General features: G+C 63.3%; 48 protein-coding genes and 1 pseudogene (1 of these 49 running past the window's edge). 29 read left to right on the forward strand and 20 right to left on the reverse strand.

The genetic code is table 11. The features are described from left to right. On the forward strand, positions 1–2,277 hold the full coding sequence (locus tag NUH86_RS17495) for a TonB-dependent receptor (protein ID WP_267252602.1): 2,277 nt from the start codon (positions 1–3) through the stop codon (positions 2,275–2,277). Positions 2,278–2,349: 72 nt separating this feature from the next. Here NUH86_RS17495 and NUH86_RS17500 read toward each other — a convergent pair whose 3' ends face one another. From NUH86_RS17500 to NUH86_RS17520, 5 genes are all read right to left on the reverse strand, one after another. Further along, positions 2,350–3,453 (reverse strand): acyl-CoA dehydrogenase family protein, encoded by a 1,104-nt coding sequence (locus tag NUH86_RS17500; RefSeq protein WP_267252603.1) that lies wholly within the window; start codon positions 3,451–3,453, stop codon positions 2,350–2,352. A 16-nt stretch (positions 3,454–3,469) separates the two neighbouring features. Then, entirely contained in the window at positions 3,470–4,672 is a 1,203-nt protein-coding gene (locus NUH86_RS17505; RefSeq protein ID WP_267252604.1) for an acyl-CoA dehydrogenase family protein, read from the reverse strand. An 85-nt stretch (positions 4,673–4,757) separates the two neighbouring features. Then, a complete protein-coding gene (locus NUH86_RS17510; RefSeq protein WP_267252605.1) occupies positions 4,758–5,906 on the reverse strand; it encodes an acetyl-CoA acetyltransferase in 1,149 nt (382 codons plus the stop codon). Further along, complete coding sequence (locus NUH86_RS17515; protein ID WP_267252606.1) at positions 5,903–6,298, reverse strand: Zn-ribbon domain-containing OB-fold protein; 396 nt, start codon at positions 6,296–6,298, stop codon at positions 5,903–5,905. The genes NUH86_RS17510 and NUH86_RS17515 overlap by 4 nt, the downstream gene beginning before the upstream one ends. Before the next feature lie 126 nt (positions 6,299–6,424). Beyond that, positions 6,425–6,847 (reverse strand): carboxymuconolactone decarboxylase family protein, encoded by a 423-nt coding sequence (locus NUH86_RS17520; RefSeq protein WP_267252607.1) that lies wholly within the window; start codon positions 6,845–6,847, stop codon positions 6,425–6,427. Positions 6,848–7,126: 279 nt separating this feature from the next. Between NUH86_RS17520 and NUH86_RS17525 the strand changes: the two genes are divergently transcribed. Further along, positions 7,127–8,749, forward strand: a complete 1,623-nt coding sequence (locus NUH86_RS17525; RefSeq protein WP_267252608.1) for an AMP-binding protein — start codon at positions 7,127–7,129, stop codon at positions 8,747–8,749. Between the two features lie 30 nt (positions 8,750–8,779). On the opposite strand, the gene NUH86_RS17530 is transcribed toward NUH86_RS17525, so the two are convergent. The 3 genes from NUH86_RS17530 to NUH86_RS17540 form a co-directional block, all read right to left on the reverse strand. Continuing rightward, complete coding sequence (locus NUH86_RS17530) at positions 8,780–10,282, reverse strand: sulfatase (RefSeq protein WP_267252609.1); 1,503 nt, start codon at positions 10,280–10,282, stop codon at positions 8,780–8,782. 46 nt (positions 10,283–10,328) lie between these two features. Further along, positions 10,329–13,034, reverse strand: coding sequence for a glycoside hydrolase family 2 TIM barrel-domain containing protein (locus NUH86_RS17535; protein WP_416365379.1), 2,706 nt, complete (start codon positions 13,032–13,034; stop codon positions 10,329–10,331). A gap of 244 nt (positions 13,035–13,278) precedes the next feature. Further along, positions 13,279–14,040: an SDR family NAD(P)-dependent oxidoreductase gene (locus NUH86_RS17540; RefSeq protein WP_267252610.1), complete on the reverse strand. Its 762-nt coding sequence runs from the start codon at positions 14,038–14,040 to the stop codon at positions 13,279–13,281. A 177-nt stretch (positions 14,041–14,217) separates the two neighbouring features. On the opposite strand from NUH86_RS17540, the gene NUH86_RS17545 reads away from it, so the two are divergent. From NUH86_RS17545 to NUH86_RS17585, 9 genes are all read left to right on the forward strand, one after another. Further along, positions 14,218–15,321 (forward strand): epoxide hydrolase family protein, encoded by a 1,104-nt coding sequence (locus NUH86_RS17545; protein WP_267252611.1) that lies wholly within the window; start codon positions 14,218–14,220, stop codon positions 15,319–15,321. Beyond that, positions 15,318–16,040, forward strand: coding sequence for an enoyl-CoA hydratase-related protein (locus NUH86_RS17550; RefSeq protein ID WP_267252612.1), 723 nt, complete (start codon positions 15,318–15,320; stop codon positions 16,038–16,040). The genes NUH86_RS17545 and NUH86_RS17550 overlap by 4 nt, the downstream gene beginning before the upstream one ends. 81 nt (positions 16,041–16,121) lie before the next feature. Then, positions 16,122–17,033: a crotonase/enoyl-CoA hydratase family protein gene (locus NUH86_RS17555; protein ID WP_267252613.1), complete on the forward strand. Its 912-nt coding sequence runs from the start codon at positions 16,122–16,124 to the stop codon at positions 17,031–17,033. A gap of 345 nt (positions 17,034–17,378) precedes the next feature. Next, positions 17,379–19,721 (forward strand): TonB-dependent receptor, encoded by a 2,343-nt coding sequence (locus tag NUH86_RS17560; RefSeq protein ID WP_267252614.1) that lies wholly within the window; start codon positions 17,379–17,381, stop codon positions 19,719–19,721. Between the two features lie 137 nt (positions 19,722–19,858). After that, complete coding sequence (locus NUH86_RS17565) at positions 19,859–21,547, forward strand: tannase/feruloyl esterase family alpha/beta hydrolase (protein ID WP_267252615.1); 1,689 nt, start codon at positions 19,859–19,861, stop codon at positions 21,545–21,547. Between the two features lie 150 nt (positions 21,548–21,697). Next, positions 21,698–22,642 carry a formylglycine-generating enzyme family protein gene (locus NUH86_RS17570; RefSeq protein ID WP_416365390.1) on the forward strand — a complete coding sequence of 315 codons (945 nt, stop codon included), beginning with the start codon at positions 21,698–21,700 and terminating at the stop codon, positions 22,640–22,642. A gap of 44 nt (positions 22,643–22,686) precedes the next feature. Then, positions 22,687–23,673, forward strand: coding sequence for an alpha/beta hydrolase (locus tag NUH86_RS17575; RefSeq protein ID WP_267252616.1), 987 nt, complete (start codon positions 22,687–22,689; stop codon positions 23,671–23,673). An 89-nt stretch (positions 23,674–23,762) separates the two neighbouring features. Continuing rightward, a complete protein-coding gene (locus tag NUH86_RS17580) occupies positions 23,763–25,094 on the forward strand; it encodes a sulfatase (protein ID WP_267252617.1) in 1,332 nt (443 codons plus the stop codon). A gap of 40 nt (positions 25,095–25,134) precedes the next feature. Next, positions 25,135–26,805 carry an AMP-binding protein gene (locus tag NUH86_RS17585; protein ID WP_267252618.1) on the forward strand — a complete coding sequence of 557 codons (1,671 nt, stop codon included), beginning with the start codon at positions 25,135–25,137 and terminating at the stop codon, positions 26,803–26,805. Between the two features lie 176 nt (positions 26,806–26,981). On the opposite strand, the gene NUH86_RS17590 is transcribed toward NUH86_RS17585, so the two are convergent. The 3 genes from NUH86_RS17590 to NUH86_RS17600 are packed head-to-tail and all read right to left on the reverse strand — an operon-like array spanning position 26,982 to position 29,761. Beyond that, positions 26,982–28,025 (reverse strand): NAD(P)H-dependent flavin oxidoreductase, encoded by a 1,044-nt coding sequence (locus tag NUH86_RS17590; protein WP_267252619.1) that lies wholly within the window; start codon positions 28,023–28,025, stop codon positions 26,982–26,984. 16 nt (positions 28,026–28,041) lie between these two features. Then, positions 28,042–28,944 (reverse strand): crotonase/enoyl-CoA hydratase family protein, encoded by a 903-nt coding sequence (locus tag NUH86_RS17595; RefSeq protein WP_267252620.1) that lies wholly within the window; start codon positions 28,942–28,944, stop codon positions 28,042–28,044. Positions 28,945–28,954: 10 nt separating this feature from the next. Further along, complete coding sequence (locus tag NUH86_RS17600; protein WP_267252621.1) at positions 28,955–29,761, reverse strand: enoyl-CoA hydratase-related protein; 807 nt, start codon at positions 29,759–29,761, stop codon at positions 28,955–28,957. Positions 29,762–30,210: 449 nt separating this feature from the next. On the opposite strand from NUH86_RS17600, the gene NUH86_RS17605 reads away from it, so the two are divergent. The 4 genes from NUH86_RS17605 to NUH86_RS17620 all read left to right on the forward strand — a co-directional run bounded on the left by NUH86_RS17605 (position 30,211) and on the right by NUH86_RS17620 (position 35,803). Further along, the gene (locus tag NUH86_RS17605; RefSeq protein ID WP_267252622.1) at positions 30,211–31,419 is read left to right on the forward strand and encodes a cytochrome P450; all 1,209 of its coding nucleotides are present in this window, start codon (positions 30,211–30,213) and stop codon (positions 31,417–31,419) included. A gap of 133 nt (positions 31,420–31,552) precedes the next feature. After that, on the forward strand, positions 31,553–32,548 hold the full coding sequence (locus NUH86_RS17610; protein ID WP_267252623.1) for a phytanoyl-CoA dioxygenase family protein: 996 nt from the start codon (positions 31,553–31,555) through the stop codon (positions 32,546–32,548). Positions 32,549–32,701: 153 nt separating this feature from the next. Continuing rightward, positions 32,702–34,819, forward strand: coding sequence for a 3-hydroxyacyl-CoA dehydrogenase NAD-binding domain-containing protein (locus NUH86_RS17615; RefSeq protein WP_267252624.1), 2,118 nt, complete (start codon positions 32,702–32,704; stop codon positions 34,817–34,819). Positions 34,820–35,056: 237 nt separating this feature from the next. Next, positions 35,057–35,803, forward strand: coding sequence for a GntR family transcriptional regulator (locus NUH86_RS17620; protein WP_267252625.1), 747 nt, complete (start codon positions 35,057–35,059; stop codon positions 35,801–35,803). Between the two features lie 36 nt (positions 35,804–35,839). Here NUH86_RS17620 and NUH86_RS17625 read toward each other — a convergent pair whose 3' ends face one another. Continuing rightward, complete coding sequence (locus tag NUH86_RS17625; RefSeq protein ID WP_267252626.1) at positions 35,840–36,643, reverse strand: crotonase/enoyl-CoA hydratase family protein; 804 nt, start codon at positions 36,641–36,643, stop codon at positions 35,840–35,842. 261 nt (positions 36,644–36,904) lie between these two features. Here NUH86_RS17625 and NUH86_RS17630 point away from each other — a divergent pair, with 261 nt between their 5' ends. Further along, entirely contained in the window at positions 36,905–37,684 is a 780-nt protein-coding gene (locus NUH86_RS17630) for an enoyl-CoA hydratase/isomerase family protein (RefSeq protein ID WP_267252627.1), read from the forward strand. Between the two features lie 107 nt (positions 37,685–37,791). Next, positions 37,792–39,036, forward strand: coding sequence for an MFS transporter (locus NUH86_RS17635; protein WP_267252628.1), 1,245 nt, complete (start codon positions 37,792–37,794; stop codon positions 39,034–39,036). Positions 39,037–39,107: 71 nt separating this feature from the next. On the opposite strand, the gene NUH86_RS17640 is transcribed toward NUH86_RS17635, so the two are convergent. The 3 genes from NUH86_RS17640 to NUH86_RS17650 all read right to left on the reverse strand — a co-directional run bounded on the left by NUH86_RS17640 (position 39,108) and on the right by NUH86_RS17650 (position 42,501). Further along, positions 39,108–40,295: an acyl-CoA dehydrogenase family protein gene (locus NUH86_RS17640; RefSeq protein WP_267252629.1), complete on the reverse strand. Its 1,188-nt coding sequence runs from the start codon at positions 40,293–40,295 to the stop codon at positions 39,108–39,110. Next, positions 40,295–41,389, reverse strand: coding sequence for an acyl-CoA dehydrogenase family protein (locus tag NUH86_RS17645; RefSeq protein ID WP_267252630.1), 1,095 nt, complete (start codon positions 41,387–41,389; stop codon positions 40,295–40,297). Before NUH86_RS17645 ends, NUH86_RS17640 begins: the two co-directional genes overlap by 1 nt. A 101-nt stretch (positions 41,390–41,490) precedes the next feature. Then, positions 41,491–42,501, reverse strand: a complete 1,011-nt coding sequence (locus tag NUH86_RS17650) for an NAD(P)H-dependent flavin oxidoreductase (RefSeq protein ID WP_267252631.1) — start codon at positions 42,499–42,501, stop codon at positions 41,491–41,493. 315 nt (positions 42,502–42,816) lie between these two features. Between NUH86_RS17650 and NUH86_RS17655 the strand changes: the two genes are divergently transcribed. The 6 genes from NUH86_RS17655 to NUH86_RS17680 all read left to right on the forward strand — a co-directional run bounded on the left by NUH86_RS17655 (position 42,817) and on the right by NUH86_RS17680 (position 50,302). Next, positions 42,817–43,605 (forward strand): SDR family NAD(P)-dependent oxidoreductase, encoded by a 789-nt coding sequence (locus NUH86_RS17655; RefSeq protein ID WP_267252632.1) that lies wholly within the window; start codon positions 42,817–42,819, stop codon positions 43,603–43,605. Between the two features lie 12 nt (positions 43,606–43,617). Beyond that, a complete protein-coding gene (locus NUH86_RS17660; protein WP_267252633.1) occupies positions 43,618–44,538 on the forward strand; it encodes an NmrA family NAD(P)-binding protein in 921 nt (306 codons plus the stop codon). Positions 44,539–44,583: 45 nt separating this feature from the next. Next, a complete protein-coding gene (locus NUH86_RS17665; protein ID WP_267252634.1) occupies positions 44,584–45,765 on the forward strand; it encodes an acyl-CoA dehydrogenase family protein in 1,182 nt (393 codons plus the stop codon). Continuing rightward, positions 45,762–46,847 carry a phosphotransferase gene (locus NUH86_RS17670; protein ID WP_267252635.1) on the forward strand — a complete coding sequence of 362 codons (1,086 nt, stop codon included), beginning with the start codon at positions 45,762–45,764 and terminating at the stop codon, positions 46,845–46,847. Before NUH86_RS17665 ends, NUH86_RS17670 begins: the two co-directional genes overlap by 4 nt. 77 nt (positions 46,848–46,924) lie before the next feature. After that, positions 46,925–49,129, forward strand: a complete 2,205-nt coding sequence (locus NUH86_RS17675) for a beta-glucosidase family protein (RefSeq protein ID WP_267252636.1) — start codon at positions 46,925–46,927, stop codon at positions 49,127–49,129. A 264-nt stretch (positions 49,130–49,393) separates the two neighbouring features. Further along, entirely contained in the window at positions 49,394–50,302 is a 909-nt protein-coding gene (locus NUH86_RS17680) for an SDR family NAD(P)-dependent oxidoreductase (RefSeq protein ID WP_267252637.1), read from the forward strand. Positions 50,303–50,354: 52 nt separating this feature from the next. Here the strand turns inward: NUH86_RS17680 and NUH86_RS17685 are convergent, their stop codons facing one another. Then, the gene (locus NUH86_RS17685; protein WP_267252638.1) at positions 50,355–50,711 is read right to left on the reverse strand and encodes a hypothetical protein; all 357 of its coding nucleotides are present in this window, start codon (positions 50,709–50,711) and stop codon (positions 50,355–50,357) included. Between the two features lie 57 nt (positions 50,712–50,768). On the opposite strand from NUH86_RS17685, the gene NUH86_RS17690 reads away from it, so the two are divergent. Further along, entirely contained in the window at positions 50,769–51,215 is a 447-nt protein-coding gene (locus NUH86_RS17690) for an FAD-binding protein (RefSeq protein WP_267252639.1), read from the forward strand. A gap of 74 nt (positions 51,216–51,289) precedes the next feature. On the opposite strand, the gene NUH86_RS17695 is transcribed toward NUH86_RS17690, so the two are convergent. Beyond that, on the reverse strand, positions 51,290–52,369 hold the full coding sequence (locus NUH86_RS17695) for a helix-turn-helix transcriptional regulator (protein ID WP_267252640.1): 1,080 nt from the start codon (positions 52,367–52,369) through the stop codon (positions 51,290–51,292). Between the two features lie 88 nt (positions 52,370–52,457). Between NUH86_RS17695 and cysD the strand changes: the two genes are divergently transcribed. The 3 genes from cysD to NUH86_RS17710 all read left to right on the forward strand — a co-directional run bounded on the left by cysD (position 52,458) and on the right by NUH86_RS17710 (position 56,161). Beyond that, positions 52,458–53,369: a sulfate adenylyltransferase subunit CysD gene (cysD, locus tag NUH86_RS17700; RefSeq protein WP_267252641.1), complete on the forward strand. Its 912-nt coding sequence runs from the start codon at positions 52,458–52,460 to the stop codon at positions 53,367–53,369. A gap of 105 nt (positions 53,370–53,474) precedes the next feature. Beyond that, entirely contained in the window at positions 53,475–55,388 is a 1,914-nt protein-coding gene (cysN, locus tag NUH86_RS17705; protein ID WP_267252642.1) for a sulfate adenylyltransferase subunit CysN, read from the forward strand. Between the two features lie 23 nt (positions 55,389–55,411). Then, entirely contained in the window at positions 55,412–56,161 is a 750-nt protein-coding gene (locus NUH86_RS17710) for a 3'(2'),5'-bisphosphate nucleotidase CysQ (RefSeq protein ID WP_267253034.1), read from the forward strand. Positions 56,162–56,216: 55 nt separating this feature from the next. Here the strand turns inward: NUH86_RS17710 and NUH86_RS17715 are convergent, their stop codons facing one another. The 3 genes and pseudogenes from NUH86_RS17715 to NUH86_RS17720 all read right to left on the reverse strand — a co-directional run. Further along, a complete protein-coding gene (locus tag NUH86_RS17715; RefSeq protein WP_267252643.1) occupies positions 56,217–56,387 on the reverse strand; it encodes a hypothetical protein in 171 nt (56 codons plus the stop codon). Positions 56,388–56,402: 15 nt separating this feature from the next. Next, positions 56,403–56,573, reverse strand: a complete 171-nt coding sequence (locus NUH86_RS24865; RefSeq protein WP_416365391.1) for an FAD-binding protein — start codon at positions 56,571–56,573, stop codon at positions 56,403–56,405. Between the two features lie 151 nt (positions 56,574–56,724). Next, positions 56,725–57,342 (reverse strand): annotated as a pseudogene (locus NUH86_RS17720) (IS701 family transposase); the annotation flags it as partial. On the opposite strand from NUH86_RS17720, the gene NUH86_RS17725 reads away from it, so the two are divergent. Next, positions 57,324–57,512, forward strand: coding sequence for a hypothetical protein (locus NUH86_RS17725; protein WP_267252644.1), 189 nt, complete (start codon positions 57,324–57,326; stop codon positions 57,510–57,512). The pseudogene NUH86_RS17720 and the gene NUH86_RS17725 sit on opposite strands and share 19 nt — an antisense overlap. 32 nt (positions 57,513–57,544) lie before the next feature. After that, a protein-coding gene (locus tag NUH86_RS17730; protein WP_267252645.1) for a hypothetical protein crosses the window boundary here: on the forward strand, positions 57,545–57,671 show its start. Its footprint extends 152 nt past the window's final position; 127 of the gene's 279 nt are visible here — the first part of the coding sequence; it begins with the start codon at positions 57,545–57,547; its stop codon lies beyond the right edge, outside the window.

Below are 57,671 nucleotides of genomic sequence, written 5' to 3' on the forward strand. Positions count from 1 at the left end.
ATGGCGCAATCCGCGCAGACGGGCAATGCCGAACAGGGGCTTGGCGAGATCATCGTGACGGCGACGCGCCGTGAACAGACGTTGCAAGCCACGCCGCTGGCGGTGACGGCCATCTCGTCCGAAGCGTTGACCGCGCGCGGCATCAACGGTCTTGGCGACATCGCCAACGGCACCGTGCCGGGCATGCAGTTCGCGCCCTTTTCAGGCACGCCTTCCATCCTTGCGATCAGCGCGCGCGGCATCGGCATCGCCGACAGCACGCAGGGCACGCAGGATCTGGTCGTGCCTCTCTATATCGACGGCGTTCCGCTGGGCCGGGCGCAGGGCCTGGGGCTGGAACTGATCGATCCGGAGCGCATCGAATTTCTGCGCGGGCCGCAGGGGCAGCTGTTCGGCCGCAATGCGGAAGGTGGCGCGGTGCAGTTCGTGTCGCGCCGGCCGAGCGGCCAGTTCGGCTTCGACACCAGCGGCCAGGTCGGCAATTACGGGCATGACCGCGAGCGGCTGCGCGTCGATCTGCCAGAATTCGCCAATCTGCGGCTGCAAGGCTCGATCGTCCATTCGCAGCATGACGCCTATACGAAGAACGAACCCAAGGGCGTCTACAGCCAGCAGGCGGATTACGGCTATTTCGACAGTTTCGGCTTCCGCATCGCGGCGGAATGGAACCCGTTCGACGGCTTCCGCGCCAACTATGCCTATGATGATTCGAGCATCAAGGATTCGCAGCCCTATCTGGTCTGGACCCCGGTCTCGATCCTGGGCGTCACCCCCTATTCGCCAATGCCGGCGGGCACCGACGACTATCCCGAGCGCGTCAACAGCCCGACCTATAATCAGTTCTTCCGGACCAAGGCGCACGGCCATGTGCTGACGCTGCAATATGACCTGTCGAACGCGCTGACGCTGAAGTCGATCACCTCCTATCGCGAGGCGAGCCGTCACGGGTCGAGCACGCTGGGCGACGCGCTGGTCGCGGGCGCTTCCTCCACCGGGATCGTGCGCGCGAGCGGCGGGCGAGAGGATGTGGACCAGAATCAATGGTATCAGGAATTCCAGGCGATCGGCAGTTTCAACCGGCTGGACCTGACCATCGGCGGCACCTATTTCCGTGAAAAGGTCAGCGACCAGCGGCGCTCCTATGTCACCGGGCCGGGGCTCAACGCGCCCGCGCTGGGGTTGACGCCGGCTGCCCTGTCAGGCTGCATCGGCGTGGAATTCTGCATGACCGGGCGGTCGGAGCAGCATGCCAAGACCGATTCCTACGGCGTCTATGCCCAGGGCACCTACACGCCGCCGATTCTTGACGATCGGCTGGAGCTGACTGCCGGCATCCGCTATTCCGACGACAAGAAGGTCGCGGTGCGCACCTATATCCAGCCGCTGGCGCTGCCGCCCTATACCGAAACCTCGCCCAGCGGGCCGCTGCCGCCGCCCGCGCTCTTCCGGGCGAAGCGCTGGGATCCGGCCTTTACGGTGAAGTATAATTTCACCGATGAGGTGAACGCCTATGTCCGCTATGCCACGGCCTATCGCGCCGGCGGCGTCAATGTGCGCTCGTCCGACTTCTCCAGCTATGACGAGGAAGAGGTGGAGTCGCTGGAAGTTGGCCTGAAGGCGCGGATGTTCGACCGGCGGCTTTCGCTCAACGTCGCTTATTATCATCAGACCGTGAAGGGGCTGCAGAGCGTCTTCCAGGAACAGCCGACGGTCAATCCGGCATTGACCACCAGCGTCAATCTGGCCCAGCCGCTGAAGGTGGACGGGATCGAGGCGGAAGCGGTGCTGCGCGTGGCTGACGGGTTGACCCTGTCGGCGGGCTACAGCTTCATTGATACGGCGCGCTATCAGGATTATGACAATCCCCTGACGGCGGCGGTCGATATCACTCGCTTCTATGCGGTTCAGGCGCCCAGGCATTCGGGCAATATCGCCGCAGACTATGAAACGCCTGACCTTGGTATGGGCAAGCTGGTGCTACATCTCGACTATGCGCTATCCACCGGCCACTGGACCACGCCCGGCGGCCTGCCGGTTGTTTCGCTCGCGCCCGATTACAGCCGGCCGCAGACCAGGACCAACATGATGAACGGTCGCATCGCGCTCCGTGACATTCCGGTCGGCTCGATGAAGGGGGAGGTGGCGCTGTTCGGGAAGAATATCCTTAACAGCACGGCCTATACATTTGGCTTCGACGGGGCGGCCTCAGGCGGCGGCTTTGGCGAATTCCTGCCGCCGCCGTTCAGCTACGGGATCGAATTGCGCATCCGTTATTGAGGGATAATCGCGCCGGGGCGCCCCAAATCCATGGGGTTCCCCGGCGGAGCCTGGCACGCACCTGGCGCTTGTTCAGGCTGCCGCGCGCGAGAAGGAATAAGCCAGATCGCCGTACAGCTTCTCGATGATCAGCTGCCGACGATAATGGTGGCTCACTTCATATTCGTCGGTCACGCCATAGCCGCCATGCAGCTGGATCGACTGACGCGACACCAGCTGCGCCGCCTCCGCGATATGGACCCGCGCCAACGCGACGGCCCGTTCACGCTCGGCCGCCTGCGCATCGAGCTGCGACAGCGCGAAATACAGCATCGAGCGGGCCTGGTGCGCCGCGACGAACATGTCGGCCATGATATGTTGCAGCGCCTGGAACTTGCCGATGGCCTGTCCGAATTGCTGCCGTTCCTTCAGATAGGCGGAGCAGATTTCCAGCTCTGCCTCCATCGCCCCCACGGACTGGGCGGCGAGAGCGATCCGCGCGCGATCGAGCGCCAGCCCCAGCAGCGCTTCGGCCGCCGCTCCGGATGCGAGGATATTCTCCCCGCTCACGGCCACCCTGTCGAAGGCGACGTCCGCCGCGCGCGAGTCGTCATAAAGGGCGTAGTCGGTCCGGCTCACCCCGGCGGAATCCGCCGCCACCAGAACCAGCGCCAGGCCGTCCGCCCCCTGTGCCGACACGATGAAATGCGTGGTCGAAGGCGCGTCGAGAACCATCATCTTCTGCCCGGAGAGGGCGAGCGTGCCGCCCGCTTCCGCCAGCGTGACGGCGCGTGGCGAGCGATAATCATAGCGCTCTCCCGGCTCGTCATGGGCAAGCGTGATGCGCGCCTCTCCAGCCACGAGGCTTTCAAGGACGGCGCCCTGCGTTTCCCCCGCGCCGGCCAGCAGCGTGCAGGAAAGGACCGCCGAACTGGTGAACGGCTCCCTGACGCAGCGGTTGCCAAGGGCGCCCGCCAGTACCGCGACATCGGCCATCGAGCCGCCCAGCCCGCCCAGCTCCTCCGGCACCAGGATGGAAAGCCATCCCAGTTCCGCAAAGGTCTGCCAGGCAGCGTGATCAATCCCGTCGGCGCTGTCGCGCAGCGACCGACGATGCTCCAGGCTGTAATGGTCGCCGATATAGCGCTCGGCACTGTCGAGCAGCATGCGCTGAAGGTCGGAAAGATTGAAATCCATTGTCTGTTCCCGCCCTTTAAAGACCAAAGGCCAATTTGGAGATGATGCCCTTCTGCACCTGAAGCGTGCCGCCATAGATGGTCGACGCGCGGGCAATCAGCGCATTCGCGGTGCGGCCTTCGGCATGGGTCGGCCATAGCGGACCCGCATCGTCGCGCTCCTCCGGTTCAAAGGCGTGGAAGCGCAGCGCGCGTGGCCCCAATATGTCGACCTGAAGCTCCGTGATCGCCTGTTGCAGGCGCGATCCCGCCACTTTCAGCGTGGACGCGGCCGCGGTGCGGTCATATTTGAACTCCTCATTCGCCAGTTCGCGCAGTACCGACCATTCCAGCGCCGTCACTTCCGCCTCGATCCGGGTGATCCGGCTGCGGAAATCCGGATGTTCGGCCACTGGCCTGCCGTCGATCTGCTCGACCGCGGCGAGCGCCTTGGCGCGGGCCAATTCACGCTTGTTGGTGAAGATGAAGCTACTGGTCGTGCGTTCATGGTCGAGCAGGAATTTGGCATAGGTCCAGCCCATGCCTTCCTCGCCGATCAGATTTTCGGCTGGAACCTCGACATTGTCCAGGAAGACTTCGCACAGGTCGGCGTCGCCGTTGATCTGGGGGATGCGGCGGATGGTGACGCCCGGCGTGTCGAGCTTGATCATCAGGAAGGAGATTCCCGCCTGCGGCTTCACGTCCGGGTTGGTGCGGACCAGGAAGAAGCCCCATTCGGACGCGAAGGCGCCGCCGGTCCAGATTTTCTGCCCGTTGACGATATAGCGATCGCCCTCGCGCCGCGCGGCGGTGCGCAGGCGCGCCAGATCCGATCCGTTGCCGGGTTCGGAAAAGCCCTGCGCCAGAAAATAGCGGCCCTCGCGGAAGGCGGGGAGGAAGGTCTGCTTCTGGGCATCCGATCCGAAGGTGTAGATCACCGGCCCGCACATGTGCGTCGCGCCCCAGCAGGTGTCGGGCGCCCAAGCGCTGCTGGATTCCTCCAGAAAGATATGGAGCTGCATCGGCGTCCAGCCGGTGCCGCCATATTCCTTCGGCCAATGGGGCACGGACCAGCCGCGCTCGCTCAGAATTCGGGTCCATTCCAGCGTTTCGGCATGGCCCGAATTGATGCCGCCATGCGCCCTTTGCAGCTCGGCGATGCGGGGCGGCAGCATCTCCGCGATGGCCTGGCGCACCGTGGCGCGAAATTCTTCCAGTTGCGGATCGAACGCGAGGTCCATCTTGCCTATGCTTCCTCAAGTAAAGCCGGGTGCAAAACCTGTGCAACCGGCGACCATATACTGCGCGGCATCCCGCCGGAAACTGTCATTCGGCCGCCAGCACGCAGACCGACTGGCTGGAAAGCTGACCGCCATTGCCCTGCGCGATGGCGGTTCTGGCGCCCGCCACCTGACGATCGCCGCATTCGCCGCGCAACTGGCGCACCGCCTCGATCACCGTGAACATCCCGTACATGCCGGGGTGCATGCAGGACAGCCCGCCGCCATTGGTGTTGACCGGCAAATCGCCGCCCGGCGCAATCCGACCGCCCGCGACGAACCGGCCGCCTTCGCCCTTCGGACAGAAGCCGAGATCCTCCAGAAACAGGATCGTGTTGATCGTGAAGGCGTCGTAGAGCTGGACGACGTCGATGTCGGCGGGCGACAGGCCCGCCGATGCGAGCGCGCGGGGACCACATTCTGCCAACGCCGTGACGGTCAGGTCGGGCATGGACGAAATGTGCGAATGGCTGGTCATGCTGGCCGCGCCAAGCAGGCTGACGGGCTTTGACGCCAGATCGCGCGCCCGGTCGGCACGGGTCAGGACGATCGCAGCCGCGCCATCCGTGACGAGGCAGCAGTCCAGCTTGCCCAGCGGATCGGAGATCATGCGCGCCGCCATATAGTCGTCCATCGTCAGCGGTTCGCGCACCGCTGCTTCGGGGTTGAGCTGCGCCCATTTGCGCGCCGCCAGCGCGACCTCGCCCAGCTGTTCCTTGGTCGTGCCATAGACGTGCATATGCCGCGCCGCCGCCAGCGCATAGCCGGAGAGCGGATTGAGCGGCTGATACCAGGCCTCGTAACGGAAGGGCTTGTTGGTGCGCGACAGCTTGCCGGTGGCGGACGCCTGGTTCGACCCATAGGCGATCAGCGCGCAATTGATCAGCCCGGCATCCAGCAGATAGGCGGCCTGCTCGATATAGGAAAGAAAGACATTGCCGCCAGTCCGGCTGTTCTCCAGCACCTTGGGCGCGGGGATGCCGCAATATTGCGCCAGGTTCATCGCGCCGCCGAACGTGTCGTCCGACCCCGTATAGAAGACGCCATCGACATCGGCGAAGCTCAGCCCCGTCTCGTGCAGCGCGTCGCGGCTGGCGATGGCCGCCATGTCGATCGGTTCGTGGCCGGGGCAGCGCGGGGCGCCGAAGGTGGCGGTGCCAACGATGGCGGCGCGGGCGCTCGGGAAAGCCGTCATTGTCCGCTCTCCACCGGACCGAAGACCACAAGATGGGGGGCGTCCTCCCCCTCGCCAGCGACAATCCGCGCCTTGACCCGCATGCCGATCTTCACCTCCTGCGCGTCGATCCCTTCCACCCGGCTCATCATGCGCGGACCTTCGTCAAGGTCAATCAGCGCGATGTTGAGGGAGGGTTCGGGCGGGCGCTTGCGGATCGCGGTCGTGGAATAGACCGTTCCAAGGCCGGAAGGTTCCGCCCATTCGAGGTCTTCGCCCGTGATGGGCGCGACAGCGCGAGGATAATAGACCCACGTGCCCGTCCGCACGCCGCGCTGGAGCATGAAGCGTCCTGCGGCCAGATGTTTCTGGAAGGCGATTTCCGGGCCGTCCGATGGATGCCGATCGGTCATGATCCGCTTCGATCTCCTGAAAATTGATCAGCCATCTGCCTGCAATCCGGCCGCGCCCCTGTCGAGAGCGGAGGGGCGCTTATCAGGCTGGCGATGAACGAGGAGCAGTGATGCGGTTCTGAAGCTTCAGAGCAGGCCGCGTTCCTCGAAGGTTTTGGTGTCGGTGGCGATGCCCCGCTCGTGCAGAACCTCTACGATAGCGGTCGTCGCCGATGCGATGGCCGGAAATCCGACATAGGGCGTGGCCTGGATCAGCGCTTCTTCTAGTTCCCGAACGGTCAGGCCATTGTTGAGCGCAATGCGCACATGGTTCTTGAGCTCGGCGGTCTGGCGCTGGGCGATCAGAACGCCCAAAGTGACGAGGCTGCGCTGCTTGCGCTCCAGCCCGTCGCGTCCCCAGACAGAGGCGAAGGCGAACTGGCAGGCCATTTCGGCCAGATCCCCGCCGAATCCGCGATTGGCAAGCACATGGCCCATCGCGTCGGCGGCGCCTTCGCCCATCAGTTCCCCAAAGATCAGACGTCCCTTCTCGGTTACTTCGTTCGTCACGGCACAGCCTTTCCATTGTTCTGCTGGCGTACCATCGCGGCGCTGGAAACTCGCCCGCTCCCAAGCATGGATGGCATCATTCCTTGGGGCATCGCATGTCCGCCGCGTGCGCTGCAAGCCGCACGCGCTCTTTCGCATATGCGATGGCTGCATTCTAGCCTTGCTTACGGCGAGCCTCCGGGCGAGCAGTCACGATGCGACGGAAGGTGCGCGGACTATCGCCACCATGGGCGGCCGCGTCCATCCGGTGTAGCAGCTATGCAGGGACGGACGACATCAATGGGCCATGGTTCGCGTTTTTTTTCAGGGCTGGAGATCAGCCTGGACCACACGATTCCACAGATCGTGGCTCATGCCGCCGCCCGCTATGGCGAAAAGCCCTTCTGCATTGCCGAGGACGGCACGGTTACATCCTTTGCGGGCTTCGCCGCCAGAGTCGCGAGCTTCGGCGCCGAACTGCTGGACATGGGCGTGCGCAAGGGCGATCGAGTCGCCATGCTGGCGCCGAACAGCGTCGAGTGGATCGTGGCCGCCACCGCAGTGATGAGCATCGGCGCGATCATGGTTCCCATCAACACCCGGTTCAAGGGGCCGGAAATCCGCTATGTGCTTGAAAAGGCGCGCACCTGCCTGGTCTGCACCGTGGGGCGGTTTCTGGGGGTCGATTATCCCGCGATGATCATCGCGGCGGCCGGCGGTCCGGGGGAAGGGCGCCCGGCGGCGGACCTGCCGCATTTGCTCAAGATCGTCGAGCTGGACGCGCCGGGCTTCGCGCTGGCTGATGTTTCCGACAGCGCCCGCGCGGCCTTTGCCGCGGCGGCGGCGGCGGTGGAACCCGACACGACGGCGGATATATTGTTCACCAGCGGCACGACCGGCAGCCCCAAGGGCGCGATGCACAGCCACGCGCAGGGTCTGTGGATGGCGGGCCTGTGGAATGAGTCCAATGAACTGACCGATGCGGACCGGATGGCCGTGGTCAATCCCTTCTTCCATTCCTTCGGCTATCGGTCCGGCTGGATGTCCGCGCTCACCGCTGGCATGACAATATATCCGCTGGCCACCTTTGACGCGGGCGCGATGCTTGAAATGATCGAGCGCGAGCGCATATCGCAACTGTCGGGCGCGCCGACCATTTTCTATTCCCTGTTGCAGCATCCCGATTTTGAAAAGCGCGACATTTCCTCGCTGCGCAGCGGCCATACCGGGGGCGCCAAGACGCCGCCCGACATCATCCGCGCAGGGTATGAGCGACTGGGCTTCGACATCTTCCTCACCAGTTTCGGCCAGACCGAAGCGACGGCGATGATCGCCACCAACCGCGCGGGCGATCCGATCGAGGCGATCGTTTCGACGGTCGGGCGGCCGATACCGATGGAGGAATGGCGCATCGTCGACGAACAGGGCAAGGATATGCCGCAGGGCGAGAGCGGGGAATTGCTGATCCGCGGCCCCAACGTCATGCAGGGCTATTTCGAGGATCCCGAGCAGACCGCCGCGACCATCGACGCGGATGGCTGGCTGCATACCGGCGATGTCGCGGCGATGGACGAGGAGGGGCGGCTGCGCATCCTCGACCGGATCAAGGACATCGTCATCGTCGGCGGCTTCAACGCCTATCCGGTCGAGATCGAGATCATGCTGGGCCAGCATCCCGCGATTGCCGAAGCTGCCGTGATCGGACTGCCCGACGAGCGAATGGGGGAGGTCACGGCTGCCTGCATCGTCCCGAAGCCGGGGCAGGCGCTGACGCTGGCGGAACTGACAGAATGGGCGCGTGAAAGAATGGCGAATTACAAGGTTCCGCGTCATCTGTTCGTGCTGGACGAGATGCCTCGGACGCCCTTGGGCAAAATACAGAAATTTGAACTGCGCAAGATGGCGGAGAGCCGACGCACCTGACAAATCCGTATTTGAAGTCCGCTGCTGCTCTCACTCGCCGATGGCAGTTTCGGTTCCACTCGACGGAGGCGGATCGCCGGGCAACATGGCGCGCAGGCGGGCGATCAGGGCGCGGTGTTGGGGCAGTGCCGCGATATTGCGATATTCGCCCGGATCTTGCCTGACGTCATAGAGTTCGACGCCTTCAGCCCCGTTCCGGCCCCATTCGGTATAGCGCCAGTTTGCAAATCGCACGCTGCTGCCGCCCCGAACCTGCGAGAGCGCGGGGAAATTCCAGCGCGGATCATTGGGCGTCGCCAACAGCGGGCGCAAACTGCGGCCATCCACGCGCGTGGGTGCGGGCAGGCCGGCCAGATCGGTCAGGGTCGGATAGAGGTCGATCAGCTCGACCAGCCGGCGCGACACACGGCCTTTCGCCCGCGCGCCGGGCACGGAAATGATCAGCGGCACGCGGGTCGACTGTTCCCACAGATTCTGCTTCTGCCAGATGCCATGCTCGCCAAGACCGAAGCCGTGGTCGCTGGTGAAGACCACGATGGTCCGGTCCGCGACCCCGCTCTTTTCCAGCGCGTCTAGGATGCGGCCGACCTGCGCGTCGACGAAGCTGGTCGCCGCATAATAGGAGCGGACGAATTCGCGCTTTTGCCGGTCAGGCAGGGCTTCGGCCGGAGCGCTCGCATATTTGTAGACCGCCCCGCGCGCGGCGGGCAGAACAGCCTCGCGATTTTTCACGGTCTCGGGCTTGTAGGCGATGCTGGGATAGAGGTCGAAATAGTGACCGGGCGCGACCTCCGGCACATGGGGCCGGTAAAATCCCGCGGCGATGAAGAAGGCCCGGTCCTTGTTCGCGTTGATCAGCTCGATGGCCTTCGTCGCCACCATGCCATCGGTCTGCTGATCGTCGCTCCCCTTGTCGGCGTGGTAGGAAATCGCGACGCCCAGGGGCAGCGCCGGGGTCAGGTTGGTGATCAGGTCCTGTCTTTCAGCGTCCTTGTCATGCCCCGCCGGATTGAACGCGACATCCCAGGAAGCGGGATCGTCATGCTGATCTGCCGCGATCGGCCTGCCTATGCCGCCGGGGACGCCCTGGTGAAAAAGCTTCCCGACGCGGGCGGAGAAATAGCCGTTGCGCCTGAAATATTGCGGGAGGGTGACGACATCGGGCCGATTGCTGCGAACCGATGTCGACAGGTCATAGACCCGCACGGAATTGGGCCGCAGCCCGGTAAGCAGCGACGCGCGGCTCGGGCCGCACAGGGGGAACTGGCTATAGGCCTGCTGGAAACGGACGCCCTGCGCGGCAAGCCGATCAATATGGGGCGTTTGCACCTCCGCCGAGCCAAAGGCGCCCCCGCTGCGAAGGTCGTCCGCGATGATGAAAAGGACATTCATGCGGCCTGCGGCGGGCGCGGGCGTGGCGGCGCGCTGCGGCGAGGGCCCGGCTTCCGGATGGCTGCACGATGTCATCGCGACAGCCGCGGTGCCGACAATCAGCGCAGCCAGACGGCGGAGCTTGCCATGGGATCGGGACAAATATGGCCTCCTCTTTGCTGGTGTAAGAAGGGGGCGTTCGGCCCCGTCAGCGGCGCTCGATCTCGACGGCCGAAACCAGCGCTTCTCCCTGACGCGCCCTGAACTGCAGGTCCAGCACGCCGCCGGTCACCGTGACGGGGAAGCGGCGCTTGACGGACGTGAGGAGCGCGCCAGCCGCCTTGTGGACATCAAACCCGGTCAGCTGTGTCCGCCCGTTGGCGATGACGTCGAACAGGCGGGCGCCGACGGGAAGGTCAGGCTCGAGGAAGGTGAGCGTCACAGTGTAGCGCCCATTGTCGAGCGGTACGGCGTAACGGAAGGTCCCCGCGCGATAGGTTCGGGCGATGCCGGGATCCTCGCCGGTCACTTGCGCCGTTCGCGGCGCTTCCCCCCGGATGATCGGGATCTTGTCCACCGTGCGCGGCGTCCCGCCGTCAAAGAAGGCGTCGGAACCGAACCGCCGCGGGGAGTCGCTCGCGGGGATCAGCGCGCCGCTGTCGATGCGGACTGTGGCGGCGCTTTCAGGCTGCAACTGCCATCGCACGCTGTCCTCCACTTCGCCTGTCGGGAAGCGGCCCCGGGCCACGACCTGGTTGGACCCCGGCGCAAGCCGCACCTGCCAGACGCAGGTTTTGAAGCCACAATCGCTGAGCACCCCCGCCGACCGGCCGTTGACGAACAGTTCGGTCGCCGGAGCGTTGCTGTAGACCCGAACGTCCGTCGCCTGGTACCGTCGGTCGACATAGCGCCGACCATTGATGTGGACGGTCGGGGTATCGGTCCAGTTGGCCTTGTAGAAGAAATAGGGGTCCTTCCTGATCCGTCGGTCAAAACTGATCATGCCCTTCGTATTGATGTCGTCGGCGTCCCCCTCCCGGCGCATGGTCGTGGCAAAGTTGAAGCCGTTCCAGAGCCAGGTCGACCAGAGATAGGGACGCGCCGCGATCGTGGCCCAGGATTGTTCATGAAAATAGCTCAGATATTCCTCGGGCTGCTCGCGGCCGCGGATGCTCACCTGACCCCCCAACGGGTGGTCCGTGTGCACGCTGGTCGCGCCGCCCGCGCCATATTCGGAGATCGCGAGCGGCTGGGCGGGGCGGCGGCGACGCAGCATGTCGAGGTTCGGACCCAAATCCTGCGTCGTGCCGTAATACCAGCCGAAATAGCGATTCACGCCGCTGAGGTCGGCCCCCTCCGCCGTGAACGGCACATCGACGTCCGCCGGGAACGGCCGACCTTCGCAGCAGGTGGCGAGCACGGTTGGGCGGCTTTGGTCCTCCGCCTTGGCGAGCGCGTCCAGTTCCCGCAGCAGCGGCACGGGATCAGGCGTCGGGGTCCGGACGCCATTCACCACATAGCTGAGCTGCGAATTGCCGAAATCGACCTCATTGGCGATGCCCCATGTCACGACGGAGGCGTGGTTGTAATTCTGCCGGATCAGTTCCTGCAACTGCTGGCGCGCGTTGGCGCGCAGCCTGTCGTCGGCCTCCATGGCCTTGCCCCATGTCCAGGCTGACACAAAGGGAATTTCGTCCCAAAGGATGATGCCATAGCGGTCCGCCAGTTCATGAATGGGCTGGCCATGCTGATAATGGGCAAGGCGGATGGTGTTCACCCCCATCTCGCGCAGCAGCTTCACATCGGACTCGACATCTTCGGGGGCGGAGGCCCAGCCCTTTCCTTCCCGATCCTGATGATATCCCACCCCATGCAGCTTCAGCGGCTTGCCATTCAGGAAAAAGCCCTTCTCCGGGTCCATCCGAAACTGGCGCACGCCGTAGGGCTGCTCCACCCGGTCCAGCACCGCGCCGGAAGGTGATCGCACCTCCACGGCCAGGCGATAGAGATAAGGATCTTGCGTGCCCTGCCAGAGGCGCGGCGTCACCAGGCTCAGCTTGTGAACCGACTCCAGCCCCGCATGGCCCTTGACGGTAAGCGGCTGCACCTGCTCTGCCGCGATCTTGCCCGCAGCGTCGATCAGGCGGCTGACCAGCTGGACGGGGGCGGGGCGGCTTTCGTCGTTGCGCAGCCTGATGCGCACGTCAACCGCCGCTTTGTCGGCCGCGATCGAGCGGGTCGTGGCATAGACGCCGCTCCCGCCGAAATCGAGCATGTCGAGATGGACCGGCGCGGTCGCCACCAGGCTTACCGGCCGATACAGGCCGCCATAGACGAAGAAATCCCCCCGCAGCGGCAGAACGTCGGCGGTCGCGCTGTCTGCCTCCGGATTGCTGTTGTCGGCCTTGACGACGAGGACATTGGTCTGGCCGGGCTTCAGCGCGTCGGTGACGTCCAGGCGAAACCGCGAGAACCCGCCCCGATGCGTGCCGAGCCGATGGCCGTTGAGCCATATTTCGGCCGTCCGGCTGGCCGCGTCGAACTGAAGATAGGCGCGCTTGCCCCGGAACGACGCGGGCGGCGTGAAGCGGAGCCGATACCAGCCCACGCCCTGGGTCTTGTTTAGATTATCCGGGCTGTTGATCCGGCCAGCGTCGGGGGTAAGATAGTTGCCGACCCGGTTCCAGCTGTGCGGCACCCGAACGGTCGCCCAATCGGCGTCCACGAAATCAGGGCGATCGGCGTTCAAGGCCTCTTCGCCCAATTTGAAGCGCCAACCTTCCGCTAGCGACAGGATGGAACGCGCCTCCTGTCGATCCCCTGCGGCAAGCGTTTGCGCTTGAGCGACTGTCCCAAGCGGAAAAAGCAGGAGCGCTGCACAACAGCTTCGCAAGCGTCTGGCCGCCGCTGGCATCAAAACCGTTCCCGCCAGAGCCGTCGCTCCCGAGCTGACAAGGGTAACGCTTTTCCCACTTGATCAAAATCTCCTGCGTGACGATGCCGTGGCTGGAATTGCGGCTAAGGCAACCACTTCCCCCATGGTGATCGGGAAGTCGTGCGGGCTTCCTGGCGCCAAACTCCATCATTTCGCGTGGCGCTGGCACATTTTGGGAACCGGGACAGGCGGCTGCTTTTCCTGTCCCGAACCCGATCAGCGCTTAGAGGAAGGAGCCGTCGTCAATGTCGAAGGCGGCACCGGTGACCGCTCGCGAGCCTGCCGACAGCAGATAAAGGGTCATTGGCACGAGATCCTCAGCCTCCATGACGCGCTTGCGCGGGAAGCCGTTGACCATCGCTTGTCCGGCAGGACCGTCGAGCCATTCGGCGTTGAGTTCGGTCTTGAGATAGCCCGGGCAGATGGTGTTGACGTTGATCCCCTTGAGCGCCCATTCCTTCGCCAGCGCCCGGCCCATCATCAGCACGCCCGCTTTGCTGGTGTTATAGGCGACGAGCTTGTCCAGCACATGGCGTGATCCGACCGATCCCACCAGCAAGATGCGGCCATCCCCCTTTTCCTGCGCGCCCGCGCTGATCATCCGCTTGGCGCCTTCGCGCGCGGTAATGAAAACACCGCGAAGATTGACGTTCAGTATGTTGTCAAATTCCGAGATCGGCAGGCCCAGGGCGGATGAGGCGTAATTCATTCCCGCATTTGCGAGCACTGAATTGATGGGCCCGAGCGCTTCCTGCGCAGCGTCAAAACCGGCCGCAACCGATTGCTCGTCCGAGACGTCCATTTCAACCGAACAGGCCGATCCGCCAGCAGCTTCGATCTCGCGCTGGATGTCGACAAGCCGGTCCTTGCGTCGCGCGGCAAGAGCGATGGCGGCGCCTGCGGCCGAGGCGCGGCGGGCAATATGCGCCCCGATTCCCGACGAAGCGCCGGTTATGAGTATCGTCCGTCCGGTAAGGTCAAACATGCGAAAGCTCTCTAATAGGTGGGAGACCGGGCGGGCAGCATCCGGTCTGGTTGTGCCCAAGGTTCTATGACCATATAAAAGGACAATCGCGCCGACGTGATCGCCTATACGATCGTTGCTCTGATTTCCCAGATACAAGGTATCGTCGAAGCCGCACTTGAACCAGAATAATGCGCTATGATCGTTCGCCCCTTTACCGTCGCCGTTTCCGATGCCGTTCTGGAACGGATCGCCGCGCGTCTGGCTGACGCCCGTATTGGCTATGCGCCGGAGGGCGGCGGCTGGCAGTGGGGCACTGACCGCGACTATCTGGCAGAGTTCATCGACTATTGGCGTGATCGCTATGACTGGCGGCGGGCGGAGCGGAATTTGAATGCCCTGCCGCAATATCTGGCCTCGGTTGAGGGGGTGGACATCCATTTCTATCATGTGCGCGGAAAAGGCGGGGGCAACATGCCGCCGATCCTTCTGACGCATGGCTGGCCTGGGTCGGTGGTGGAATTTCTGGACGTCATGCCAAAGCTCGCGGCGGCCGGCTTTGATGTCGTGGTGCCTTCGCTGCCCGGCTATGGCTGGTCCGGTCGGCCGCTGGGTCCGCTCGGTCCGGCTACCGTGGCGCGGATGTGGCGCAAGCTGATGACGGAAGTGCTGGGTTACGACCGCTTCTTCGCGCAGGGGGGCGACTGGGGCAGCATTGTCGCATGTCAGCTCGCTATTGATCATGCTGATGTGGTTTCCGCAATCCACCTGAATTTCTTCATGGGACCCGTGCCCAATGGCGAGACGGATGTCGAACTGGCCACCTATTGGCGATCCGTCCATGCCATGATGCGGGAGGAATCGGGCTATCAGCATGTTCAGGGCACGCGGCCGCAATCGCTTGGCCTGGCCTTGCACGACAATCCGGTCGGCTTTGCCAGCTGGCTGCTGGAAAAGTTTCGTCGATGGGGCGATACCGGAGGCGACATGGAAAGCCGGTTCTCGAAGGACCAGCTGATCGCCAATATGATGACCTACCTGGCGACCGACAATGTCATTTCGTCCTTCTGGCTCTATTATGTTACTCAACATGAACCGCCGTCCACGGCGCGGATCAATGTGCCTACGGCTCTCGCGCACTTCCCCGGAGAATTTTATCCGATGCCGAGCAGGCGCCTTGCCGAACAGAAATATAATGTGGCGCGCTGGTCCGTCATGGACTCGGGCGGCCATTTCGCCGCGATGGAAGAGCCGGAAGCCTTCGCCCGCGATGTGATTGTATTTTTCGAGGAGCAAGCGTGACTGATATCCTTCTACGCAGCGAGGTGGCCGAAGGCGTGCTGCTGCTGACCATGAACCGGCCCGATGCGCGCAACGCGATCAGCCTTGAACTGGCGGAAGAGCTGTCGGCTGCATTGGCAGAGTTCAAAGCCGACAGCAAATGGCGCGCAGGGGTGTTGACTGGTGCGCCACCTGCCTTTTGCGCTGGGCTGGACCTTAAATCTTTTTCCGCGCCTGATGCGCCCCGGCACAAGGTCACCGAACTGATCACCGCGCTCCCGCTGCTGGGCAAGCCGTTGATCGCCGCGGTCGGCGGCGCGGCCATGACCGGCGGGCTGGAACTGGTTCTGTCCTGCGACTTTGCGATTGCCGGACCGCAGGCCCGCTTCGCCGACACCCATGCCCGGATCGGCGCGCTTTCGGGAAGCGGCATGGGATCCCTGCTGCCGCGTATCGTGGGCGCGCGATGGGCGCGGCAGATGATGCTGACCTGCGCGCCGATCGGTGCGGAGACGGCCCTGCGGATCGGGCTGGTGAACGAACTGGTCGAGCAGGAGCAGCTTGTCCCGCGCGGCGTCGAACTGGCGACGATGATGGCGGCGCATGATCCGAAACTGGTCGCGCTTGCCAAGGGCGTGATTGATCAGGGCTTCCGCACGACGCTGGAGGAAGCAGGCGAGATAGAGCGTCGCACGCTGGCCGAGCGCAAGGCCAGCGGTGGGATGGAATGGAAGAAATAAGGCTGTCGATGCGCTCCAGCTTCGGTGTGCCCTTTGCTGAGGCGCGGCAGCTTTTTTGATCGGATGATTTAGGAGGAATAGATGCAGGAATATGCAGGCAAATATTTGCGCAATCCCCACATGGTGCTGTTCGAAGTGGTGGGTCAGGTTGCCCGGATCACGCTGAACCAGCCGGACAAGCGCAACTCTCTCTCCAACCAGATGGTGATCGAAATGCGCGACGCCCTGCTGGAGGCGGACGCTCGCGACGATGTTCACGCCGCCGTGCTGGAGGGCGCGGGTAAGGATTTCTGCGCCGGATACGACCTGATTTCCTCCTATGAGCGCTATGATGATGATGGTCAGGGGCCAGACCCGTCGATCCCTTATCGGGCTCCTGCCGGCAGCTTCGACAATGACTGCTGGAACATGGAACGGTTCCAGGGACTGCCGAACATCATCTATGACATGCACAAGCCGGTCATCGCCAAGGTGCAGGGCAATTGCCTGGCCGGCGGCACCGACATCGCGCTGCGCTGCGACATGGTCGTCGCCGCCGACAACGCCAAGATCGGCTTTCCCGCGACCCGGGCAAACGGTTCCCCGCCGGCCCATATGTGGACCTATCATGTCGGGCCGCAATGGTCGAAGCGCCTGTTGATGACTGGCGACACGCTCCTTGGCAAGGATGCGGCAAAGCTCGGCCTGATCATGGAATCGGTGCCGGCCGAGGAACTGGACGATTATGTGATGCAGCTGGCCGCCCGGGTCGCGCTGGTCGATCCGGAGTTGAACGCGGCGCACAAGCGGATCGTCAATCTCGCGCTCGAGCAGATGGGAATGATGAACATCCAGCGCATGGCGATCGAGATGGATGCGCGCGGACATCTGAGCACCGGCCCGCGCCGTTCCGGCTTCAAGTCGGACATGAAGGAGCATGGCTTCAAGACCGCGCTGAAGAATCGCGACGAGCCGTTCGGCAACAGCATCATCGAACTGCGCGCCCGAGGCTGACGCACAAAGGGGGAGTGGGGCGAACCCGGTCGAATTTCCGCGGCCGGGTCGTCCGCTCCTCATCTCTATGCTGCAGGCAGTGAGCCGCGGAAGCCCCAAGAAGCGTTTTCAAAGGACATCGCAGATGCGAATTTGGTCCCGACAGCTTGAATTAGCACGTCTTTGCGCGCATTTCGCTAATTATTGGTAACGTTGTCAAATGTAAATGACAGCTAAAATAACTAGAATAAAGACGCCTCGCGCGCGAGGGGAAGTGGAATGCCGCACAACGGGGATTTGCTAAGACGCATAGACGTTCGACGAATTAGGTGCGTTTCGATTGCCTGATTAGATGGGGAGGATTTCATGAACAGTTTCTACAAATACGCACTTCTGGCCGGATCTTCGCTGGGCGCTGCTTTTGCGGCACCGGCGGTTGCTCAGAGTGCCGCCGCTCAGACTACGCCAGAAGCGCCCGCTGGCGACGAGATCATCGTGACCGCCAATAAGCGTGCAGAGAATGTGCAGGACATTCCCAAGTCGGTCCAGGTGATCGGCTCCGGCGCGCTGCAACGGCAGAATATCGTCAATATCGGCGAGCTGCAGAAGCTTGTGCCCACCATCGCTGGTGAAGGCCAGACGCTGGCGATCCGCGGCGTCGGCACCGGCGCGTCGAGCGTCAACGCGCCCAACAAGGTCGGCATCGTTCTGGACGACATTCCGCAGCCTTCGTCAACCACGCTGTCCAACTTCCTGCTCGACGTAGAGCGCATTGAAGTGTTGCCTGGCCCGCAGGGCACGCTGGCCGGCCGCAACGCGACCGGCGGCCTCGTCAACATGGTGACGCGCGGCCCATCGGCGGAATGGACCGGCTTTGCCAATCTGCTCTACACTTCGGACCAGCAGAAGCAGGCTGCCTTCTTCCTAGCCGGCCCGGTCAGCGACAAGATCCAGATCAGCACGTCGCAATATTTTGACGGCTTCCGCGGTCTGACCAAGAACATCTATCTCGACCAGTGGTCCAACAGCTACACCTACGGGTCGCGCAACAAGGTCAAGCTGCTGCTGTCCGACCAGTTCACGGTCGATGTCACCGCTTTCTATCAGTATAGCCACCAGAATGGCGACAACCAGATCGCGCCCTTCGCCTATGTTCCGGCAGGGTTCAACTTCCCGAGCGACGTCTACAAGCGGCCTTTCTCGCAGATGCAGCCCGGCGTGACGCCGAGCCTGAGCAACCGGAACTACGCCAGCCTCTATAATGGCGAATCCCGCACCGTCGACTATGGCGGCATCCTGCGCCTGACCTTTGAAACGGCGGGCGGAACGACGCTGACTTCGATCAACTCCTACCTGAATGAAGACAGAAAGCGTGACATCGACTTCGGCCTGGGCGTGATCCCGCTGGCCGATCTGAACGTGCGGCCGGAATTTGATGGTCTGGTTCATTCCAGGCTGAAGGTTGAGTCCTACACGTCGGAACTTCGCCTCAACTCCGCCGATGTCGGGCCGCTTCATTATGTCGCAGGTCTGTTCTTCTCGAACGAGAAGTCGGAAAATGATTTCGTCCGCTATCTCTTCCCCGCGGTGACGAACGGCCAGTTCGATACCAAGTCCTATGCGGCTTATGCGCATGCCGACTATGACATCACGGAACAGCTGAAGCTGCAGGGCGGCATCCGTTTCGAGAAGGACGAGGTGGGCTATCGGGCCAAGGTTCCGACGCTTCCCGCAACCCAGAAGCTGACGTCGGATGGCGTCATTCGGACGTTCGCCGCTTCGCAGGTCGCCGCGACCGGCAAGGGTTCGGGCGGTGACAGCTTCCTCAACTATGACATCGGCGCGCAGTATCGCGTGAACCGCGATCTCATGTTCTATGGCACCTTCGCCAAGGCGAAGCAGGGCCCGATCTTCGACCAGTCCGATACGAATGGTCTGCTGAGCGCGGCTGGCATTTCGACCCTGCCCCAGGAATCGGTGAAGTCCTTTGAACTCGGCATGAAGTCGCAGTTCTTCGACCGGGCGCTGACGCTGAACGTTTCGCTGTTCAACAGCACCTACAAAAATTACCAGGTGCAGACGAGCGTTGTCATTGATCCGAACCAGCCGCCGCAGCGCAAGCTTGCTTCGGTCGGCAAGGTCCGCACCCGCGGCGTGGAATTTTCGGCTTCGGCCCGCCTGATGTCCAACCTGCGCACGGATCTCAATGTCGCCTATACCGAGGCGAAGATCCTCGATTTCCCCAATGCGCCTTGCTACATCAACGCGGTCCGCAACACATCAGCCTGCTTCGTCGCGAACCCGACCGCGCCGACGGCAGCGCAGTACTTCACCCAGGGCAACCTTGCTGGCGAACTGCTCAACCGGGCGCCGAAATGGCGTGGCACCTTGACGCTGGATTACAGCGTGCCTGTGAATGGCGACGGGCTTGAAGCCTTCATCGCACCGCTGGTCAAATATGCGTCGAAGCAGCGCACCGACCTGCTGCGCGGGCCGACGTCCTACCTGCCCGACACGACCTATGTCGATGTCAACGTGGGTGTTCGCAACTCGAATATCACTGCCGAACTGTTCGTCCGCAACCTGTTCAAGGAAAATGAGCAGACCTTCATTCCGCAGCAGAGCTTCAGCCCGAACGGCGCGCTCCAACGGGTGATTGAACGTATCAACAGCCGCTATATCGGTGGCCGTGTACGCTACAGCTTCTAAGGGGTTGGGCGGGAGCGCGGCGACGCGCTCCCGCTCCTTTTTTTGGAAGGAGGGGCGAGCCGCGCCGACATCCGGCAGCGGCTCCACCTCGTAACCCACCAGGCGCAAAAAAAAACGCTGGTAGGAGCAAGATGACGATGGCAGCAAAAGCGGTTTTGTCCCTGGCGTCTGCCTCTATTCTCGCCTTGCATTGCCTGGCCGCCCATGCTGCGCCGGGGCAAGCCCCGCGGGCCGCTGCGGTGGAAACCGGCGGGGAGGCGGCATGCACTGCGCTGTCCCGCGCGGTCCTGACCGATACCGACATCATCAGCGCGGCCTTCCAGCCTGCAAATCTGCCCATATCGGGCGCGACCGCAAGGGCATCGGACGGGTCCGGCAGCACCGTGTCGATTTCCGGACTTCCTGCTTTCTGCCGTGTCGTGGGTCGCATCCATCCAGAGCCGGGGTCGGACATTCGGTTCGAAGTCTGGTTGCCCGCTCAATGGAACGGCCGTTATCTGGGCGTCGGCAATGGCGGGCTTGCCGGATCGATTCGATACCGCGATCTTGGCGATGCGATGCGCACTGGCCATGCCACGGCCTCGACCGATACGGGCCATGTCGCCGAACTGCCCCATGAGGCGTCCTGGGCGACGGGCAATCCCGTCAAACTGCGCGATTATGGCTGGCGCGCCATTCATCTGACAGCCGTGAACGCCAAGCAGCTGGTCGCTGCCTATTATGGCCGGGCGGCGGACAAATCCTATTTCCAGTCCTGCTCCAACGGCGGGCGACAGGGGCTGATGGAGGCTTCGCGCTTTCCCGAAGATTATGACGGCATCCTGGCGGGCGCCCCCGCCGCGCAGATCACCAGATCAATCGGCACCATGCTGTGGACGCAGCAGGCCCAGCGCGCGCCTGGCGCAGCCCTGCGGCCAGAGCAGATGCTGTTCCTTCAGGGCGAAGTGCTAAGGCAATGCGATCGCCTGGACGGGTTGAACGACGGTCTGATCGACGATCCCCGGGTCTGCCGACCCGACCTTGCGCGGCTGTCCTGCGGCAAGAGCAGCGCGCCCCAATGTTTTTCCGCGCCGCAGATCAAGGCGCTGGGCCAAATCTATGCCGGACCGCCGCGCCCGGCTGATGCGCCTCGGTCCTTCGCTTTTCTCGCGTCGGGGGCGGAGGCGGGAAATCCGGTCCCGTTCCTGGGCTGGGACGGCTATATCACCGCAGGCGGCAAGGCGCCGCCGCAGGGTAGCCTGCTGGCCGCGGGCGTGCTCCAGAGCCTGATGTCGCCGCCGCTTGGGCCGGTGGAAAATTTCAACTGGAAGACCGATCCGCCCAGAATCAGCGCGGCGCTGAGCGGCGTGCTCGACGTGCAGCCCGACCTGTCGCGATTTTTCGAGCATGGCGGCAAGCTGATCCTCTATCACGGCTGGGCCGACGCGGCGATACCGCCCGAACAGACGATCGACTTTTATGACAATGTCTTCAAACAGTCCGGGCCGAAGGCGGCGGCTTCAACGCGGCTCTTCATGATCCCCGGCATGCAGCATTGCATGGGCGGCACGGGGGCGGAACTGTTTGGCGAACTCAACGCGCCAGCCAAGGATGCGCGCCCGGAAAACAATATCGCGATGGCGCTGCGCCAATGGGTGGAGGGCGGCCGAGCGCCTGAAAGCGTTATCGGCGTCAGCAGGGCCGCACCGGCGTCATCAGGCGCCGCGCCAGCGAGGGAGCGGCTGCATTGCGCCTTCCCTGCGCGCGCCGTGCTCACGCCGGGGGCGGACCCGGACAAGGCCGCAAGTTATGTCTGTCCACCCGCAGACGCAGCCCATCAGCGATAGAAACCCTTGTTCGCTCATGAATAACAGCTGGCGCTTCGCACGGCAGATCGACTGGTTCTGATGGGTGGGTTGGTGCATAGCCTTTCCGCTCGAAGAGCTACGGCGCGCTCGGTTTACCGGGTCTGCCTACAGGAAGAAATGGGCTTGGCGATGACTGATGGCATGCACTATGTGGGCGGCGGGATTTTCCGCATGGGATCGGACCGTTTCTATCCAGAGGAGTCTCCCGCGCGTATGGTGCGCGTCGACGGCTTCTGGATAGATGAGACGCCGGTCACCAATCGCCAGTTCGCCCGCTTTGTCGAGGCCACAAACCATCGCACATGGGCGGAAATCCCACCCGACCCCAGCCTCTATCCCGGCATGGACCCAGCGCTGGTGGGCGCGGGATCGCTGTTGTTCCAGCGTACGGCGGGGCCGGTCGATTTGATGGACTATACGCAATGGTGGCATTTCAGTCTTGGCACGGACTGGCGCCATCCTTATGGGCCTGACAGCAGCCTTGAGGGGCTGGAGGATCATCCCGTAGTTCATATCGCCTTCGCCGATGCGGAGGCTTACGCCCAATGGGCCGGCAAAGCGCTGCCGACGGAGGCGGAGTGGGAATATGCCGCGCGCGGCGGGCTGGAAGCTGCGGAATTCGCCTGGGGAGACGAACTGGCGCCCGGTGGCCGGATGCTCGCCAATTACTGGCAGGGCGCCTTTCCCTATGGTAACACGCTGGCCGACGGTTACGAGCGGACGTCACCGGTCCGCACCTATCCCGCCAACGGCCATGGCCTGTTCGACATGATTGGCAACGTCTGGGAATGGACGGCTGACTGGTACAGCCAGCCGCGTATCGAACGCAAATCCAGGGGCAGCTGTTGCGTTCCCGCCAACCCGCGTGGTGGTACGAAGCGTGGCAGCCTCGATCCCGCCATGCCGGACCTGCCGATCGGGCGGAAGGTGGTGAAGGGCGGTTCGCACCTTTGCGCGCCCAATTATTGCCAACGGTATCGCCCGGCGGCACGGCATCCGCAGGCAGTGGACAGCTCGACCTCCCACATCGGCTTTCGCTGCGTCATCCGAGGGAAAGGCGATGCGTCCGCATGATCTCAAGCCCCAGTCGCCCGACCCGCGCCCCAAGGAGTTGCTGAATGCGTAAACATGCCATGATATTCGCCGCGATGGTGGCCTTCGCAGGGACGCTGACGGCGCCCGCGCAGGCACGGACGGTGGTTCCGGCCATATCGGCCAAGCCCGTCACCAACGACTCCATGCCCGAGCGTGTGCTGAACTTCCCCGAGGGCGTCAGAGCCAGCGCGGACGTGACCTATTCCACCATCGTGGGTTATCGGCCGATCACCCTGGATCTTTACCGTCCCAGGACGAAGGGGCCACACCCGCTGGTCATCTATGTGCATGGCGGTGGGTGGATGATCGGCAACACCCGGGAACTGGGCGCCTTCACCAACCTGCCAGCGGTTTTCGCCGGTCTGTCTGCGAAGGGCTATGTCGTGGCGTCGCTCGAATATCGGCTGGGTGGCGAAGCGCCTTTCCCGGCGGCGGTTAACGATGTGCGCACCGCCATCCGCTTCCTGAAGGCCAATGCCGGCCGTTATGGCGTCGATACGCGGCGCGTGGCGATCTGGGGCGCTTCGGCCGGCGCCCAGCTGGCCTCGCTCGCCGCGCTTGACTGCGGCCATCCGCCCAGCGGAGAGGACAAGAGCAATCCGGGCGAAAGCGATTGCGTCCAGGCAGCGGTGACCTGGTACGGGCTTTTCGACTTTTCGAATGCGCCCCAGTCGGCCGCGTCGCGCGCGAAGGATATCTATCTCGACTGCAAGAACAGCGTCTGCGATCCGCGAACCGTCACCGCTGCCAGCCCGGTGACATATGTCGATGCTAAAGATCCTCCGATGCTGCTGATCCATGGCACGCAGGACAAGACCGTCTCCATGGCTCAGTCGCAGGCGCTGGCGGACAAGCTGAAGGCGGCGAAGGTTCCGGTCACGCTGGAGTTGATACCGGGGGCGGCCCATGGCTGGACGGGCGTCGATGAGGCCGCCACCCGCGCGGCCAGCCTGCGGGCGTTGGACCTGACGTTCCGTTTCCTGGATGCGCAGCTCAGGCCGACGCGCTGAGCATCCTTGGTGCGCCTCGAACAATCATGACGAATGAAGGACTGAGAAAAGTGGACAGGCGGAAATTTCTGGCAGGTGGAATGGGTTTGATGTCGGCGAGCCTTGCGCACGCGGCCACCCCCACGCGCGCTCCCAATTTCATCGTCATCTATTGCGATGATCTGGGCTATGGCGACATCGGCCCCATGGGCGGTCGCGATATTCCGACGCCGCACCTCGACCGCATGGCACGGGAGGGCATGACCCTTACCGACTATTATGCGCCGGCCAATGTCTGCACCCCGTCGCGCGCGGGGTTGCTCACGGGGCGCTATCCGATCCGTTCGGGCATGTCGAAGGTGTTGAACACTGGCGATACCCGGGTCATGCCGCAGTCGGAGGTGACGATCGCAAAGGCGCTGAAGCCCGCCTACACCTCCGCCCTGATTGGCAAGTGGCACCTGGGTCATAGCGGCCCTGCATGGGCGCCGACCAATTATGGGTTCGACCTCTTCTACGGGCTGCCTTACAGCCACGATATTTCTCCGCTGAAGGTCTATGAATTCGACAAAACCGGCCAGCGCGGCGAATGGGAACCGGACTTTCCCCGTCTTCAGCAGCAATTCTACACGCGCGCGGAACGCTTTCTGGAGGAGCAGCAGGGCAAGCCCTTTTTCCTCGAACTGGCGCTGAGCTCGCCGCACCTGCCCAACTATCCCGCGCCCGGTTTCGAACAAAAATCGCTCCATGCGGGTGCCTATGGCGACACGGTGATGGAGATCGATTCCATCGTCGGCCGGCTGATGGAGAAGCTCAAGCGGCTGGGCCTCGACCGCGATACGCTGGTGATCTTCAGTTCGGACAATGGGCCATGGTTCGAAGGATCGACCGGCGGCCTGCGGCAGCGCAAGGGCGGCGCGGGTTTCGACGGCGGCTATCGCGTGCCCTTCATCGCGCGCTGGCCGGGGCATATTCCCGCCAACCAGCGATCCGACGCCATCGCCATGGGCACCGACCTGTTGCCGACCTTCTGCGCGCTGGCCGGGGTGGCGCCGCCACAGGGCGTGGAACTGGACGGCAAGGACATCGGCCCGGTCCTCTTGCGCAAAGCCGCCACGCCCCATGACGAGCTGGTACTGTTCCAGGGCGAGGAAGTCGTCGGCATCCGCACGCAGAAATGGAAATATGTGAATGCCGACCTTTATCAGGATTATTTCATCCTGCTGGACAAGCGGGGCTATCCCCAGCTTTACGACATGAGCCGGCCAGGCGAACAATATAGCGTCGCCTCGCTCCACCCCGATATACTCAAGGCCATGCAGGCCCGGCTTGCGCGCGCGGTCGCCCGGTTCAATCCGCTGCGCACCGCCCCCAGTCCGCTCGACAAGCAGCGGGCCGGGGTGAAAGAGCGGCATGTGCCTGAACAATGGCGCTCGGAATGAAAAGATCGTCGCCACCCCCATAAAGTGAAAGAGCCACCGCATGACTGTACCTGAACTCAGCCTTCTGGTTGGGGCGATCGGGCCGCCGCTGATCGAACATACGATCGGCGCTGCGCTGGAGCTCGCGGCCCGCCGCTGGCCCGAAGCGGAGGCGCTGGTGTCCCGGCACCAGGGCGTGCGGCTGTCATGGGCGGAGCTGAACGCCGCGACCGATGCGTTCGCGGCCGGGCTGCTGGCGCTGGGGCTGCGGCCGGGCGATCGGCTGGCGGTGTGGGCGCCCAACTGCGTCGAATGGGCGATCACGCAATTCGCCACCGCGCGCGCCGGTATCGTGCAGGTGAACATCAATCCCGCCTACCGCCCGTCGGAACTGGAATATACGCTGCGCAAGGTCGGGGTGAAGGCGCTGGTCTGCGCAACCGCCTTCAAGAGCAGCGACTATGTGGCGATGGTCGAGACGCTGATTCCGGATCTGGCCGTGACGGGCGAGGCCAGGTCGGAACGCCTGCCGGACCTTGCCCACATCATTAAGATGGGTGGCGATCCCCGGCCAGGCTGGTTGCAGTTTGACGATGTCGCGGGTTTGCGGACCGAAGCGACCGAGCGAGCGCTTCTGGAACTGACCGCTGGCCTTCAGGCCAACGACCCGATCAACATCCAGTTCACCAGCGGAACCACCGGTTCGCCCAAGGGGGCGACGCTGTCGCACCGCAATGTGCTCAACAACGCCTATTTCGTTGGTCTTGGCATGGGATTGGGGGCGGGTGACCGGCTGTGCATCCCGGTGCCGCTTTACCATTGTTTCGGCATGGTGATGGGCAATCTCGCCTGTCTGGTCCACGGCGCGACGATGGTCTATCCCGGCGCTGGCTTCGACCCGCTCGCCGTGCTGCAGACGGTGGAGGCGGAGCGTTGCACCGCGCTCCATGGCGTGCCCACCATGTTCATCGCGCAGCTGGAGCACCCCGAATTCGCCCGCTTCGATCTGTCGAGCCTGCGCACCGGGCTGATGGCGGGATCACCCTGTCCAGAAGCGGTGATGCGCAAGGTGATGACGCAAATGCACATGCGCGACATCGGCATCGCCTATGGCATGACCGAAACCAGCCCGGTCAGCTTCCAGACCGCCGTGGACGACTCGCTGGAACGGCGCGTCGGCACCATCGGGCGCGTCCAGCCGCATCTGGAGGTGAAGATCGTCGATCCGGCAACGGGCGAGATCGTGCCACGCGGCCAGTCCGGCGAACTGTGCACGCGGGGCTATTCGGTCATGATCGGCTATTGGGGCGATCCGGAAAAGACCGCCGACGCCATCCGCGACGGCTGGATGCATACCGGCGACCTCGCCGTCGTCGACGCGGAGGGCTATGCCCGCATCGTCGGCCGGATCAAGGACATGATCATCCGGGGCGGCGAGAATATCTACCCGCGCGAGATCGAGGAACATATTTACCGGCACCCGGCTGTCGAGGACGTCCAGATCATTGGCGTTCCCGATGAGAAGTTCGGCGAGGAAGTCATGGCCTGCGTCCGTTTGCGCGCCGGGGAAACGCTGGACGCCGACACCATCATCGCCTTCTGCTGCGGGCAGATCGCGCATTACAAGGTGCCGCGCTATGTCCGCTTCATCGACAGCTTCCCGATGACGGTGTCCGGCAAGGTGCAGAAATATCTGCTGCGCGAAATGATGATCGCGGATGTGACGGGCTGAGTGGCTCCTCTCTCACCGCGCGCGGGTGACCCGTTCAGTCACCCGCGCGCGGTACCGGGTCATAGAGCGGTTTTCGATCTAATTGAATCAGATCGACCGCTCTATTCCTTTGTTTTACCGCGATTTCTTAAACGTCAGATGATGCCATCTGACTGGAAATCGCTCTATCCCCCGAATCAGCCCAGCACGTTGCGGGCGAGGTTGGCCTGGCATTCCTGCGCCTCGGCGATGATGCGGTCCATCAATTCCGCAATGGTCGGTATGTCGTGGACCATGCCGACCGACATGCCAACAGTCGTGAAGCCCTTGCTGGTGTCGCCGCTGACCAGCGTGTGGCTATGCGACTTCAGCATCTGCGACATGCGCATCATGCCCTCGATCTCCTTCGGACCCTTTTTCATCGTGTCGATGACGAGGCGCGTCCACGGAATCTCCAGCTCCCTGGCGATCTGGAAGGAATGCTGGAACACGCTGAAGACGTTGAACATGCGCGCGTCCATCATCTTGCGGGCGCCGGGCACGTCCATCTGGCGGCAGGGAATGCCGTCAAACTTGGCGGAATAGAGCGTATCGGAAACGTCCAGCTCCAGCGCCTTTTCCTTCCAGCCCTGGTGCATCGGGCCTTCCTTCGTCGTCCAGAAGCGCGTGCCCATGGAAACGCCGCCAGCGCCCAGCGCGAGCGCCGCGATCATGCTGGCCCCGGTGGAAATGCCGCCCGCCGCGATGACCGGAATGTCCAGCAGTTCGGCCAGGCGGGGAATAAGCGCGAAGGTGGTGACCGCGCCGGAATGGCCCGCGGCTTCATAGCCGGCCGCGATCACCGCGTCGCACCCATGCTGCTGCGCCTTGAGCGCCAGATTCTGGTCCGCGACCGACGCCATCACTTTTCCGCCATAGGCGTGCGCGGCCTTGCAGATCCAGTCGCCCCGCCCCATCGAATAGTTGATGACGGGGATTTGCTCCTCAAGGCAGACCTTCGCATTTTCCAACCCGTTCGGCAGGGCCAGCGGCGTGTTGGCTCCAAAGGGCTTGTTGGTGCGCGAACGGATTTCGCGGATCATCTCGCGCGTCTGTTCCGGCGGGCTGGAGCCTGCGCCCAGCACGCCAAGGCCGCCGGCATTGCAGACCGCAGCCACCATTTCGGGGAGCGCCACACGGCCCATGCCGGCGTTGAGGATCGGATGTTGGATGCCGAAAAGTTCGGTGACTGCGGTCTGCATAAGCTGTTCCCAGAGTTCAGGAGTATTGCGGCTCTTCCCACCAGGGGAAGTAATTGGGCATGTCGGTCGACACCTTGCCCGCAAATTCGGGCAGGCGCTTTTCCAGGAAGGAGGTGATGCCTTCCTTCGCATCGGGCGAGGCGCCACGGGTGCAGATGCCCCGGCTTTCGATCCGGTGCGCTTCCATCGGATGGCTCATGCCCAGCGAGCGCCAGGCCATCTGCCGCATCAGCGCGACCGAAACCGGCGCCGTGTTGTCGGCGATTTCCCGCGCGACCGCATAGGTGGTGGGCAGCAGCTCTTCGGGCGCGACGACCTGGCTGACGAGGCCTGCGTCCTTGAGTTCCGCAGCGCCCAGCACGCGGCCGCTGAAGCTCAGCTCCAGCGCCTTGGCGATGCCGACGATGCGCGGCAGAAACCAGCTGGAGCAGCACTCAAAGACGATCCCGCGCCGGGCATAGACGAAGCCCAGCCGCGCCTTTTCGCTGGCGATGCGGATGTCCATCGGCAGCAGCATGGAGGCGCCGATGCCCACCCCGGCGCCGTTGATGGCGCCGATGACCGGCTTCAGGCTGGCGAAGATGCGCAGGGCGAGCCTGCCGCCTCCATCGCGCGCGGCTTCGGAACTATAGTCGAAGCTGCCGTCGTCACGGCGGGCACTGACCGTTTTGGTCGCCGATCCGTTGTTGTCCTTGTCGAACACGGCCGCGCCCTTCGACAGGTCCGCGCCGCCGCAGAAGCCCTTGCCCGCGCCGGTGATGACAACGACGCGGACATTGTCGTCGCCGTCGCTCAGGTCGAATGCGTCGATGATCTCGTGCATCATCGCATTGCCCATCGCATTGAAGATTTCCGGACGGTTCAGCGTGATCGTCGCAATGCCGTCCTTCACCTCGTAAAGGATATTTTCAAAAGCCATATCGGGTCCTTTACTTATATGTGAACTGGGGCGCGCGCTTCTCGAAGAAGGCCTTCTGCTTTTCGGTCTTGTCTTCCATGGACTGCGCCACGAACACGCCCCGGCTCTCGAACTCGATCGCCTGTTCCAGGCTGCCGGCATTCTGGTTCGCCCAGAGCGACTGCTTGGTCACCCACAGGCCCATGGGCACATTGACGACCATATTTTCGGCCAGCTTGATGCAAGCATCCTGCAATTCCTCGTCGGGCACGGTCTTGAGCACCAGACCGATCCGCTCCGCTTCGTCGGCCAAGACGGGGCGCGCGGTGAGCAGCAGCTCGGCGGCGCGTTGTGCGCCCACGACACGGGGCAGCATATAGCTCAGGCCCAGTTCCGCGCCGGTCCCGGCGTTGTGGATCGCGTTGACGAACTTCGCCGAACTGCCCGCGATCGTGATGTCGCAGGCGAGCGGAAAGGCCAGCGCCATTCCGGCCACCGTTCCATTGACGCCGCAGATCACCGGCTGCGGCAGATTGCGCAGTGCGACCGGAATCGCGCTGATGACGCTCATGGCGTAGCGTGAGGCATAGGCCTTGCCGACATAATCGGGCACCCAGTCGGGGCTACCGCCGGCGCGCAGATCATGCCCGGTGCAGAAGCCGCGGCCCGTAGCGGTGAGGATGACGACGCGCACGCGCGGATCATATTTGATGGCCTCCAGCATATCCAGCAGTTCCCGATACATCGGGAAGGTGAAGGCATTCATCGAATCGGGCCGATTGATCGTGACTCGCCGGACGCCCTCAACAGGTTCGTCGACCAGGAAATTTTCCGACATGAGCGATACTCCGCGCGGCTGTTTTGATCTTGGGTCTATTGCACATTCTCGTTCCAGGCGGCTGTGGCAAGTCCGGCCGGAAACTTCGGGGCGTAATCGCATTTGCGATGAGGCTGAAAAGCGCGCCATTCGGGGCGGTCGGGTGCGCTTGGGCGTCATCGGCACCCGGCCCCGGCCATAGGTATCGCATTGGCGATGCGCTGCGTGATGACGGTTGTTGCAGTTTTCGCGTGTATCCACGAAATATGGATCGTTCGGACGCGAAGCCGAAGGGCGGGCAAATAGCCGATTGCCTTGCGGCAGCGAACATCAGGGCATTGCCGACGATCCTGACGAATATCGCCGGTCCGAACCCATGTCCCTTGGTAACTGGCTGTTGCCGACCGGGCGATGGCAGCTCATTTCCGCGAGGAAAGGGGATGAGCAGCAGCAGAACAGGAGAAGGTTGAGTGAAAGTCATCGACATGAAGACGCCCGAGGCGCTTGGCGACAGGGCAGCCTTCTATAATGAGCTGCGCAATGAATGCCCGGTCGCGAAAGTCGAAGCCGCGGAGCAGGAGCATTTCCTGCTGATGGGGTATGAAAATGTTCGGACCCTCCTGAACGACCATGAACGGTTCTCCAAACATTGGGGCAATCAGATGGTGCGCATGGAGGAGGGGATCGCGCTCAACCAGGATCCGCCTGACTTCAGTTCGTTCCGCATGCTCTACACCAGCTATATGTCGCCCAAGGGCGTGAAGCGGTGGGCGGATGATTGCCGCCGCGTCGCCAATGATCTGGTGGATGCCATGCTGCCGCTCGGCTCGGGTGACCTGCAGCAGCTGGTCGGCAAGCCGCTGCCGGCCCGCGTCACCGCCATCGCGCTGGGCTTTCCGGAAGACCGGGTCGAGGATTATCGCCGCTGGACCGACATGTTCCTGACGTCGATGATCGAGAATCCGACCGAACAGAAGCGCGTCATCGACGAGATGTATGTGTTCTTCGCCGAGCAGATCGAGAAGAACCGGCAGCGGCTGCGCGATGCGAGCGTCACCGAACCCGCGCCGGAGCATGTGGGCACGGTTCTGCCCGACACGCTGCTCTCTGTGCTCATGACGCAGAAATATAAGGGCGAATATCTGAGCGAGCCGATGCTTCAGCGCACGATCCGCGGCTTTTTTGTTGGTGGGGTCGACACGACCGGCGCGCTGGTGCTGAACCTGCTCTATCGCCTGCTCGAAAAGCCCGAGTTGATGCAGCAGGTGCGGGACAACCCCTCGCTGCTCAACGCCGCGATCGACGAATCGCTGCGCTTTGACCCGCCCGCGATCGGCATGTTTCGCGAAACCACGCAAGGCTGTCCCGTGAACGGCGGATCGCTTCCGGCCCATGCGCGGGTGCTTTATTCCACCCTCAGCGCCAATCGCGACCCGTCCGTCTATGAAGATCCGGACAGCTTCCGCCTCGACCGTCGTCCGTCGCAGACGGCGCCGCATTTGTCCTTTGGCGGCGGCGCGCATTTCTGCCCCGGCGCATGGACCGCACGCATGGAGGCGAAGATCGCGTTGGAAATCATGATCGAGCGCCTGCCCAAGCTGCGGCTGACGGGACCGGTCGATCATTTCGACGCCGTCAATTTCTTCGTGGTCCGCACTTTCCCCGCGGCCTGGGATTGATGGCGAGAGGTGATCACTCTGAGTGACGAAATTACTGGGCCACCGCCTTCTGCGCCGGCCCGGCATCCCCTAGACTGAAACGCATGACCGACTCTGCAATGACGGAAGCGGTGTTCCGAAAAGGAAACACAAAATGAAAATATCTGCCGTGAATCTCCCGGATGTCCGCGACCTCGACGCCCGCGACTGCATTCCGAGCAAGGAATTTCAAGACTGCACCGCGCTGCTGGATGATCATGACGCGCTGAACGCCTTTTATGACGAGAATGGCTATCTCTTCTTCCGTAACGCGCTCAGCCCCGAGTCGGTGGCGCGCGCCCGCGCGGAAATGCTGGCGATTGCCGCCGACCATTATGGCGTGATCGACAAGGGCGACCCGATCGGGCGCTGGAACGGCAAGCCGCTTGAGAATTTCTCCGAAGATGGCGATGAGTTTGCCGGCATTTCGCGTCGGTTGATCGAGGATCCGAGTAATCAGGAATTCCTGGCCAAGGTGCTGGGCGAACCGGCCGCGATGGTGCCGCTGGTGCAATATCGCCTCTATCCGCCAAATGGCCCGATCACCCCGGTGCACCAGGACGGCTTCTACAGCCCCGGCATCGAGGGCTATCGCCCGGTCTGGACTGCCCTGGTCGATTGCCCGCGCGAAGTCGGCGGGTTGATGGTCGCGGTGGGCCAGCACAAGCGGGGCTATTACCACAATCTCGCCAAGCCCCGGCAGTTCCCGGTGGCGGAGGGATTGATTGATCCGGACAGTTGGGCCACCACCGATTACAAGGCTGGCGACGTGCTCGTCGTCCACCACTGTTCACCTCATGCGGGGACGCCGAACACGTCCGACAGGTTGCGCATCACGCTGGACACGCGCGTCCAGTCAGCGCGCAACCCCAAGGCTTTCGGCGCCGTTGTAAAGGCCGTCACGCCGACGTCTTTGACTGTCGTGGCCGAAGATCAGAAGATCGGCGAAGTGACCCTGTCCGTGGATGAAAATACCTATATCCGCGTGCTGGATTCCGGCAGGCGCGAAGATTTTTCCCGGTTCATCGAATATACGGTTCCGGGTATGCGAATACTTGTTGTTCGTGACGGAAACTATGCTCAGATGCTGCGTTGTCCGACCGCTCCCTAACCCTTGTGTTAAACAACGCTAATAGCAATGGTGTATCGCTATTGTGATTGATTGCCGCTGGATAGGGTCGTTGGATAACACCTGGATGACAATAATGAGCGACTTTGGCAGGGCAGGGTCATTAATTTCGATCGCTTAAGGGAAAGCTCCATCATGTCCATCTCACCAGAAGACGCTGTCCGCTACGATGTTCGCGACGATGTCGCCCTGCTGACGATCGACTTCCCGCCCGTCAATGCGCTGGGCGCGCCGATGCGCGAAGGCCTGGTCAGGCGGCTGGAGCAGGCGCAGGCCGATCCCGCGGTCAAGGCGATCGTGCTGGTGGGCGCCAATGACCGGTTCGTGGCAGGCGCAGACATCCGCGAATTCGGCAAGCCCAAGGTCGGCCCCGACCTGCACGGCATCCAGCAAATGCTGGAGGACAGCGCCAAGCCGGTGGTCTGCGCCATTGATGGCCATGCCCTGGGCGGCGGGCTGGAACTTGCGCTGGCTGCCCCCTTCCGCGTCGCGGCCAGCCGTGCCAAGGTCGGCCTGCCGGAAGTCAATCTGGGCTTGTTGCCTGGCGCTGGCGGCACGCAGCGGCTGACGCGCGTGGCGGGACCGAACGTGGCGCTGGACCTGATCCTCAGCGGCAAGCATATCAGCGCGGCCAAGGCGCTGGAACTGGGTCTGGTTGACGAGGTCGCCGACGGCCCGGTCACGGACGCGGCGATCGCCTTTGCCCGTCAGAAGGCGCAAGAGGGCGGACCCTATCCCAAGCTGATCGAACGCACCGACAAGGTCGCGAATGTCGATCCCGCCATCTTCGATGCCGTCCGCCAGAAGAACGCCAAGGGCTGGACCGGCATGGTGGCCCCGTTCAAGATCGTCGAATGCATCCAGGCGGCCTGCACCCTGTCTCCGCGCGAGGGGCTGGCATTTGAAAAGGATGCATTCCAGACCTGCCTGGAAGCGCCGAGCCGCGCCGCGCAGGTTCACCTTTTCTTCGCCGAGCGTCAGTCCGCGAAGGTTGACGGCATCTCGCCCGATGCCAAGCCCAAGGCCATCGCCCGCGTCGGCGTGATCGGCGCCGGCACCATGGGCGGCGGGATCGCCATGAGCTGCGTCAATGCGGGTCTGCCCGTCGTCCTGCTGGAAGCCAAGCAGGAAGCGCTGGACGCGGGTCTCGGCAAGGTGAAGGCCAATTACGACATCTCCGTCAAGCGCGGTTCGCGCAGCCAGGCGCAGGTTGACAAGGCGGTCGGGTTGATCACGCCGACGCTCGATTATGCCGACCTTGCCGATTGCGACATCGTGATCGAGGCGGTGTTCGAGGACATGGGGATCAAGCGCGAGATTTTCGGCAAGCTGGATCAGGTTGCCAAGCCGGGCGCCATATTGGCGTCGAACACCTCGGCATTGAGCGTCGACGAGATTGCGCGCGCGACCAACCGGCCGGGCGACGTCATCGGCACGCACTTCTTCTCGCCCGCCAACGTCATGAAGCTGTGCGAAGTGGTGCGCGGCGATCTGGCGTCGGATGTCACGATCGCGACGGCCATGAACTTCGCCAAGCAGATCGGCAAGGTTCCGGTGTTGGCCGGCAATTGCGAGGGGTTCATCGGCAACCGCATCCTGCGGATCTACGGCACCGAAGCCGACATCCTGCTGGAGGCCGGCGCGACGCCGCCGCAGGTCGACAATGCGCTCAAGAGCTTCGGCTTCCCCATGGGCCTGTATCTGATGCGCGACATGTCCGGCCTCGACGTGGGTTATCGCATGCGTCAGGCGCGCATCGCAGCGGGGACCGAGGATCGCAACTCGGCTAACTATCCGCACCGCCTGTGGGACCGCATCGTCGAGGCGGACCGCTTTGGCCAGAAGTCGGGAGCGGGCTATTATAAATATGAAGGCCGCGACGCGTCGCCGGACCCGGAGATCGAGGCGATGCTGGCCGAGATCGCGGTCGAGAAGGGCATTGAGCGGCGCGCCTTCACGGATGACGAGATCGTCGATCGGATTTTGGCGGCCATGGTCAACGAAGGTGCGAAGATTCTGGAGGAAGGGATCGCCCAGCGCGCCAGCGACATTGATGTGACCTATGTGTACGGCTACGGCTTCCCCAAATATCGCGGCGGGCCGATGTTCTGGGCACAGCAGCGCGGTCTCGACAAGGTGCTGGAAATCGTCCGGGCGAACCACGCCGCCTATGGCTCCCGGTGGAAACCAGCCCGCTTGCTGGAACAGCGTGCAACCGACAAGCAGGATTGGGACGGCAAGCCCGTCGCCTGATCGACGGCCGGGCATGGCTTGTCTGGAACGAGCCTGCCCCGCGGACCATTATCAAAAGGCAGGCCCCATCGCATCTGCGATGGGGCGGCCGGCCTTTATGGAGGAGGCGGCGCAAATGTATAAAGCAGAAATATTGTGCTATGACGCCGTCAGATTGCAGGTTCGATCCTTGCCATGAAGACGGTTGGCTCTATGCAAGGCGGCCTGTCTGCGGAAAGTTCACCTGTGCAGGGTTTGATGTTCGATAATCCATTCGTTGAAGATGCGCTCGAACATGGGCCTGTACCGCTCTATTACCAGTTGGAGAAGCATCTGCGGTCGCGTATTGCCGCTGATGAATTCGCTCCGGGCGTTCCGTTGCCGACCGAAGACCAGATCTGCAAGGAATATAAGGTCAGCCGGATCACTGTCCGGCGCGCGCTGGAGGGCTTGCAGCGGCAGGGTCTGATCGAGCGGCGACGCGGCCTTGGTTCGTTCGTGCTGGAAAACCGGCTGGGCATCAATAGCCAGTTGACCGGATCGCTGACGGAGTTCCTTGCCAAGGCCGGTTCTCTTCACACCGCCAATCTGGGATTGACGGAGGCGGCGCCCTCCAGTGCCATTCGCAAGCAGCTTGAGCTTGGGCCGCATGAGTCAGCGACATTGTTGCGCACCATCGGCCTGCTCGACGATATGCCGGTGGCTTATTATGAGATTTGGTTGCCCCTCGACATCGGCAGCAAGCTGCCGGGTGAGGAACTGGATGGCCATATGCCGGTCATTCGCCTGGTGGAGCGGGTCGCCAAGGCCCGCGTCACTCGCGCGGAGCAGACGATCGAGCCGGGGCATGCGGGCGAGGAAGCCGCGACGCACCTCCATATTGATGCCAAAACGCCGATCCTGCATGTTCAGCGCACCTATTTCGCGGGTGATCGGCCGATTGAACTCGCCAATGTCCGCTATCATCCCGACCGCTATCGTTATGCCATCGAACTGAAAGGGTAACTGAACCGTCGTCGAACGGTCCAGCCAGAGCGCTGCTTATCGGCCAGTGAAGTTCGGGTCGCGTTTTTCAAGGAAAGCATCGACCGCCTCGGCATGGTCGGCCGTTTCATGGGCGATGGCCTGCATAGCCGCCGCCATTTCGAGCGCGGCATCCAGGGTCGAATCCTGTCCGGTCAGCATCAGGCGCTTGGCCATGCGCAGCGACCGGGCCGGATTGGCGGCGATCCTGCCGGCGAGTTCCAGCGCCTGCTCCATCAATTGTTCGGGTTCGACGACGCGGGAAACGAGGCCGCACGCCAGCGCCTGCTCCGCGGAAAGAACGTCGCCGGTATAAATCATCTCGGCCGCCTTCGAAAAGCCGACGGTGCGCTGCAGCAGCCAGGCGCCGCCATCGCCGGGCACCAGGCCCATCTTGATGAAGCTGGCGGCGAAGCGTGCCTTTGTGCTGGCGATCCGGATGTCGCACAGGCAGGCGATGTCGTTGCCCACGCCGATCGCATGGCCGTTGACCGCCGCGATGATCGGAACCTCCACATCGCGAAAGGCGCGCGGCACCTTCTGGATGGCGGAACGGTAATTGGTCCGCGTCGAGGCGGGATGTTCGAGGGGGCCAATCCCGTTGCGGTCCTTCATCCCCTGCAAATTGCCGCCCGCGCTGAAGGCGCGGCCCGATCCCGTCAGGATCGCCACGCTGATCTCCCGGTTGTCCGCGATACGGCCCAGCGCGTCGATCAGGTCGAAGCACTCCTGTGGCTCGCCGATGGCATTGAGCTTGTCGGGCCGGTTCAATGTCAGGATGGCAACCTTGCCCTGCTGCTCGAACGTTACGAAATCACCCATAATGATCTCCTGTAAGGGGGGGGGCTGTCTCATCGATAGTAGGGCGCCATGCCATGGCGCGCGGGGAAGGCCAAAGCCCCTCTGTCGCGATCACGGATGCGATCGCGGCCAAGCATTCGCGGTGAGCTGCATGAACGCAAAACATTGCGATCGCACTTTGATCGTCATGGTGATGAGACATTCTCCGATTGGACATCGTCATCACCCGTGCCGTAGCCTGCAGCCACTGCCGGCAAATGGCGCCGGCGTTGCGGAGAGAGCATGACCGACGACGAACTGCTGATCGAGGATCGTGGAGCGATCCGGATTATCACGATGAACCGGCCGGCGGACCGCAATGCGGCATCGACCGCGCTGTTGTTCCGGCTGACGGAGTTGATGCAGGATCTGGGGCAGGATGAGAGCGTGAGTGCGGTCATCCTGACCGGCGCGGGCAGGGCGTTCAGCGCGGGCGGCGACTTCAAGCATTTCGTTGCGACAGCCACGGACCCGCAAGTCGCCCGGCAGACGATCGACAACGGACGTGCGTTCGTCAGCGCCATGCTGGATGTGCCCGTGCCGGTGATCGCGGCCGTCAACGGCGCCGCGGTGGGCTTTGGCGCGACCCTGCTGGCGCTTTCCGACATTGTGATCATGGCCGACACAGCGTTCATCTCTGAACCGCACGCCAATGTCGGACTGGTCATCGGCGATGGGATTTCGGTGACCTGGCCTTTCCTCATGTCGATGCACAAGGCGAAGGAACTGGCCTTCACCGGTGATCGCATCTACGCGGCGGAGGCCGTTGGCTGCGGGCTCGCCAACAAGGCGGTGCCGCTCGATGCGTTGATGGACGAGGCGCTGGCCATGGCCGGCAAGATCGTGGCGCAGCCCCGATCTGCCCTGACAGGGTCGAAGCAGCTTTTCAACATGCAGTCCCAAGCGCTGATGGAAACGGTGCTGCGGCGGCAAATGGACCTTCAGTTCGATCAAACGCAAGGTCCGGACCATGGCCGCATCGTGCAATCGTTGATTGATGCGCAGAAGCGAAACCAGACCTGATCGGCGCGGCATGCGAGCCGATCAAGATATTTCCGGTGCGAAGCAAGGGGCCGCAGAAGCCCCGCTTTCCGCGTAGCGCACAAAAGAGAGGATGACCTGTGCATAGTATGAGAGAAACTCCTCCCACCAGCCGGAGCGAATGGGCGCGGGGATGGAAGACCGTGGTCAGCGGCACGTTGGGCGCTTCGATGTCGTCGCTGCCGCCCTCCGCCCTGGGTATCGTGCTGGCGCCGCTGACGCTTTCCTTCGACTGGTCGCGGACGACGGTCGCTGCCAGCGTCACCATCATCACGGCCCTGGCGCTCCTGCTCGCGCCGTTGGCGGGGCGGATGATCGTGCGGTGGGGCGCGCGATCGGTGGCGTTGGCGAGCGTAACGCTGTCCGCTTTCGGTTTCTTTGGCTTTGCCTTGGCTGGCGGCGATGCCTGGACATGGATCGCGGCATCCGTCGTCTTCGGTGTCCTGTCCGCTGCGGCTGGCCCGATCGTGTGGACGACAGGGGTTGCCAGCCTGTTCGACCGGCAGCGGGGTCTTGCCCTCTCGATCGTCCTTTCGGGCAGCGGCCTTTCCTTCATGGCCGTGCCGATGGTCGCGCTTTCGATCATGGAGGCATGGGGCTGGCGCGCCGTCTATTGCCTGTTCGCCGCGCTGTCCCTGTTCATCTACCTGCCCGTGGCCTGGGCCTGGTTCGCCCGGGACGATTGCTTTCCAGCCGCCGCGACGCGCAAGGCGGCGGCGCCCACGGCGGCGAAGCAAGGGGCGGGGCAGTCGATGCGCAGCGCCCGCTTCTGCCTGCTTGCGCTGTTCACCATCCTGATGGCGGCGGTCGAAGGCGCCTTCATGATCCACCTGTTCCCGATCCTGCAGGAAGGGGGCATCGAACCCCGAACGGCGGCGCTGGCGGTTTCGACCCTTGGTGTCGGTGTGATCGTCGGCCGTTTGCTCGGCGGCTTGCTGCTTGACCGGATTGCCCCGTCCATCGTTCTAGGAGGGATGGTCGCGTCGCTCGCACTGGCCAGCGTTGCCGCATGGCTTGGCCAGGGGAGTTTTATCAGCGCGATCGTTATCGCGGTCGCGCTGGGCTTTGGTCTGGGCGGGACGACCAGCGCGATCGCTCTATTGGCCAGCCGCCATTTTGCGATGAGCGCCTACGCCTCGATCTTCGGCACGCTGGTGGGCATTTCCGGCCTGTGCTTCGGCCTTGCGCCGACGATCGCAGCGCAGGTGCGCGAACTGACCGGATCCTACACGGTCCTGTTCCCGGCAGCGCTGGGGATGCTGGCCGTCGCGGTCGTCTTTCTGGTCGCGTTCAACCGGAACGTGCGGAAAAATCCTCAGCCGCTCGGCGCCTGAAGCAGAAAAGACACTGCCCGCCGGGGTGACCGGCGGGCAGTGTCTTGTTTCGCGTGATCGTCAGCCGCTGATCAGCGCGGCAGGCCCAGCAGCCTTTCGGAAATCACATTGCGCATGACTTCGTTGCTGCCGCCTGCAATTGTCCAGGAAAAGCTCCACAGGAAATCATAATAATGCATGCCGGTCGTCGGTCCGGCGCCGCGCAGCGGCTTGGTTTCGACCAGCCTGGCGACGCCCTGCACCCGTGACATGAAGCCCGTATAGTCCTGAAGCAACGGACCCCAGTAAAGCTTGATATAGGTCGCCAGATCGTGGCCGCCATGCGGCTGGCGCGCGAGCACGTCGAGCAGCTTGGCCACCATGTGCCGCAGCGCGCGGATGCGGGGGTAGAAGGCCGCAAATTGCTGTGCCTTCACCGGGTCGCGCAGCCAGTTGTCGCGGCCTGCGCGGGCATCCTCGTCATAGCTGTGCACCAGCCGCTCGACAAATTCATAGGTCAGCAGACCACGCTCGGTCGTCAGCGTCGACTGGGCGATGTTCCAGCCGCTATTTTCCGCGCCGATGAGGTTTTCCGCCGGTATCTCGACATCGTCGAAGAAGATTTCGCAGAATTCGGCGTCGCCTGTGATCTGGCGGATCGGGCGCACCGTCACGCCCGGCGTCTTCATATCGACGATGAAGAAGGAAATGCCGTCATGCTTGCGCTTTGCTTCCGGATCGGTGCGCGCGAGCAGCAGGCAATAATCGGCCCATTGCCCGTAGGAAGACCATATCTTCTGCCCGTTGATGATGTAGCTGTCGCCCTTGCGCACCGCGCGCGTCCGCAGGGAAGCGAGGTCAGACCCCGCGCCCGGCTCCGAAAAGCCCTGGCACCAGACGACGCCGCCCGAGCGCGCGCCTTCCAGATAGCGCTCTCGCTGATCCTGGGTGCCGTGGGTGAAGAGGGTCGCGGCCATGTGATAGAGCGAAACCGTATAGAGGTCGGTCATCGGCGCATCGGCTGCCAGCATCTCCTCGAAATAGGCGATCTGGTGCTGGAGTGGCAGGTCGCAACCGCCCCAGGCGGCCGGCCAGTGGGCCGATGCCAGCCCGGTGGACGACAGCGACTTGTACCATTCGCGCTGCGTTTCGAGATAGCCTTCCTCGCCCTCTTCCTGCGCGCGCCTGCGCCAGTCGCGCGGGATCGCGCCCGGCAACCACTGGCGCAGCGCGGCGCGGAACTGATCGAGGTCGGCGACATGATCGAGAGGAGAGGTCATCAGACGGACTCGCGGGAAAACAGGGCGCGCGTGGCGATCGCAAGATGCGCCGCCTCGTCGCCGAACAGCAGGGCGTTGAGGTTGGCGCGCTTGAGGTAGAGGTGGCACGCCTGTTCGGCAGTGAAGCCGATGCCGCCGTGGAGCTGGATGCAGTCACGGGCGATTTCGGCAAAGGCGCGGCAGGCGAGTGCCTTGGCCGCGCTCGCCTCGCGCGCCCAGTCAGCATCTTCGCCGGAGAGCATGGCGCCCGCCGCCTCGACCAGATGGCGCGCGGCGAACGCCTGCGTTCGGTGGTCCGCGACGCGGTGCTTGAGCGCCTGGAAGGAGCCGATCGGTCGGCCGAACTGCTCGCGCGTCTTCATATAGTCGATGGTGATGTCGAGTATGCCTTCCGATCCGCCGACCGCTTCGGCGGCAAGGCCAAGCGCGGCATGGGCGAGCAGCGCCGCCTCCGCCTCGTCCGTCGTGGCGAAGGCTCGCGCCGCAGGCAGGCGGAGCGCATCGGCGCGCAGGGTCGAAACTCGGTGGCCATGATCCCACAGCGCGCTGGTTTCCAGCGGCGCGTCGTCCCCCTTCTCCAGCACGACGCGATGCAGCGAGCCGTCCTCGTCCCGCGCCAGCAGAAGGATGAGCGCGGCGCTGTCGGCGTCGATCAGTTCGTCGGCGATGCCGGTCAGGATGACCGCGTCACCGTCATGGCGGATGCGCAGTTCGGGCGCGCGGGCAGAGGGCAGGGACAGGGTCGCGATCTCGCCCGAAGCGATGCGGGGCAGCCACTGCGCCTTTTGCGCATCGGACGCCGCCTGCAGGATGCTGTCCGCGGCGAGCATCGACACCAGGAAGGGTAGCGGCGCGGCGACGCGCCCCAGTTCCTCATAGAGCGGAACCAGCGCTGCCGTGCCGAGGCCAAGCCCGCCATGCTCTTCGGGAATTGCGAGCATCAGCCAGCCCAGTTCGCTGACCTTTTCCCAGAGCGGCAGAAGCGGGCCGCTGCTCTCCGCGACATGACGCAATACAGTTTCGCGATCGCACTCTTCAGCCAATATCTCGGCTACTGAGGTTCGCAGGGCATCGAGATCAATCGAATCTTCCATGACGCTTCCGTGGTTTGATCCGCTCGTCCTTGTGCTGCGGCGCGAGCGGCAACACAAGACGAGCGGTGATCGCAGACATGATCTGCTTCTATGTCCTGCCGTCAGCCGGCGGCGAAATCCGTCGCCGGCATCGCAAACTCAGCCCCGAGGCGCAGCCGCTCGCGACATTCGGTGACGATCCGCTGGATGAGGTCGGCACAGGTGGGAACGTCGTTGATCAGGCCGACGACCTGCCCACCCCAAACGAGCGCGTCGTCAAATTCGCCGCTTTCCAGAACGGCCTTGCCTCTGGCGCCGGAGACGAGATGCCGGATTTCCTCGAACGGCGCGCTGCCCGCCTCAGCCGTCAGGACCTGACGCGAAATTTCGTTGGTGAGCACGCGCGCGGAATTGCGATAGCTGCGGAAGACGACGGAGGTGTCGCGCTCGCTGGCTGCGACCATGGCCTCCTTGATCGCGGAATGCACCGGGGCTTCGGCGGTGGCGCAGAAGCGGGTGCCCATGTTCACGCCGTCCGCGCCCAGCATCAGCGCCGCGGCCAGCCCGCGTCCGTCGCCGATGCCGCCCGAAGCGATGATCGGGATCGAAAGCGCGGCGGCGGCGGCCGGGATCAGCACGAGTCCGCCGACATGGTCCTCGCCCGGATGACCGGCGCATTCAAAGCCGTCGATCGAGACGATGTCGACGCCGTCATTCTGCGCCGAAAGCGCATGGCGCACCGATGTGCATTTGTGCAGCACCTTGGCGCCCACGCTCTTGATCCGGGGCAGGTAGGTGCGCGGAGAGCTGCCTGCGGTCTCGATGATGCGCACGCCATTTTCAAGCGCCGCTTCCAGATATTCGGCATAGGGGGGCGGGTTGATGGACGGCAGGACCGTCAGGTTGACGCCGAAGGGCCGGTCGGTCATTTCCCGCGCGCGCCGAATTTCCTTCGCCAGATCATCGGGCGTCGGCTGGGTGAGCGCGGTGAGTATGCCGAGCCCGCCCGCATTGGAAACCGCCGCGGCCAGTTCGGCGCGCCCGTACCACATCATCCCGCCCTGGACGATGGGATAGTCCGTCCCCAATATTTCCGTTACCCGCGTGCGCATGGGCGGCTGTGCTTGAGCCATGTAATCGCCTTTCTTCAAAGCCGCTGTCCGTCGATCCGCCTGGCAGCGGAACAGGGCTGGGACGCGCCTCTTTCCATTTCCTCAGTTCGCAGATTGGGGCTGTCAGGCAAGGCGCGCCGTCGCCTGATCACAAACGCGATGCAGATGTCCGCACGCTCGCGCAATGGACGGATTTGCGCTGTGGTGCTTTCGCAAATGCGATGAGTTGGCCGATGCCTCGCCTCGCTCGCATACGACGGCTAAGAACCGGTGATTGATCACAGCCCCGGGGCGTGCGTGCGCGCACCCGCGGCAGGATGTTGGGATGTATGAGCGATGAGCCAGTTTTCGGGCACACTTTTCGACCTAGCGGGCCATACCGCCCTTGTCACCGGGGGCAGCCGGGGGATCGGCCGGGCCATTTCGGAGCGGCTTGCGCAGCATGGCGCCAATGTCGTGATCTGCGGGCGGAAGGCGGACGTGGCCGAAGAGGTTGCCAGCGTCATCAACGCCCGCGATGGCGGTCGCGCGATCGGCGTGGCGGGCAATATCACCCGTGCCGAGGAGCTGGAGAATATCGTGGCGCAGGCGCAGAGCGCCTTTGGCCGCGTCGACATACTGGTCGCCAATGCCGGGCTGCACATCCATTTCGGGCCGAGCGCTGACATGTCCGACGCGGTGTTGGAAAAGACGATGGACGGCAATTTCCGCGCCCTCCATCGCCTGGCGCAGCGCCTGCTTCCCGGCATGGCGGAACAGGGGTGGGGCCGGATCATCAACATTGGCTCCATCGCCGCCCATTTCGGCTCCGGCCTCTATCATAGCTATACGCTCAGCAAGTCGCTGGCGATGCAGTATATCCGCAACATCGCGGTGGAGTTCGGGGAAGCCGGGGTACGCGCGAACACGGTTTCGCCGGGATTGGTGCGCACCGACATGGCGCGCGGCCTGCTGGAAGATGAAGAAGAGCTGCGCAAGGAACTGGCCCGCTCCACCGTCGGCCGACCGGGCGAACCCGATGAGATCGCCGGCATGGTCGTCGCGCTTGCGAGCGCGGCCGGAAATTATGTGAACGGTCAGACCCTCGCCGTCGATGGCGGCCAGACCATCCGTTACGTCGCCTGAAGGAGAATGAGCGTGACTGACAAGAAGATCCTTTTCGTGGCCGGTGCGACCGGCGCGCAGGGCGGCGCGGTGATCGACGCGCTTGAGGGCGGCGAATTCACGCTGCGGGCGTTGGTCCGCGATCCTTCGTCGGCAGCCGCGCAGGCGCTGGCCGCCCGCGGTGTGGAGCTGATCCAGGGGGATTTCGACGACAGCGAAAGCCTGGAGCGGGGTGTGAAGGGCGCCTATGGCGTCTTTTCTGTGCAGATGCCGCCCGCAATGGACGATCTGGAGCGCGAGGCGCGCACGGCCCGCAAGCTGGTCGACGCCGCGCGCAACAACGGGGTGGAGATTTTCGTTCATACCTCCGTCGCGCGTGCGGGCGATCATGAAAGCTTCGTGGGCTGGGCCGAGCGGCGCTGGTGGCCTGATTATTGGCTGAGCAAGGATGCGGCCAACCAGGCGGTCAGGGCGGCGGGTTTCCCGCATTGGGTGATCCTGAAGCCTGCGCTCATGATGGACAATCTGGTCGCGCCCAGAAGCTACTGGATGTATCCGGGGCTGAAATCGCGCGCGACGTTCGAGACGGCCTTTGCCCCGGACACCCGCCTGCATTTCATCGCTGCCGCGGACGTCGGCCGCTTCGCCGCTGCCGCCTTTGCGGACCCGGCGCGTTTCGACCGGCAGGAAATCGACCTGGCCGCAGAGGCGTTGACGATGAGCGAAATAGCCCAGGCCGTGTCCGGCGCGACCGGCAAGCCGGTGACGGCGCAGCATTTCTCTGGAGAGGAAGCGGTCAAGATGGGCAATCCGCCCGGACTGACCGAAAGCCAGGAATGGGCCAATGTGGAGGGCTATAAGGTCGACACCGAAAAGGCGAACAGCCACGGCATCGCCCTGGAGCGGCTGTCGGACTGGGCGCGCCGGATGCGCGACCGCTTCGACATCGACTGACGGCCGGGACCGATCACCCAAACCCCCTGCATTACGGATACAGCTATGACCACGACCCGCGCCCAGAAAATCGCCGCCCGCGTTGAAGCCTTTGTTCGCGAGGTGATAGCGCCCTATGAGCAGGATCCGCGCCGCGACCATCATGGCGCGCCGACCGATGAGCTGGTGTTCGAGATGCGCGAAAAGGCGCGGGAGGCGGGTGTGCTGACCCCACATGTCCTGCCCGATGGCGGGCACCTTACGCAGCAGGAAACGGCGACGGTGCTGATCCGTTCGGGCCTGTCGCCGCTGGGCCCGCTCGCCTGCAACACCAACGCGCCCGATGAAGGCAATATGTATTTGCTGGGCAAGGTGGGCAGTCCGCAGATCAAGGAGCGCTTTTTGAAGCCGCTGATCGAAGGGCGCGCCCGGTCGGCCTTCTTCATGACTGAGCCTGCCGAATGGGGCGGTGCCGGGTCTGATCCGTCGATGATGAAGACCGTCTGCCGCAAGGACGGCGATCATTGGGTGATAGACGGACGCAAGACCTTCATCACCGGCTGTCTGGGGGCGAAGGTCGGCATCGTCATGGCCAAGGCGGAAGGCGTCGATCATGGCGGTGGCGCCTGCATGTTCCTAGTCGACCTGCCGGATGATGCGATCCGCATCGACGATATTCCGAACACGATCGACACCTCCATGCCGGGGGGGCATGCGACGTTGACGATCGAAGGCTTGCGCGTGCCGGCTGACCAGATGCTGGGTGAAGCGGGCGAAGGGTTCAAATATGCGCAGATCCGCTTGTCGCCCGCGCGCCTGTCGCATTGCATGCGCTGGCTGGGCGCATGCATTCGCGCGAATGAAATCGCGACCGATTACGCTAATCGCCGTCAGGCCTTCGGCAAGGCGCTGATTGATCATGAAGGCGTGGGCTTCATGCTCGCGGAAAATCTGATCGACCTACAACAGTGCGAGCTGATGATCGACTGGTGCGCGGGCGTTCTCGACACCGGATCGCTGGGCACGGCCGAAAGTTCGATGGCGAAGGTCGCGGTGTCGGAGGCTTTGCAGCGCGTCGCCGACCGCTGCGTCCAGGTGATGGGCGGCACCGGCGTCACCGACCGGACCATCGTGGAGCAGGTTTATCGCGAGATCCGCGCCTTCCGCATCTATGACGGCCCGACCGAGGTCCATAAATGGAGCCTTGCCAAGAAGATCAAGCGCGACTGGAAGGCGGCGCAGGCATGAGCAAGAGCGAAACGCCGATTGACCTGATCCAGGCCAATTCGGGCACCGATCCCGTGCGCGAAGGCTATGCCTTTGACGAGGCTGCGGTGGCGCGGTGGATGCAGGAGAATGTGGAGGGCTATCAGGGGCCGCTGTCGGTGCGCCAGTTCAAGGGCGGCCAGTCCAACCCGACCTATCAGCTGGTCACGCCGAACCGCAAATATGTGCTGCGCCGCAAGCCGCCGGGCCAGTTGCTGCCGGGCGCCCATGCTGTCGACCGCGAGGCGCGGGTGCTGACCGCGCTGGGTCAGGCCGGCTTCCCGGTCGCGCGGGTATTTGGCCTGTGCACGGACGACTCTGTCATTGGCACATGGTTCTTCGTCATGGACATGGTGGAAGGGCGCATTTTCTGGGACGCGACCTTCCCCGACGTTCCGCGAGAGGAGCGGCCGCTCTATTTCGACGCGATGAACGAGACGCTGGCGAGCCTGCACAGCTTCGATCCCGTGACGATCGGCCTTGGCGACTATGGCAAGCCCGGCAATTATTTCGCGCGGCAGATCGACCGCTGGTCAAAACAATATCTGGCCGATGATCTGGCGGGCCGGGACCCCGACATGGACAAGCTGGTCGAATGGCTGCCGACAGCCATTCCGGACAATGACGAGGCGGCGATCGTCCATGGCGACTATCGGTGCGACAACATGATCTTCCACCCCACAGAACCCCGGGTATTGGCGGTGCTGGACTGGGAGTTGTCGACGCTGGGCCATCCGCTAGCTGATTTCGCCAATCATGCGATGATGTATCGCATGCCGCCGGACATTGTCGCGGGGCTTCAGGGTGCGGATTTGGCCGCGCTCAACATTCCCGGCGAACAGGCTTATCTGGAGGCCTATTGCCGCCGGACGGGCCGCGCCACCACCCAGCGGGAATATGATTTTGCCATAGCTTTCAGTCTCTTTCGGCTTGCTGCCATCTTCCATGGTATCAAAGGGCGCGTTATCAGGGGAACGGCGGCGAGCGCCAGCGCGACGCAACGGGCCGAATCCTTCCCACGGTTGGCCCGTCTCGCGCGCGAGGCGCTCGACGCCTGCCGTTAAACGCAAGGGGCGCCTGCCCGCACACGGCTCCGGTGGTGGCGATTGCCCCCTCCCGGAGGCTTTTCTGAAGGATTGTCATGTCTAGAGCGCTTCTGCTGACTACCGGGATAGCCGCTGTCCTGCTGGCCCAACCCATTTTGGCGAAGGAAAATGCCGCCGATCCGCTCGCAGCCGCCGAGGCCCGCGCGGAAGCGACCGTCAAGCAGATGCGGCCCGAGGAAAAGACGATCCTCACCCACTCCATCATGCCGATCGACATACACAAAACGGGCATCAAATTTCCCGACGATGCCATTTTTGGCGCGGGCTATACGCCCGGCATCAAGCGCCTGGGCACGCCGCCCTTGCGGGAAACGGACGCCAGCCTTGGCATCGCCTGGCTGGAGGGCGGGCGCAAGGACGGCGCGACGGCTTTGCCCTCGGCCATTGCGCAGGCGGCGAGCTGGAACCCCGACCTTGTCTATCGCGGCGGCGCGATGATCGGGTCGGAGGCGCGAGCCAAGGGCTTCAACCTTCTGCTTGCTGGCGGCGTTAATCTCATGCGCGATCCGCGCAACGGCCGCAGCTTCGAATATTTTTCGGAAGACCCGCTGCTGTCGGGTGTACTGGCGGGCGCGGCGATCCGCGGGGTGCAGTCCAACGACATCATCTCGACAATCAAGCATCTGGCGTTGAACGGGCAGGAAACCGGCCGCAAATTCGTGGATGTGAAGATCTCCGATGCGGCGGCGCGGGAAAGCGATCTGCTGGCCTTTCAGATCGGCATAGAGATGGGCCACCCCGGTTCGGTCATGTGCGCCTATAACAAGGTCAACGGCCATTACGCCTGCGACAATGACTATCTGCTCAACACGGTGCTGAAGAAGGATTGGGGCTATAAGGGCTTCGTCATGTCCGACTGGGGCGCGGTGCCGGGCGTCGAGGCGGCGATGAACGGGCTTGACCGGCAATCGGGCGAGCAACTCGACAAGGCGGTCTATTTCGGTGACACGCTGGCGAAAAAGGCCGCCTCCGATCCGGCTTATGCCGCGCGGATTGACGACATGAACAAGCGCGTCCTGACCGCGATGTACGCTTTTGGCTTGGACAAGAACCCGACGCAGCCGGGCGGGAAGATTGATTTCGAGAAAAATGCGCTGGTGGCCGAAGAGGTCGCGCGGCAAGGGATCGTGCTGCTCAAGAACAGCGGTGACGTGCTGCCCCTTGCCAAAACCGCCAAGTCGATCGCGGTCATCGGCGGCTATGCGGATGGCGGGGTGCTCTCCGGCTCCGGCTCCAGCCAGGTGCAGGGCGCCAACGGACCGGCGATTTCCCGGCCCAAATTCGGCGAGGGGTCGCAGTTCATCACCGAACAATATCATCGCTCCAGTCCCTTTGCCGCGATCAAGGCCCGCGCCAAGGATGCCAAGATCACCTATCGCGACGAACGCTACGTCAGCGACGCGGTGCTGAAGGCGAGCCAGGCTGAGGTCGCGATCATCTTTGCAACGCAGTGGATGGCCGAAGGGCTCGACGTTCCCGACCTGTCGCTTCCCTACGGCCAGGACGCCTTGATTGCGGCCGTCGCGGCGGCCAATCCGCGCACCATCGTCGTGCTGGAAACCGGTGGGCCGGTGAAGATGCCATGGCTGGACAAGGTGGCTGCCGTGGTCGAAGCCTGGTATCCGGGCGCACGCGGCGGTGAAGCGATCGCATCGGTTCTGTTTGGCGAAACCAATCCCTCGGGTCGCCTGCCGATCAGCTTCCCGGCAAGCGAAAGCCAACTGCCGCGCCCGCGCGTCGATGGCAGCGACTGGATCGAGCCGGGGCATATCGGAGCCTCTACAGCGGAAGGCGCCCGCCTGACAGCCGATTACGACATTGAAGGGTCCGACGTCGGTTATCGCTGGTTTGCGCGCAAGGGCGAGAAGCCGCTTTTCCCGTTCGGCTATGGCCTCAGCTACACCACGTTCGAGAGTAGCGGGCTGAAGCTGTCCGGCCTCAATGCCAGCTTCACCGTGCGCAACACCGGCAAGCGCGCGGGCGATGAGGTGGCGCAGCTATATCTGGTGAACCGCGGCGGCGAGGCCAAGCTACGACTGGTGGGCTTCAGCCGCGTCAGCCTGGCGGCGGGCGCGCGCAAGAAGGTTTCCGTCACTGTCGATCCGCGCATCCTGGCGGATTGGAACGGCAAGGGCTGGACCATGCCGGGTGGCGACTATGTCTTCGCGCTTGGCAAGGATGCCGAGGATATGGGGCAGACTGTCAGCGTGCGCTTCCCCGAAAAAAGCTGGAAGGACTGACAGGCATTCAGGCATTGCCGGTATCGGACAGGACCAGCAATGTAGCCAGGCAGCAGCGTGCCAGCCTTAGTTCGCCGCACCAGATAAAGGATCATACTGCCGATGCACTTCGGTCGCATGCCCCGGCGCCGCGCGCTTGTGATGATCGCGCATAAGGGATGAGAGCATAGCTGCGAGTTGCTCCGGCGGGCGGGGAGGATCAAACCCGTCAGCCATAATGCCCGCCCGCCACGAGGGTAGGGGCCGTGGAGGTGCAGGATGGATATGAGGTACGATGGAAAGGTCGCCGTCATCACGGGCGCGGGCCGTGGGCTGGGCCGCGAACAGGCGTTGCTGCTGGCGGAGCGGGGCGCCAAACTCGTAGTCAATGATCTGGGCATCGCGATCGACGGCAGCGCACCGTCTTCCGGACCGGCGCAAGAAGTTGTCGACCTGATCCGCCAGAGGGGCGGAGAAGCCGTCGCCAATTTCTCCGACGTGTCGCAGGATGTTGGCGTGCGTCAGTTGATTGCCGACGCGGTCGAGGCTTTTGGCGGGGTTGATATCGTCGTCGGCAATGCCGGTCGGACCATGCACGGTGCGGAGCCGGACAGTCTGACGCCCGAGCTGTTCGAGCAATATCTGAGCCTGATGCTGTCGGGGCTGGGCCTGCTCGTCTCTGCCGCGTGGCCCTATCTGGCCAAGTCGGGTGAGGGGCGGATCATCCTGACGTCCTCGTCCGGCGGTATTTTCGGGCTGCGGTCCAATCCCTATTATGGCGCGGCGAAAGGCGGCGTTATCGGCTTGCTGCGATGCCTGGCGCTCGATGGCGAACCGGTTGGCATCAAGGTGAACGCCCTGTGTCCGCTCGGATCCACGCGCCTGTTCGCGGGCTTTTCGACCGACGAGAATTTCAACAACTGGTTCAATGACAGGGCGAAGCCGGAATATGTCGCGCCGCTGGTCGCCTATCTCGCCCACCGCGACTGCGAAGCGACAGGCCGTGCCTTTCTGGCGGGGCTGGGCCATATCAGCGAAATCTTCACCGGACTGACGCCGGGCCTGAACATGCCAGGCCATAACATGGAGGATATTCGCGACAATTTCGCGCAGATCACCGATCGCGAAGGCTATGCGCAGCCAACCTCGGCGCTGGGCGCGACGGGGTTCATGATTTCCGACGCGCCGGTATAGGATGACGGCGCGATCGCCATGATGGTGATCGCGCCGTCCTGGTCAGCGCCCCTTATTTGTCCGCCTTCAGCGGCATGGGCGCCAGATAGACGCGCATTTCCTGCACCTTGCCTTGGGTGTTGACGGTGAACAGGTCCACGACCGTCCGCTGGAAATCACCCGACGGATCGGGCTTCCACTTGCCCTCGGGCGTGAGGATGACGCGCGTTTCGATCTCCAGAGCGCAGACATTGCTCTGCCGGTCCAGCGAAATGCGGCCGATCCGGTTTATCGGCGTGATCGACTTCAGAAATTTGTTGTAAAATTGGCCGATGGCCGGCTTTCCGCGGATCACCGCCCCATTGGGCGCATAGAAGACGGCGTCATCGGCCCTCCTCTTGCTCTTATGACAATGGCGATGCAGCTTCATACATTCTAGAATTGAACGGGTCATGCCGCGCCGGGAGAATCGCGCGGGCTGTCCCGCATGATCAGCGTCATCAAGGCGACAACGATCGAGGAACTGGCGCGCAAGTGCGGGATCGACGAGCAGGGGCTGAAAGCGCAGATCGCAACCTTCAACCGCAACGCGAAGGAAGGCGTCGACCCGGAATTCCACCGTGGGGAAAGCGCGCTCGTCAAGCGTAACGGCGACCCGCTTGTCACACCCAATCCGAGTCTGCGCGCGCTGGAGGAGGGGCCTTTCTTCGCAGTGAAGATCCTGCCCGGCGATTTCAGCACCTTGGCCGGATTGCGCGCGAACGGCAATGTGCAGGTTTTGGGCCGCGACGGCGCGCCCATCCCGGGGCTCTATGCCGCAGGCAATGATCTCAACACCATGGGCGGCGGTAATTCGCCGGCGGGCGGCTTCACGCTTGGGCCAGTGGTGACATTCGGCTTCGTTGCGGGCCAGCATATGGCGGGCCAGATCTGACCAGCGCCGCGATCTAGCTTCGCTGGCCTGCGCCTCCGGGCCGTCAGATGGTCCATGTGACCTGAAATCGCTTTTTAGACGCTGGTGCTGAGGAATATCTGGCGAACCAGTTCCGCCTGGCCCCTCACGCCCATCTTCGCGTATATCTGCTTGGAATAGCTGCGCGCCGTTTCGCGCCTGAGCAGCAGATGATCGGCAGCCTCGGCAATCGTCATGCCCTGGGCGATCGCCCATGCGAGGCGCGCTTCGCTGGGCAAGAGTCCGAACAGCTCGACGAGCTGGCCGCAGCGATCGGCCTCCGACCATTGATCGCCATTGACGTGGACGATGGCGACAGCCGACTGCGATACCGCTCCCGCCTGTTGGTGGACGGGTCGCACCAATATGTCGACCAGCGGGTCGCGGCTGAGGTTGATGGATTTGGGCGGTCCCACCCCATTTTCCGCAAAGCTTTTGACCAGTTCGGCAAGCTCCCGGTCCGCTACCGCCGACGACGGCGTCAACCGGCCGTAGCGACTGCGATTCAGGACAGGGGATCGCTGGAACAGCTGCTCCAGGTCGGGCGTCATCTCCACGATCCGGCAGCGCGCGTCGAGCGCGAGCCAGCCGCTGTTAAGCCGCCTGTTTCCCGCGCTCGCCGCGGCAGACCGGAACCTCTCTCGCTCCAGCGCGACAAAGCAATGCAGCGCGATGGCGAGGTGCGGCGCCAGGGCCGTCAAGATCGAGCCGACCGCAGAGCCAATCTCCCGCCCGCCCGCGCAGCTCAACCAGGCGCTGGTGCCCGCCGGCTCGGTTTCCCGCACCGACCGCATGGCAGTGATCCCCAGATCAGCCTTGAGCTGGCGGATCAGGCGTTCGTGATTGCGGTTGATCGGGTCCAGCAGTTCTTCAAGCGTGTAGACCCGCGAATCACGCATCCGCTGCATCGGCCGGTCAACAATATTGTTGTCGGCGAGCCGTTGATCGAGATTAAGGCTGACCCAACGGCCTGCATGAAGCTCGACAAACCGGCCTTCATCCGATGGCTTGAGCGTCAGGCTGACATAGGGCGATCCCGTTATGTGCATCAACTTGCTCAGGAATTCGGTCCAGAGCGGCTGTTCAAAAACGCCACGGTGCAGTGCTGCCAACAGCCCGCCGTCATCCAATCGCATAGGTGATCTCCGTAGCGCACCCCCAAATGGGGGGTCATGCCTCAGGGCGACTTTGTCATCAAGGGGGCATATAAAAATGGGATGAACGATGATCGATTCGAAAAAGTTGACGCATCTCGAACGCCTGGAGGCTGAGAGCATCCATATCCTGCGAGAGGTTGTGGCAGAGGCCGAAAAGCCGGTGATGTTGTATAGCGTGGGCAAGGATTCAGCGGTCATGCTGCATCTTGCGCGCAAGGCATTTTATCCGTCGCCCCCGCCCTTCCCGCTGCTGCATGTCGACACGACGTGGAAGTTCAGGGCGATGTACGACCTGCGCGACCGCATGGCGCGCGAAAGCGGCATGGAACTGCTGGTCTATCAGAACCCCGAAGCCAAAGAACGCGGCATCAACCCGTTCGACCATGGCGCGCTGCATACCGATATGTGGAAGACCGAAGGGCTGAAGCAGGCGCTTGATCTCTATGGCTTCGACGCGGCCTTCGGCGGCGCGCGGCGCGACGAGGAAAAGAGCCGCGCGAAGGAGCGCATCTTCTCCTTCCGCACCGCCTCCCACGGCTGGGACCCCAAGAACCAGCGCCCGGAACTGTGGAATCTCTACAATGCCCGCAAGAACAAGGGCGAGAGCATCCGCGTGTTCCCGATCAGCAACTGGACCGAGCTGGACATCTGGCAATATATCCACCTGAACAATGTGCCGATCGTGCCGCTCTATTTCGCCGACAAGCGCCCGACCGTGGAGCGCGACGGCATGCTGCTGATGGTCGATGACGAGCGTTTCCCGCTGCGCGAGGGCGAGGTTCCGGTCGAACGCTCGATCCGGTTCCGCACTTTGGGCTGCTATCCGCTGACCGGCGCGGTCGAAAGCACCGCGCAGACGCTGCCGGAGGTGATACAGGAAACGCTGCTGACCACCACGTCCGAACGGCAGGGCCGCGCCATCGACAAGGATGCTGGCGGCGCGGGCATGGAGAAGAAGAAGCAGGAAGGCTATTTCTGACAGAAGCCGACATCCCCGCGCAAGCCGGGATGTCGGGCCGTATCCTGAACCTTCGACAAAGATCACAACGATCCCAGCATTCGCTGGGATGACGGGACGGACATCATGACTGAAGTCACCGCAGACCCCATCTACAAGACCGACGCCCTCATCGCGGAGGATATCGACCAGTATCTCGAAACGCATCAGCACAAGACGATGCTGCGCTTCATCACCTGCGGGTCGGTGGACGATGGCAAATCGACGCTGATCGGCCGCCTGCTCTATGACAGCAAGATGATCTTCGAGGATCAGCTTGAAGCGTTGCAGTCGGATTCCAAGAAGGTCGGCACGCAGGGGCAGGAGATCGACTTCGCCCTGCTGGTCGACGGCCTTGCCGCGGAACGGGAACAGGGCATCACCATTGACGTCGCTTATCGCTTCTTCAACACCGAAAAGCGCAAGTTCATCGTCGCCGATACGCCGGGGCACGAACAATATACGCGCAACATGGTGACGGGCGCCTCGACCGCCGACCTGGCCGTCATCCTGATCGACGCGCGCAAGGGCGTGCTGGTGCAGACCCGCCGCCACAGCTATCTGGCGCATCTGATCGGCATCAAGAACATCGTGCTGGCTATCAACAAGATGGACTTGGTTGATTATGACCAGGCGATCTATGACGGCATCCTGAAGGATTATACCGAGTTCGCCAACTCGATCGGCATCAAGGCCTTCACGCCGATCCCGATTTCCGGCTTCAAGGGCGACAACATCACCGGCCCATCGGAAAATACCCCATGGTACACCGGCCCGGCCCTGATCGAACATCTGGAGACGGTGGAGGTCGACAGCGCCACCGACGCCGAAAAGCCCTTCCGCATGGCGGTGCAGTGGGTGAACCGTCCGAACCTCGACTTCCGCGGTTTTTCCGGCCAGATCGCCACCGGCACGGTACGTACGGGCGACGCGGTGCGCGTCCTGCCGTCGGGCAAGACCAGCACTGTGACACGCATCGTGACCCTGGGCGGCGACCTGGACGTCGCTGTGGCGGGCCAGTCGGTGACGCTCTGCTTTGCCGATGAGGTCGACTGTTCGCGTGGCGACGTCATCGCCTTGGCCGACAATCCCCCCCAGGTGGCCGACCAGTTCGAGGCGACGATCGTGTGGATGGCAGATGAGGAGATGCTGCCCGGCCGCCCATATTGGCTCAAGATCGGCACACAGACCGTCACTGCGACGGTGCAGCACCCGAAATACCAGGTCAACGTCAACACGATGGAGCATCTGGCGGCGAAAACGCTGGAGCTGAACGCCATCGGCGTCGCCAACCTGTCGACCGACAAGCAAATCGTGTTCGAACCCTATGAGGCGAACCGGACGCTTGGTGGCTTCATCCTGATCGACAAGATCACCAACGCCACCGTGGCGGCGGGGATGCTGCACTTCTCGCTGCGCCGGGCGCAGAATGTCCACTGGCAGGCGACCGACGTCAGCCGCGAGTTCCACGCGGGCCTCAAGAACCAGAAGCCCGCCGTGCTGTGGTTCACGGGGCTTTCGGGCGCGGGCAAGTCGACCATCGCCAACCTGGTCGAGAAGAAACTGGCCCGCATGAACCGCCACACCTTCCTGCTGGACGGCGACAATGTGCGCCATGGCCTGAACAAGGATCTGGGCTTCACCGATGCCGACCGGGTGGAAAATATCCGCCGCGTGGGCGAGGTGGCGAAGCTGATGACGGACGCTGGCCTCATCGTCATCTCCGCCTTCATCTCGCCCTTCCGGGCCGAGCGCGACATGGTGCGCTCGATGATGCAGCCGGGCGAGTTCGTCGAGGTGCATATCGACACGCCGCTGGCCGAAGCAGAGGCGCGCGACGTGAAGGGTCTCTACAAGAAGGCGAGGACCGGGGAGCTCAAGAACTTCACCGGGATCGACAGCCCCTATGAAGCCCCGCAGGATCCGGAAATCCGCATCGACACCACGGCGATGACGGCGGAAGAAGCAGCCGAGGCGATTGTCGCAAGGCTGATCCCTTGAGCGGCGCGGCTGATGTCGCAGCGATGAGCGACGCGGATCTCGCAGCGCATCTGGCGCAAGTGGCAGGCCGCATATTGGTGGAGGTCCGCGCCTCCGGCCTGTTCAGCGCGAAGGCGCTGGGCAAGGCCGGAGACCAGACCGCCAACCAGTTCCTGGTCCACGCGCTGCGCGAGGTAAGGGCCGACGACGGACTGCTGTCGGAAGAAGAGAAGGACAATCCGGTGCGGCTCGACAAGAGCCGCGTCTGGATTGTCGATCCGGTCGATGGCACCCGTGAATATGGTGAAGAACGCGCCGACTGGGCCGTCCATGTCGGCATGGCCGTGGATGGCGAGCCGGCGATCGGCGCGGTGGCCTTACCCGGGCTGGAGGGCGGAGTGGTGCTGCGCTCCGATCAGCCGCGCCCGCTGCCCGCAGCGCCGGAAAAGCTGCGCATGGTCGTCAGCCGCACCCGCCCTGCCGCCGAGGCGGTGGCGGTGGCCGAGAAGCTGGGCGCGGAACTGGTGCCGATGGGCAGTGCCGGGGCCAAGGCCATGGGCGTCATTCTGGGCCAGGCCGACATCTACCTCCACTCCGGCGGCCAGTATGAATGGGACAGCATGGCCCCGGTCGCTGTCGCGCAGGCGCACGGCCTTCATTGTTCGCGTATCGACGGATCGCCGCTAATCTACAACCAGAGCGACGTCTACCTGCCGGACCTGCTGATATGCCGGAAAGAACATGCCGAGCAGGTGCTGAAGCTCATCGCAGACGTGCAGATCGCCGCGCAGTAAAGTCCAGGCATCGTCGGGAAGGCTGCCAATTGGCAGCTTCTCTACGATGCTCTGACTATTGCCCGTTGTCGATCACGCTTGGCTGATCGTCGACGCCAGTTTCTAGCGGAGCAGATGCCACATCCTGAACATCCGCCATATGCAGGCCAGCGATATACCCAAAGGTCAGCGCCGGACCCAGCGTGATGCCGCCAGCAGGGTAGGTGCCGGCCAGGATCGAGTTCATGTCGTTGCCGCAGGCTTAAAGACCTTCGACGGGCGTTCCGTCGCTTGCCCGGACCCGCGCCTGCGTGTCGGTGCGCAAACCCCGCGTGGAACCAATATTGCCGGGAAATAGACGAACGGCATAGAAGGGCGCCGTGCGGATCGGACCGAGGCAGGGGTTGGGCCGATGGGCGGGATCGCCTAGAATTACAGTTGCATTTTAGATTTGATATGAGCTTGTCGTGCGGCGGCCTGATGGGCTCGTCTCCAGCATGACCAAGCGATGATGTAGGCGGGTTGGATACGACGCTGGGCAAGCTTGTTGGCGATCCTCCGGACTTCCTGGATCGACCAGCGGATCAGGTCCTGATGGTCGGCATTCTCGGTCTTTTTGGGGGCGTCGCGTCGTTGGCGCGATAACGGATTGCCGCCATCATGGCAAAGGCGAGCATCACGAGCGAGACGTGACGATGCCAGCCATGCCATGATCGCGTTTCGTTGTGATCGAGGCCAAGCTCATTCTTGGCCGTCTCGAAGCTGTCTTCGATTGCCCAGCGATGGCCTTCGACGGACACGAGCGTCTGGATGGCTGTCCCAGCGGGGCACCATGTGGTGAAGAAGGCGAGGTCGCCATCGCTGATGGTGCGGCGGATCAGCAGGCCGCGGGCCCAAAGACCCGATTTCGTTTCATCATATTCGTCGGCATCGAGGTCGGCGAGTTCACAGTAAGCCCAGTCATGAAGCCGTGCACCTTTGGTGCCTTCGCCCGCGGAGAGGCGCTGCCATGCATCGGGAGCAAGAGCATGAGCGATCTCCTCCGCTTTGCCGGCGACCATGGGTTTCCCCGCCCAGGAGCCGAAGTAATGATCGGATTTGACCCCGAGGACATAGCCTTTGCAGGCGCGCCGCAGCGCGCCTTCGATGTCGCCGACGCCATACACCGCATCTGCTGCTACCCATGAAAAGGGCACAAACGCTTGCGCTCACGGATCGCGGCAGTGCCCTCGTGCCGGATCTGGCCGCGCTTGCCGACCGCAACGACGCCGAATTCTTCGAATGTCTCACCACCTGTGAACGCGAAACGCTGGGGGGTCTCCTGAAGAGCTTGGTCCAACGCGGCAACATGACCGCAATCCCGATGGACTGAACGCGATCCAGTCCTACCACGGAGAAGCCGCTATGAATGAACAACAGAAAACCACGGCCCGGACCTGCCTTGAGGCAGCCGAGGGAAACACCATGACCTTTCCACAGATCGTGGGAACGTTGATGGAAACGGGCTTCGAAAGTTACGCGATCGACTTTC

It is taken from the genome of Sphingobium sp. JS3065, assembly GCF_026427355.1.
Lineage (GTDB): Bacteria > Pseudomonadota > Alphaproteobacteria > Sphingomonadales > Sphingomonadaceae > Sphingobium.

Excerpts from the sequence above, each read along its gene's own strand:
- NUH86_RS17495 (WP_267252602.1), top strand. The coding sequence starts at position 1 with ATGGCGCAATCCGCGCAGACGGGCAATGCCGAACAGGGGCTTGGCGAG.
- NUH86_RS17500 (WP_267252603.1), bottom strand. The coding sequence starts at position 3,453 with ATGGATTTCAATCTTTCCGACCTTCAGCGCATGCTGCTCGACAGTGCC.
- NUH86_RS17505 (WP_267252604.1), bottom strand. The coding sequence starts at position 4,672 with ATGGACCTCGCGTTCGATCCGCAACTGGAAGAATTTCGCGCCACGGTG.
- NUH86_RS17510 (WP_267252605.1), bottom strand. The coding sequence starts at position 5,906 with ATGACGGCTTTCCCGAGCGCCCGCGCCGCCATCGTTGGCACCGCCACC.
- NUH86_RS17515 (WP_267252606.1), bottom strand. The coding sequence starts at position 6,298 with ATGACCGATCGGCATCCATCGGACGGCCCGGAAATCGCCTTCCAGAAA.
- NUH86_RS17525 (WP_267252608.1), top strand. The coding sequence starts at position 7,127 with ATGGGCCATGGTTCGCGTTTTTTTTCAGGGCTGGAGATCAGCCTGGAC.
- NUH86_RS17535 (WP_416365379.1), bottom strand. The coding sequence starts at position 13,034 with ATGCCAGCGGCGGCCAGACGCTTGCGAAGCTGTTGTGCAGCGCTCCTG.
- NUH86_RS17540 (WP_267252610.1), bottom strand. The coding sequence starts at position 14,040 with ATGTTTGACCTTACCGGACGGACGATACTCATAACCGGCGCTTCGTCG.
- NUH86_RS17545 (WP_267252611.1), top strand. The coding sequence starts at position 14,218 with ATGATCGTTCGCCCCTTTACCGTCGCCGTTTCCGATGCCGTTCTGGAA.
- NUH86_RS17555 (WP_267252613.1), top strand. The coding sequence starts at position 16,122 with ATGCAGGAATATGCAGGCAAATATTTGCGCAATCCCCACATGGTGCTG.
- NUH86_RS17560 (WP_267252614.1), top strand. The coding sequence starts at position 17,379 with ATGAACAGTTTCTACAAATACGCACTTCTGGCCGGATCTTCGCTGGGC.
- NUH86_RS17565 (WP_267252615.1), top strand. The coding sequence starts at position 19,859 with ATGGCAGCAAAAGCGGTTTTGTCCCTGGCGTCTGCCTCTATTCTCGCC.
- NUH86_RS17570 (WP_416365390.1), top strand. The coding sequence starts at position 21,698 with ATGACTGATGGCATGCACTATGTGGGCGGCGGGATTTTCCGCATGGGA.
- NUH86_RS17575 (WP_267252616.1), top strand. The coding sequence starts at position 22,687 with ATGCGTAAACATGCCATGATATTCGCCGCGATGGTGGCCTTCGCAGGG.
- NUH86_RS17580 (WP_267252617.1), top strand. The coding sequence starts at position 23,763 with ATGTCGGCGAGCCTTGCGCACGCGGCCACCCCCACGCGCGCTCCCAAT.
- NUH86_RS17585 (WP_267252618.1), top strand. The coding sequence starts at position 25,135 with ATGACTGTACCTGAACTCAGCCTTCTGGTTGGGGCGATCGGGCCGCCG.
- NUH86_RS17590 (WP_267252619.1), bottom strand. The coding sequence starts at position 28,025 with ATGCAGACCGCAGTCACCGAACTTTTCGGCATCCAACATCCGATCCTC.
- NUH86_RS17595 (WP_267252620.1), bottom strand. The coding sequence starts at position 28,944 with ATGGCTTTTGAAAATATCCTTTACGAGGTGAAGGACGGCATTGCGACG.
- NUH86_RS17600 (WP_267252621.1), bottom strand. The coding sequence starts at position 29,761 with ATGTCGGAAAATTTCCTGGTCGACGAACCTGTTGAGGGCGTCCGGCGA.
- NUH86_RS17610 (WP_267252623.1), top strand. The coding sequence starts at position 31,553 with ATGAAAATATCTGCCGTGAATCTCCCGGATGTCCGCGACCTCGACGCC.
- NUH86_RS17615 (WP_267252624.1), top strand. The coding sequence starts at position 32,702 with ATGTCCATCTCACCAGAAGACGCTGTCCGCTACGATGTTCGCGACGAT.
- NUH86_RS17620 (WP_267252625.1), top strand. The coding sequence starts at position 35,057 with ATGTTCGATAATCCATTCGTTGAAGATGCGCTCGAACATGGGCCTGTA.
- NUH86_RS17625 (WP_267252626.1), bottom strand. The coding sequence starts at position 36,643 with ATGGGTGATTTCGTAACGTTCGAGCAGCAGGGCAAGGTTGCCATCCTG.
- NUH86_RS17630 (WP_267252627.1), top strand. The coding sequence starts at position 36,905 with ATGACCGACGACGAACTGCTGATCGAGGATCGTGGAGCGATCCGGATT.
- NUH86_RS17635 (WP_267252628.1), top strand. The coding sequence starts at position 37,792 with ATGAGAGAAACTCCTCCCACCAGCCGGAGCGAATGGGCGCGGGGATGG.
- NUH86_RS17640 (WP_267252629.1), bottom strand. The coding sequence starts at position 40,295 with ATGACCTCTCCTCTCGATCATGTCGCCGACCTCGATCAGTTCCGCGCC.
- NUH86_RS17645 (WP_267252630.1), bottom strand. The coding sequence starts at position 41,389 with ATGGAAGATTCGATTGATCTCGATGCCCTGCGAACCTCAGTAGCCGAG.
- NUH86_RS17650 (WP_267252631.1), bottom strand. The coding sequence starts at position 42,501 with ATGGCTCAAGCACAGCCGCCCATGCGCACGCGGGTAACGGAAATATTG.
- NUH86_RS17655 (WP_267252632.1), top strand. The coding sequence starts at position 42,817 with ATGAGCCAGTTTTCGGGCACACTTTTCGACCTAGCGGGCCATACCGCC.
- NUH86_RS17665 (WP_267252634.1), top strand. The coding sequence starts at position 44,584 with ATGACCACGACCCGCGCCCAGAAAATCGCCGCCCGCGTTGAAGCCTTT.
- NUH86_RS17670 (WP_267252635.1), top strand. The coding sequence starts at position 45,762 with ATGAGCAAGAGCGAAACGCCGATTGACCTGATCCAGGCCAATTCGGGC.
- NUH86_RS17675 (WP_267252636.1), top strand. The coding sequence starts at position 46,925 with ATGTCTAGAGCGCTTCTGCTGACTACCGGGATAGCCGCTGTCCTGCTG.
- NUH86_RS17680 (WP_267252637.1), top strand. The coding sequence starts at position 49,394 with ATGAGGTACGATGGAAAGGTCGCCGTCATCACGGGCGCGGGCCGTGGG.
- NUH86_RS17685 (WP_267252638.1), bottom strand. The coding sequence starts at position 50,711 with ATGAAGCTGCATCGCCATTGTCATAAGAGCAAGAGGAGGGCCGATGAC.
- NUH86_RS17690 (WP_267252639.1), top strand. The coding sequence starts at position 50,769 with ATGATCAGCGTCATCAAGGCGACAACGATCGAGGAACTGGCGCGCAAG.
- NUH86_RS17695 (WP_267252640.1), bottom strand. The coding sequence starts at position 52,369 with ATGCGATTGGATGACGGCGGGCTGTTGGCAGCACTGCACCGTGGCGTT.
- cysD (WP_267252641.1), top strand. The coding sequence starts at position 52,458 with ATGATCGATTCGAAAAAGTTGACGCATCTCGAACGCCTGGAGGCTGAG.
- cysN (WP_267252642.1), top strand. The coding sequence starts at position 53,475 with ATGACTGAAGTCACCGCAGACCCCATCTACAAGACCGACGCCCTCATC.
- NUH86_RS17710 (WP_267253034.1), top strand. The coding sequence starts at position 55,412 with ATGAGCGACGCGGATCTCGCAGCGCATCTGGCGCAAGTGGCAGGCCGC.
- NUH86_RS17715 (WP_267252643.1), bottom strand. The coding sequence starts at position 56,387 with ATGAACTCGATCCTGGCCGGCACCTACCCTGCTGGCGGCATCACGCTG.
- NUH86_RS17725 (WP_267252644.1), top strand. The coding sequence starts at position 57,324 with ATGAAAAGGGCACAAACGCTTGCGCTCACGGATCGCGGCAGTGCCCTC.